The sequence below is a fragment of the Porticoccus sp. GXU_MW_L64 genome (assembly GCF_052983295.1).
This window is the reverse complement of record NZ_JBRKJK010000012.1, coordinates 1-54,928: the sequence shown is the minus strand read 5'-3', so window position 1 is coordinate 54,928 and position 54,928 is coordinate 1. Positions and strand designations below refer to the sequence as shown.

The window sequence follows — 54,928 nt, the reverse complement described above, 5'->3', positions numbered from 1 at the left end:
GGTAAATTAACAACACCATTGGAGCGGAAAAAAGTAATTAGTCAGGTTCGGACTTCGCTAAAGCGCTGTAAGACAAGCGAAGCACTTAATAGCGTTCTTGAGCTTTCTGCAAATCTTGAAATTGAACTGAGCAGTGAACCACCAAAATCATATCAGCCTATTACTTGGCACTTAGCGCGTGAATTGGAATCAGAAATTGTCCAATTTGGACCTCATACAAAAAATCACAGTATCTTAGCTTTTCAGTCAGATTATGAGAGCCGAAGTGAAATTTCAGACTGTTGGACACAGCTAAAAAAAGAGCTAGCTAACCCTCTGGATGTTATGTGTTATCCAACCGGGCGCACGGATATTGATTATGGTAATCGTGAAATGAGGTTTGTTAAAGAATTGGGCCTTCGAGCGGGTCTGTCTGTAGATCACGGCTATGTAAATCTAGATATTGATTCTAACTCTAATAATCGTTATCGACTCCACCGGTTTGGATTCCCCGATGAATTAGAAAATTTTATTCAATTGTGTAGTTGGGTGGAATTAATGAAAGAGAAAGCTAGGTCTATACGCTTCTGATGTCTATTCAACAAGTCGAGCATACATTTGCCCTCAAAAAAAGCAATCATTGATGCGTATGACAGTTTGTTAAGTACAAGACTGACACCCTGATTTTATCCGATCATTACTCACAATACGTATAATCATATACTAATAATTGTTTTTATTAAGATTCAAATGATAGAAGACAAAAAAAAATTTAAAGCAATTCATGGGATGAGAGGTCTTGCTGCGATCAGCGTGGTCATTTTCCATCTTTCTGGAAATATTCAACCCCAGTTTCAGGGTCACTTCTTTGATTTTGCTTTGAAAATATTTTCATATGGCTATTTAGGTGTCCCGATATTTTTTGTTATCAGTGGCTTTGTTATTTCGTATAGTACGGCTTCTGCCCAAGTAAATTTTAGATATTTCGGTAATTTTGTTTTAAGACGAAGCATTCGGCTGGATATAACATACTGGGCAAGCATTATGCTTGCATTGGTGTTGCTCGCGATCAAAAATAAATTTTTGGATCAAAGTGAAGTTTTCCCCTCTGTAGGAACAATTCTTCTGAATATGTTCTATCTTCAGGAGTTAATGGAGGCTGATCCAGTAATCTCTGTAGTATATTGGACCTTATGCTTAGAGGTGCAGTTTTATCTTTTTTATATTTTGTCTATATGGGGGGCTCAGAAAATTTCCATATTTCATTCTTACGGAGTGAATGTGATCTCATGTTGTAGTTTGGGCTTTTATTCTATTTTGCTAGATCTCGGTTTTTGCGAAAATAATATAAATGGACTTTTTGTCTCTAATTGGCATTATTTTTTAATGGGTGTACTGGCTTGTAATGTCGTTCGCGGCCTCCCCTTTTCACATCATGTCTTCATCTCATGGTTGGTGATAGAAGTTTTATTTCAAGGATTTTTTAAGTTTAAAGAGTACGCAGTGGCAGGGGTGCTCTGTTCGGTACTTATATTTCTGATGTGGAAATATGAACTAATGGATAAGCTGTTTAATGGGAGAAAACTGATGTATTTAGGGACAGTTTCGTATCCATTGTACTTGGTTCACCCAGACATTGGTTGGAAGGTAATATCTTTTGCGAAGTATTTGATGAACGACTCTGTTTCTTCATGGCAAGCAGGGATTATTTTGATTATAGGGGTTTACATTAGCATTATTGTTGCACATATATTTCACTTGCTTTTTGAAGTTCCGACTCAAAGAATTGCCAAGGAATTAAAATCTAAAAATTTTTTCTATATACTTCAAGGAGTTTTCAAAGTCAGAGTATCTAAAACAGATCGAGAGTACTAATCAACTATTTTTAATAAATGCTGATATAAAGAAAATGTTGAATTTGCAGTGTATTCTGCTGTGAATCTTTCATGAAGATTAATTTTATGATTTCTTTTTTGAAGGACTTTTATTACGGCCTCTTTATACCCTACTGCGGAGTGATCAGTCACTAAGTGGCCTGTATTTTTAGGAAAAATTTCTTTTATGCCCCCAACAGAATGAGCGACAATAGGGATTCCTAAGGCTATAGTCTCTAGAATAGTCATTGGTAGCCCTTCATGGTCTGATGTCATTACTAATATATCTAATGCTGCGATACAGCTATAAATATCAGATCTATGTTTATGAAAGGTTACATCTTTGCTAATGTCGAGTGCTAGGGTTAAGGCTTGTAGTTCTTTGAGTAATGCGCCATCTCCAAATATATGAAAATGCCATTTTTTTCCTTTAAAAGGCTCTTTTAGTATTAACTTTGCTGCGTGTAGAAAGAGATCGACGCGCTTTACGGCTTCTAGCCGGCCTACTAGTCCTACATGGGTTGTGTTTTTTGAAAAACCTATTGAATCGGTATTTTTTGAACAGTGTTTAATCTCTTCAATATCTACACCATTGACTATCGTATAGATTTTATTTTTTTTGTATATTCTAGCTAGTTGTATTGCTAGATCTGCCGAAACAGCAATGATGCCTTTTTGTATAAATTTCCCAGTAGTTTGATCTAGTGATCGATAAAGCCGTTGTATAGTGTTAGGCTCGAATTCTGCAGCGCCATGCTCAGTGCGAACACTTTTTATTCCAAATAGTGATCCTGCAATAGATCCTAGTACGTTTTCTTTTTGGCGATGCGTGTGAATGATGTCAGGTCGAATGTTTCGTATAATTTTAAACATTTCGAAAAAAATCTGACAGCTATTATTTTTATTTTCATCCAAAAGAAACACGGATATAGCTTCTTTGTTCAGTCGAGAAAAAAGATCTCCTCTATTCATAATGACAACATATATATCGGCATAGTGGCTAAGGTGTTTCAATAGAGTATATGCTTGAACTTCAGCGCCAGCCCACCTGTCACCCGAAATGATGTGTAAAACTTTAAGGTTTGAGTTTTTTTCGCAGTAATTTTTTTGGTTTAAGGTGTTGCCCATATTTATCTAATAATGAAGTTGTTGAATAGAATCTGATATAAATTTTAGATGGCTATCTTTGACATGAGAGTGTGTTGGAAGTGTTATTAATCTATTGGCCAACTTCTCTGAATTTTCAAGATAGTTAAAGCGAATTATATTGTGCTTGATGCCATGTATATTGGGTAGTGATGTTTTGTAGAGTGGTGAAGCGCCAATGCCCCTTTCGGTTAGTTTCTGGAGTAGCTGATTGCGAGAATTTTTATTTTTTAAGAGTATAGGATAGCGCAGTAATCGCTGTTTTTTATATGTGCTTGCAGTTTTAGGTAAATCAATGACATATTTGATATCGGCTTCCCATAACATTCGTTTAATTTTTTCTTGAATTTGATTGTGATTTTTTTGGTAGTTTACAATATTGCTATTCAAAAGTATTGCCCGGTATGAATCCATAGGCTTTATACAACTAAGCTTTTTAAAGGCTGTTTTTCCTAAACTGAGAAAGGGATTTTTTTCTAAAATCCAGTAGAAAAAGGGGTTTATTAGAGCATTGTATGCTTTTATCGTACTTTTAGTGACACTTGATTGGAAAGATGAGGAAGGGGTGATTTTTGGAAGTTCTAGGTCGTCAAATAAGTTTGGTTCGCGTATTATTAGTGCTCCGCCACCAAGTAGACTTACCGGCTTTCCCTTGCCAAAGCTAAGTACTACCAAGTCACCCGAAAATTCATCTGAAATAAAAGGTTGATTCATTTTTGAGGGAAACCATTGAGCGCTATCTTCGACGATTGTTATCGGCTGGTCTTTAATTAATTTTCGAATGTTTTTTATTCGTTCTGGTATGCCTAGAAAATTGATTGCCACAATTGCTGCAGTTTTGGTATTAATTGCGTCAGAGATTTCATCAAGTTTCATATAGGGTGATTCCGGCTCCATATCAATCAATACGGGGAGCAAGCCAGCATATAGAGCAGCACTAATAATATCAGGGCAAGCATAGCCGGGGATGATGACTTCAGGTTTCTCTTCTGCAGATTTCCTTTCTCTTGCTAGTATTAATGCGCTGGCAAGAGCTTCTGTTCCAGATTGAAAGTAATAACTGTTATTACAATTTTCAGTCAACGAAGGGAGCGGGGCAACAGATTTTGTAGAAATTTTCGAACCGACTGGAGCGATACGATTAAACATACATGAAGTGCCTTATCGAGCAGATGGTGTCCAGACAGTCATTCTTTTGCCGCACATAAACCGAAGTGTTGCGTCAAAAATAGCTAGATTAGATTGCAGGAAAAAATAAATTAGCCGTATAGCGGCAGATTTTTTGAGTGTCGGTGCTTTCCAGGCAATAATAGTCGCTAAATAAATTGAAAACTGCAAGGCTAGGGTCAGGCTGTAAAATAGATTTTCTTTCGCTATTGCCCAATTACTTAAAAATGCAAGAATTAGAAACCAAGGAACAGCCCACCGCATAATTTTATGGCTCCACACCTGAAAGGAAAAAAGCCCAAATATTTTGAAATTCAAAACCTCGACATGACGAGATATTGCTGTAATACCACGAATAACAGTTCTTACTTTGCGTGGGTATTCTTTCCTTTCGTCCTTGAGATCTTTGTAGTGCCCGACTACATCGGGAGATGATATGGAAACTAATCCTAAGCCGGCTGCAGTTATCGCCGTGTTAAAGTCACTTGGCGAATGTGTGTCCCATTCTTGTTCGCATACTTTGCGGCGAGTAGCGAAGAAAGATCCAGATAACCCAACAAGTCCGGATCGAGATGATTCCAAATGTCGCAGCCACATTTCATATCGAACATAGGCCCCCTCACCAACTATCTTCCCACCTTCACTGATAAAACGATCTTCACTGGATACTGCACCGACATTAGGGTTGCTAAAATAGCCGACCATTTTTTTAATGGCATCTGCAGGAATCATGGTTGCAACGTCAGAAAATACGATGATTTCTCCATTCGTTTTTTGAATTGCACAGTATTGTGCGTACTCTTTGCCAAGGTGGTGGTCTGCACGTACTAGCTTAACGCCTTGTGCGGCGTATTTATAAACCACATCATCTGTGTCGTCAGTTGAACAATCTGAAGCAACGATTATTTCAATTTTGTCTCGTGGATATTCAATAGCTAGGCTGTTATTCAGTTTTTCAGTAATACGATTTTGTTCATTGTGTGCTGTAATAATTAAATCCACTCGCGGCCATTTTTTTGGAGCAAATGGCGTGATTTTTGCCTTATTGGGCGTTAGTAGTAATATCAGTGGGTATATGAGGTAGCTATAAATTATTCCGAATAGAGATATATAAAAAAGAATCTCCATGAAAGACACCTCTTTTGGCTATTGAAAAGCGTTTTTTAAGTTGTAAGTCATGCCAAAAGCGAGCATATAGCTTAGACGATAATTTTTTTATTTGAGTCTATTACCCAACAGCGACTGTGTCTTTGATAACCCACGTGCCCATAATACATATCAGCATCTGGTGCAGCAAGCAAGATAATCGTGCAAGTATCTGCCAAGTGATCGAGGGTGGTCTGTTGTAAATGACGGCCTATACCCAAGCCCTGATACGTCCGATCCACCGCAAGATCAGACAGGTAGCAGCAAAAATGGAAATCGGTAACAGAGCGCGCGACCCCGATCAAGAGTCCATTATGACGAGCAGTAACCACCAAATTGCTGTTGTCAAGCATGCCGGTAATGCAGGCGCTATCATCGACAGGCCTTCTGGCCGCCAAGCCGGATCTTTCCAGCAGGCCGATAAATTCAGTGGCCTTGAGTGATGATTCCAGCTGGTAGGTATATCGTTCGCCTCCATTATTGACGCCACCTGTCATAAATACCCCTTTTGAGTTTGCCCTGGCTTGACTCACAATTTAATATTTGCCTTCTGTTTGCGTAGATACTATAGCTTTCAAGTTTCCAAATATTAACAAGGTTCAAGGATATAGCTAATGAGCAGCCAAAAAATCAGGGAAATATTATCTCAATACGCCAAATTGGCAGTAGATGTAGATTCACTATGTGAAGACAGTGACCTTTATCAGGCCGGTTTGACTTCTCTGAATACGGTGAACATCATGCTGGCTGTTGAAGACGAGTTTGACATCGAGTTTCCGGAATCCGCTCTGTCCAGAGAAACTTTTCAAAGTATTGAGGCAATCAGCAGCACAGTCGAAGAGCTGAGTAGGTAAACTATAAAAATAACTTTTCATATAGGTTTGAACTATGGAAGGCCAAATGCAAGCTCCTGATCGTAGTTTTTCAGACATTCTGGACCTGGTTAATCAATTAGGCCAGGAGACAATCTCTTCTGCAGCTTCTGATGTTGATCAAAAAGCGCGGTTCCCAGAAGAGACCTTTGGTGAATTAAAGGCACATCGGCTTCTAAGCACTTATGTGCCTCGGGAACTTGGTGGTGATGGCCTGAATATTCAGCAGATTGCACGCATCTGCGAAGAACTTGGTCATTACTGTGCTTCTTCAGCGATGATTTACGCCATGCACCAGATTCAAGTCGCCTGCTTGGTTCACCATCATAACAATACGGATTACTTCCAGGGCTATTTGAAACGCCTATCCGCTGAGCAATTGTTACTTGCGTCTGCAACCACAGAAATTGGAACAGGGGGCGACCTGGGCAAGAGTGTTTGTTCTCTTGAGCCTGATACCGATGGTTTCGAGCTTTGCAAGAAAGCACCGGTCATATCTTATGGCCTGGAAGCCGACGGAATTTTGATAACGTGTAGAAAACACCCGGAAGCTGCATCCAATGACCAGGTGCAGGTTTTGCTCGAAAAAGGTCAATATGAACTGAAGCAAATATCCGACTGGGATACATTGGGCTTTCGCGGAACCGTCAGTAGTGGTTTTATCATGTCTTCCAAAGGCTCAGAAGCCCAAGTGCAACCCACACCATTTTCTGAAATTCTCGAACAAACAATGCACCCAGTTTCTCATTTGCTGTGGGGGTCTCTGTGGCTTGGGATTGCGAATGATTCAGTTAGAGTCGCTCGCAATGCTGTGCGCGACATGTCGAAAAGCAATATGGAAGTGCCGCAAGTCACAGCAATTCGGTTGTCGGAAGTTAATGAGCAACTCTTTAGTATGCGTAATGGACTTTATAAGGTACTGGATGATTACCAGGGGCGGATTGTTGACGGGAAGGTTGCTTCTGGCACTTTTGCATTTGCATCGGCAGTTAATAACGTCAAATTACGCTGCTCTGAAATGGTAGTTGATATCGTTGGTCAATCTTTGATGATTGTAGGAATTTCTGGTTATCGAAATCGTGGTGAAAAAAGCCTTTCTCGACACCTGCGGGATGCCTATGGTGCCGCATTGATGGTGAATAATGATCGGATACGCCAACACAATGCCATGCTGCAAATGACGCTAAAACAATAACCCGAAAACGATGCTGCACCAGCTGATTACACTAGATCCTGACAATTACCCACGTCACCGTATTCACAGCGAAGACTGGGGTTGGCAGGAAACCAACTGCTATGTCGATGTTCTTATCGAGCTTTTGCACGCCAATAACCTGGAACCACTTGCTGCACTGCCATTCACTTTTGGTGTGGATTTTGAGGGAGACCAGTGGACTTTCTTCAAATTCCCCCATCAAGACCTTATGGATTTATTTGGCCTGGCTATAGAAGAGCTAAACCCCTGGTACTCTCTCTGTAATCACGTTAACACTCAGCTCAAGAATGAAAGATCCATTCTGGTGGAGGTGGACTCGTACCACCTTCCCGATACGCGGGCGACAACGTATCAATCGGAACATGTGAAAACAACCATTGCGGTTAACGCCATAGATATTGAAAATAAGTTTTTGGGGTATTTCCATGGTCAAGGGTACTACCATCTGACAGGAGAAGATTTTGACAACTTGTTCAGAACAAATGAAACGGATGAGAAGTATCTGCCACCTTACATAGAGCTTGTAAAATTTTCGAAAGAACCACCTGGCAGTGAAAACGGTCTTCGAGAAAAATCCATAAATATACTGAAGAAACGGCTGAAGGAAGCGCCTGCTGTTAACCCATTTAGCATTTACAAAGAACAATTTTTGCAAGATATCCAATGGCTTCATGAGGAACCTATGGATACCTATCATAAATATTCATTTGCAACATTTCGTCAATTTGGTACTTGCTACGGATTGGCTGCAATGTACTTGCGATGGTTGTCTGCGGGTGGGGAAAAGAACTTGGATGAAGCCATTGATTGCTTTGACAGTATTTCACACCTATCTCGAATAGCCCAGTTTCAGCTTGCGCGAGCTGTTGCCCGACGGGAATTGTTGGAAATGAGCATATTTGATAAATGCGCAAATTCCTGGGCTAGAGGCATGCAGGCTTTGATGACGAAATACGATTAAACGCCTTTTACAGGTGTAAGTTTTTCCTGTCAGCCATGCAGGGTGAGTTGACATAGAATATTTAACCCTGCCAGAAAAGATACACCTGTTTTAAGATTCTATAGCCTCAAAATTTTGAGAGTAACGTCAATGCATGCTGTTCTTATCGATGAGCATTATTTTGAAAGCATGAAAAATGAGTGGGACAGTTTGCTTGAAAAATCCGATGCCGACTCCCTATTCTTATCCTGGGGCTGGACTTGGAGCTGGTGGAAAATATACGGCAGGCAAGAAGGCGATAAACTGTTAATCGTTACTGTGTATGGGGGCGATAAAAAACTGATTGGTATAGCACCTTTGTATGTGTCGACTTATAAAAAAAATGGTGTTTTGAATAGAGTTCGATGCGTACAATTTCTTGGCAGCAGAGTGCATGGAGAGCAAGGGATCAAAGGGGAGTATTTACAATTTATTACCGAGCCAAACCAAGCCATTGAAACAACAAATACAATTATCGACTATCTTATTAGCCATGGTGCATTTGATGAGTTTTCTTTTTCCGACATACCCCTAGATTGTGAAATGCATTCTGCACTCAGAGAGAGAGCAAGCAAAGGTGTATTTTATCAACGAATTCAGAATGAGGGTGCCACCTACGAAATCAATTGTGACAGGGGTTTTCATGATTACATTCTTTCTATTGGTAAAAACTCACGATTAAAACTATTTAATAGAAGGAAAGTACTGGAAGGTATTGGAGATGTATCGCTGGTAAAACTTGTTGACTTGGATATGGATTATTTTCTTCAAGTTCTCAACGAGTTTTACCATAACCGGTGGGGGTACGATCTTCCTGATAAAACAAACTTGTTTCTCAGGGAAATTCTCTCTCAGGGAATAAAAGTTTTCGGGGTAATGCTGAAATTAAATGGCAAACCAATTGGATGTACTTTTGATTTCATCGCGAAAAACCGCGCCTACAATGTTCTAATGGGATATCGCAGCGACATTGACAAAAAAATATCTACCGGCACCTTGCTTTTGGGATATGCCATAGAAGAATACTGCAATCGAGATGGTATTTCCTTCTTTGACCTATTAGTTGGAGAAGGCAAGCACAGCAACTATAAAGCGAGAATCTCCTCCCCAGGTGTTAAATTTCAATCACTACAGCTAGTAAAATCACAAACTCACAAGTTTGTATACAAGGCTTATGATTTTCTTAAAAGGTGAATTTATATAATCAACCACCAAGAATTTCTTGGTTATTTTAGGGTTTGAGCGTTACAAGTCTTTGCAAGGGTTAATATCTTGAAACAAGAACTGGACAATAATTGGCAAGCATTTCGATCAAACCCGGGAGAGTTTGGCAGCCCTGGAGACATTCCTGAAGAAAAATATCTGAATACTTTTAATGCATTGGTTCCTGGCACTGTAGCAAGCTCTCTTTTCGGAACAAAAGAAGAATATTTGAAAAATATCGATCACTACGATTGGTGGTACTTTACAGAATTTGATGTGGCTGCGAACAAAGAAGATATCAAATCTTTTTTGAGATTCGAGGGATTAGCTACATATGCGGAAATCTGGCTTAACGGTAGCCTGGTAAAATCTACGAACAACATGTTTACCCAAACCATTTTGAATATTGATGAAATCAAAGAAAAAAATAGGTTGTTTTTGGTTTTTAGAAGCGTAGATAATTTCAATATAAAGAAAGCCCCAAGGAAACGCTGGAAAACAAAATTAGTATCCAATCAAAATCTGAGGTGGCATAGAGCATCTTTATTAGGGCGAATTCCAGGCTGGACCCCCAACCTTAACCCGACAGGCCCTTGGCGACCAATTAGACTTGAAGGATCCACAGACGGTATTTATATTTCAAACTTAACTGTCAGCCCTTCAACTACGCCTCAAAAAGTCGCTTTAATTAATCTTGAATTGATTTCCAGTGAGGCCATTGATCTCAAAGGCTTATCAATTGTTTTAACACTGGATAAACAGAAGTACCGCACTTCGCCAGAGGAATTGGCCGTTGAAAAGAAAGGGCATGCCACCCATATTATTTCCAAAATTCCTGTAGATACACCCGCTTGGTGGCCACATACCCACGGTGTACCCGAGCTAGCAAATTACAAGTGCGGCATATACTGGCAAGACCAACCATTATTTACTAAAGAGGGAAAACTTGGTTTTAAATCTGTTGATTTCAAACATTTAAACAAACCTGACTCTTCTCCCGTTATAGAGATTAATGGAAAAGAAATATTTTGCCGCGGTTGTTGTTGGACAACCAATGATATTTACACTCTGACTGGCGACAAAACGACGCTCAAGGAAAGTTTGAAACTGGCAAAAGATGCTGGCGTTAATATGCTGCGAGTCGGCGGAACAATGCTGTATGAGCAAGACGAATTTTATCAAACCTGTGATGAACTAGGGATAATGGTTTGGCAAGACTTTATGTTTGCTAATATGGATTACCCCTCTTCAGATAATGAGTTTCTGGACAGTGTTGAAGCAGAAATCGTTTGTCAGCTAACCAGGCTCCGTCAGTATGCTTGTGTAACTGTATATTGTGGTAATAGTGAAATTCAGCAGCAAACTGCAATGTTAGGTATGCCTTCAGGATTTTGGGAGTCTGACCTGTTTGACAAAAAAATACCTGCATGGTGTAGCGAATATCATAGCGATATACCCTATATTCCTTCTACTCCAACCGGTGGAAGCATGCCGTTTCATATCGGCAAAGGCATTAGTCATTATTTTGGCATTGGCGCCTATCGCCATAGACTTAACGACCGCTCCGTGGACGAGGTAAGATTTTCATCGGAATGCCTCGGCTTTGCCCATGTTCCCAGTAAAGAATCTGTTTCTTCTTTTATGGAGGGAGATTCAAGAGCGATTTATAACGATAAATGGAAAGCTGGAACCCCAAGAGATGGCGGCGCAGGCTGGGATTTTGATGACATTAGGGATTTTTACCTACAAGAAATTTATCACGTCAATCCAACAGAACTTCGTTATACGGATCCGGAAAGATATTTGGCGCTTTCTCGCTGTGTTACCGGCGAAGTAATGAATGCAGTATTTAGTCGCTGGAGAAGTGAAAAAAGTAGATGTACTGGTGGATTAGTCTGGTTTTACCAGGATATTGTTCCAGGGGCTGGATGGGGAGTAATAGACAGTAAAAAAAATCCAAAAGCTGTTTACTATTATTTAAAAAGATGTTGGAAAAGCCAGTGTATATTGATAAGAGATAACGGGCTTGATGGATTGGTTGTTACTGTAACTAATGAGCTTCCCTACGATTTCAAAGCCACCATTCTCGTCGGTCTTTTAAATGCAAAAACATTCAGTCGTTCTGAGACCAGCAAAAACCTGACTCTATCGGCCTCAAAAACTATCGACCTCGACCTTGACTTCTTACTGGAACATTTTTCAGACAGCTCATACAACTACAAGTTCGGCCCACAGCAGTGGCACGTGGCCTATGCAAAATTGATAGACACTAAAAATTCCGTTATCTCAGAAGCGTATTACTTCCCTGATTACTCTTCGATCCCTGAGGTTGAGATTCATGGGATTTCTTATGAGTTAAAAGCTGAAGATGAAGATTTTATCCTTCATTTAAAAAGTAACAGTTTTTTCCAGTCGATTGAAATTGATTTTCCAGGTTATTTGCCTGATGATAATTATTTTCACATGATACCCGAGGGCGAAAAAACTATTATGTTGCGCTCAAATAGGGTAGATAAAAAGCCGCTTTTGGGATATTTGGCTGCACTTAACTCTAGTGGGAAAATAAGAATAAAGTTGAATTAGTTCGCCAAAGAAAAATTATCAAAAATTAAGCTTTAGGTTATTGGTTTATGTCTCTTTCATTAGTCCAGTCTGGATGGGAGCGCGTTAAAAATCAGGATGTTTTCATCTCCTATCACATCCCGCAAGATAAATCTGTTGGGTTTGTGATTTTGGTGCCTCCTCTTGGACATGAAGCCTTTCATAGTTATCGGTTCTATCGATTAATGGCCTTAGATTTGCAGAGTAAAGGGTGGTCTGTCCTTCGTTTTGATCTTCCCGGTTACGGAAATAGTAGTAGTTCTACCTATAACTCTGAAATACATCTTCTGTGGATAGAAACAATAAAAACTTTAATAAAAAAATATTCTTTAGAGTTACCAGTTTCTTTAATCGGCTTGCGTTCTGGAGCTAACTTGTTGAAGCTTGTTGAGGCTGACCAGCATATCTTGATTGAGCCTATATTATCAATTAAGAGGTTTCTGAGGGAAATTGTCGCGACTTCAAAATTTTCAGAAAGAGCTTCAACAGATAAAAATGGCATAGAGTCTGGAGGCTATTTTTATTCGGATGACTTGTTGTCATGGTTAAAAAAAATAGAATTGAAAAAAGAAAATAAAATTGATACCAGTATTGTAACTAGCAATGTAAAAGAATCCGGAAAAATATTTATCGAAAACAAAAATGTTCGAATAATTGAAGAGAAATATATTCATGGAGTTCTCTTGGAGCCTCAGTACACAGAAATTCCCCGAAAAATTTTTAAGAAAATTTCAGATATACTTTTAAAAAAATCCGATAATTTGTCTTTTTTTAATCAATTACCAGAAATAAACTCATTTCGGGTAGGAGAACGATTGAAAGAAAGTGTATTTAGGGACGATGCCGGTCAATTTGGAATTTTTACAAAGCCATTAAGCCTGTCAAATGAACGCCCAACATTTGTTTTTATTAATTCGGGCTCAGGATCTCATACTGGGCCAAACCGTGTATATGTTGAAGCGTGTCGAAAGTTATCTGAGGATTACGGAATTCCTTCTATTAGATTTGATATGCGAAATTTAGGAGATAGTGCTACTTCAGATATTTTTCAAGAAAATCATTGCTATCCAGCTTCGGCAACAAGCTATATAGAAGCACTACTTAACTACTTACATGAAAACGGTATGGCAAAGAGTGTAATCTTGGCAGGAATTTGCTCTGGAGCTCATCATGCATTGCATATGGCGATAAAGGGGCATTCAATTCTAAAAGAGTCAGTATTAATTAATCCGCTCACGTTTTACTGGAAGGAAGGAATGTCCATAGATATGCCAGAGGAAAGAAAGGTAACTGTAGACGCAAACTACTATTCAAAAAAAATCAAGGATTTTAAATCCTGGAGAAAATTTATTAGAGGGAATGTCAGCTTTGGGTATATATTTATCTTTTTATTAAGAGTCACCATAAAGAAAATGAACTCGATATTTGAGCTTCTATATCGAATTTTAAATAGCGTTCCAAATACCAAGCTGAACAAAGATATGGAGTTTGTTGGGAAAAATCGTATCGGAATTTCTATTATTGTTTCTGATTCCGACCCAGGATGGGGGCTTTTAGTCGATGCTAGCAAGATGCCTGTAAAGAAATTTATCAAGAAATTTAATGTGAAAGCTTTTTCTGTACGGGATGCCAACCATACATTCTCATCATACGATTCTAAGATGAGGCTTGTTAATATATTAAAAGATGTACCACAGGAAAATATATCCAACAACTGAAATTATAGAAAATACAGCTATCAAAATCGATAAATTTTAAGGTTAAGTTAAATGTTTACAGTTATTGCATTTTCGGGAATCGTTTTTTTGGCAATATTTAGACAGTTTTGGAAGATTACTTCGCTATATTCAATAAAGATAGATAAGCTTGTTAATATACTTTGTATGGTCGGTATTATATTGGCTGCAGGCTATTTGTTCTATCCTCATTTCAAAAACTTAACGAGAGAAAATCCAGAAGCCTGGACTAAAAGAGAGTCTCCAGTATCTGAAAAAGATGTCATAATACTTAAAAGGGCTGCGTTTTATTTAGAGAAAAAAGAAAATTGGGATAGAAGTTACGATAGATTTTGTTTACTTTGGGTTAAAAAATCATTGTTTTGTGCAATAGCGCTTGCCCAAAAAGAGGTGGACGGTAAATATATTCATGGAAGCACATCTATTCAGCATGTTAGGTATGTGATTGATGACAACTATAAATCTAGATGGAAGTATCACCCTATAATGGAATTTAATAATCATCCTGATACTACTTATGAAGAAGTAAAGTTTATTATCAACGAAGCGATTAAAAATATAGAAGAAAGATTGAATAGAGAAGATTAATGATGCTTTGTTATGTTGAATAAATTTCAATCTAGACGATGTCAAGAGTTTATAAAAAATGGAAAAAAAAGCTAAAAATATAATCATACTTGGAATGCCTCGATCGGGAACAAGTATGCTATCTAGCATATTTGTAAATCATGGCTATTATGTTGCCAGTGATTCAGATAGTGTTCGCGCTCCTGATCACTTTAATCCGGATGGTTACTGGGAATCAGATCAGCTAACTAAGTTTAATGCTGAGGTGCTTAAAATATCGGGATTTCAGCATGATAACACTTGGATGTATGATTCGATATTAAGTGACCATATCAAAAATATCAAAAATATCAAAAAAAAGGCACACCACAAAAATTTTGTTGAATTTTATTATAAGAATGCCCCTTGGGTTTGGAAAGACCCTCGGCTTTGCTATACCTTAGAGTATTGGTGGCCGTTGGTGGCTGAGAATACAAAAGTGATTCTTATTGAAAGAGACCGAAAGGCTATTTTCAATAGTTTTGTAAGAGTAAGGTGGAAAAAGAAGTCAAGGAAAGATCGAGATGATGCATATAAACGAATACGCAATCACATCGGGCAAGCAGTAAAAACTTTGCAGGAATATGATATCCCCCACTTAAGGCTTCGATACGAAGATTTTCAGAATCACCCTGAGTTGGTTTTAAGAGAAATATCAGAATTCTCGAATGTTGAAATTACTCAATCTGTCTATAAAAAAGAGTATGATCATTCAGATATCAAGGGAAGAGTGTCGACGGTTTTAGATAGTTTTGTAAGCAAATTGCCTTCCGCTTACATAAAGCGCATAAAAAAGGTAATGCCTGGTTGGCTGTTAAAAAAAATGTACCCTGAAAGAAACAAAAGATAGTCATCACATGTCTGTTTCTGATTGCCTATCTGAAAATTAATTGCGACTTCTTTTGACGCTTGGTTGATAAATGCTGTTCATTAGACGCCTTGCTTTTGATTTTTGCATGTGAGGGTAAGAATAAAAAAAGGCGAGCACATATGATTACGCTAGTACAAGACTATTTCTCGCAATCTGCTGAAAGATACCCCGAAAAGCCTGCGGTTGTTTGTGGTGACGATTCAATAAGCTACCGTGACATGGAATATGAGTCGAACGTTCTTTCAGCTGCGTTGAAAGAACGTAATGTCTCTCGAGGCAACTTTGTGCCATTTTTTATGCCTAAAAGTATAGGCTCTATTAGGTCAATCTTGGCGATATTAAAGGCTGATTGCGCCTACGTTCCATTAGACTTTAATGCTCCGGGTAGTCGCCTTCTTTCCATACTGAAGGCCTGTAAGGCAACATGTGTGCTTGTTAGTGATGAAAGCTCTTTGCGGTGGCGGAAGCTGATTGGCTTGCCAGAAAATGAAGGGTTGAAAGAATATCGTATTATTAATATTGATGAGGCTCTGCAAAGCTTTGAAGGTGAACACTTTGGGGTAGTCTATCGTAATTTGTCTATTGATCTTGCTTATGTTTTGTTTACATCCGGTTCAACAGGGGTTCCTAAGGGTGTAATGATTTCGCATCACGCGATCATAGATTATATAGAGTGGTGTGTTGACGCTTACAGGCTTAGTAGTGAAGATAAAATTGCAAATCATGCGCCTTTATATTTCGATAATTCGACATTCGACCTCTATACAGCCTTCAAAACTGGAGCAACATTATATCTGGTGCATGATGCCATAAATGCCGTATTGCCAAAGATGGTCGGTTGGCTGGAAAAAAATAGAATTAGTGTGTTCTTTTGTGTCCCATCGGTTCTGGCATTGATTCACAAGTCGGGGCGCCTTAAAAAGAATTCATTACCAGAGTTAAGGCATGTGATATGTGCAGGAGAGGCGCTGCCGCCAAGCGTTGTTCGTGAATGGATGAAGCTGTTGCCTCATGCGCAATTTGCCAATATGTATGGTCCAACAGAAATCACAGTGGATTGTAGCTACTACGTGATACCGGGTTTGCCCGATGAAAATTCAACTTCTATCTCCATTGGGCATGCCAGAAAAAATATGGAGCTTTTCGTGCGTATAGAGTCAGGCGAGATAACGCAAAAACCTGGTGCCAGAGGAGAGCTATTGGTTAGGGGGGTATCCGTTTCTTACGGGTATTTAGGTGATTCGGAAAAAACTCGAAAGTCATTTATTCAAAATCCAATTCACAGTATTTTTCATGATCCGCTGTACTGCACAGGTGATTTGGTGTGTCTGGGTGATGACGGAATGTTTGACTTTCTCGGGAGGGTTGATAGTCAGATCAAGTTCCTTGGGCAGAGAATTGAGCTTGGGGAAATAGAAAGCGCCATGATGCATATAGACGGTGTTGTGGAGGCCGCAGTAGTATTTTGCCCGGGTGATGAAATATCAAGTGCAGAAATAGGCGCGCTCGTATATGCGGGCGGCAAGGTGACTGATGGTTTTCTTCGGAAGCAGCTCTCTGGACTTCTTCCTGGATATATGGTGCCTACGAAGTTGGTGGTCAGCTCAGGTCCTTTGCCTAAGACATCAAATGACAAAGTAGATAGGAAGGTGGCCTATAGAGAAGTTTTTGAGTGAATGATTGCGAGATTTCTAGCGCGCTCCATCCCCAAGCAATACCACCTCTATGGTTTGAACCATAATGAGTAGGTCGATCATCATACTATGATTTTTCATATAATAGAGATCATAGCGCAACTTACCTTTGGCATCTTCTACTGACGCGCCGTAAGGGTAGTTGAGCTGCGCCCACCCCATAAGGCCCGGTTTTGTCCTGTGTCTAGAGTCATAAAATGGAATCTGTTTGCTGAGTTCTTCGACAAATTCGGGGCGCTCGGGCCGAGGCCCTACAAAGCTCATTTCCCCTTTCAAAACATTGTAAAGCTGGGGGAGTTCGTCAATTCTGGTGTTGCGCAAAAAGGCTCCCACCTTGGTTACCCGGCTATCGTTTTTGCTTGCCCAGACGGCACCGTTCTTTTCGGCATCATTGCGCATGCTGCGGAATTTGTAGATGCGGAATATTTTTCCGTTGAGGCCGACTCGAAGTTGAGAATACAGAATAGGGCGGCCGGAGCCTAATAAGATGACTGCGCTGGTGAGCAGCAATAGTGGTGATAGAGCCAGAACAAGAAGGCTGGCGGTGACAATGTCGAAAGCGCGCTTGCCAATATCCCGGCTTCTTGAATACTTAAAGCCATCAGAGAAGAGCAGCCAGCCGGAATGCAAGAGGTTAACTTCCACTTTAGACATTTCTCTTTCAAAAAAAGAAAGCACATCGCTGACAATGACCCCGGCCATTTTACATTCAAGTAAACCTTCTTCAGGAAAGCTGCCTCCTTTGCTTCGCCTGCGCTCATCGGGTGCGACCACCACTTCGCTAATTTTGTGCTGCCTGATGTATTGAGCCCAATCTTTGGGGTAAGGCTTTACAAGGGATTGTGGCACTTGTATTGCGCTGTTTTCATCATTAAAGCAGCAAAAGATTTCCACATCGAAACCAGACCGCTCTTTCCCCAGGTTGTCTAATATGTTCTTTGCCTGCTTTCCTGTACCCAAAAGCACCACCCTGCGCTTTATGCGGGATAGATTAACGGTGTGAAAAAATAGCCATCGGGCTGACAGGACCAGGACGGTGGATAGCAGGGTTGACCAAAATAGAACGCCTCTTCCCAGGTAGAGCTCGGGCAAGATGTAGTAAGCAATTGTTAGAAGCCCTGCGCCAAGTAGGCAAAAACTGACAACCGTGCGTAATGCCATGGCTGCAAAGCCTTCTTTGGAGTAAGACAAATATACTCCCATGGAAAGGCTGCATGCGCTCATAATGAAAGAGTATGTGGCCGCTTTTGCGAGCCCAGCTTTCTGTTCAAGTAGTGGCGTCTCTAGGATAAAGCTGGTTCCTGCCATCACAGACAGAAACAGCAGCACAAGCTCTATGCTACCAAGTATCAGAAAGAGCTTGTGTAGATGATGCTTAAAAACCCGGATATGTGACAAGGCTTAGGCTCTGGTTTTGTAATAATTGAAGCCTGGGTAAGCAGGAGTGTGTAAGTCCTATTTTAACCTGTGCTGAAGGGTGTGGCAGCTACCTTGTCGATTATTTTGGTTGTCTTGTCGGTGGTCAATGGTAAAAGTGTCAAGGTGTGTGTGTTTACGAGCCAATTGTCGCCGACTGTGGGGAGCTGAATTGACTGTATACGTTGTCGATATCAAAGGTCGCAATGCGAAACTCGTAAGTTCCGGCACTTAGCCCTGTGATTTCATAATTATCGCGAGTCTCGTCGTTAACAAGAACACTGGTGTACTGGCTGTCACTGGCCAGCTTGTATTGAATCTCATATCCGCCGATCTCGTACAGTTCCAGGGAATCGCCATTCTCCCTATTGCTGGGTATATTCCAGCTAAGCGTGGCTGAAAAAGTAGCTGGCTGAGGGTTGGGTGCTGGGTCCGGATCCGGGTCTGGAGTTGGTTGCGGGGCGGGATCCGGGTCTGGAGTTGGCTGAGGTGTTGGAGCGGGCGTTTGGCCGCTGCCAGATCCAGAGTTTCCGCTGCTTGCTGAGTCGCCACCTCCACCGCCGCAGGCTACCAAGGCGGAGGTAAAGATTAGCAGTACTAATAGTCGAGAGAAGGATTTAACGTGTTGCATCATTAAGTTGCTCGGTGCTGGCGACCTGTCATCAGTTGCCGTTAGTTGATGGCCAGCATGGTAGGTGAGGGTGGTTTTCTATGGTGTGAGCGGTTTATCACTTTTGTCGGTGTCGTTAACTGCGGTTAGTATTGTGGGAAATAGCTCACACTTAATGCGCTACCTAGTGGTGGTAGTGCATGCTCGGTATTGATTCATATGAAGTAAGTAGCCAAGAGCTGGTTGAGGCATCAAGAGTTTTTATTGTTAACACAGGTTGCCGATTTTTACCTAGGCTTAAAAAAGCGAAGGCTACTCGAAAGCGCGGACAATCGGCCAATAATCGCCGACAAACGGTCAGGCCATTTTTGACTGCTTTTTGCAAAGTGGTCATTCGCGGCGAGTCTGTAGTTTAGCGTAATTATCTTCAAATCCCTGTTGACATCCCCCCTCCACATCACTACCATTGCGCCTCCATTTTTGCCGGTGGTGCTTTTTGTGTGCCTATCCCGTGCTGAAATGGCTGGTTTCGGAAGCCTCGAGCAGGTTTCTTGGGTTCTTTTATATAGATAGATGGAGTTTGATTCCATGCAGGGTCAACGAATTCGAATTCGTCTCAAGGCGTTTGATCACAAGTTGATTGACGCTTCGACGCAAGAGATCGTAGAGACGGCCAAGCGTACCGGTGCCCAGATTCGTGGCCCCATTCCGCTGCCGACTCGCAAAGAGCGTTACACGGTTCTGATCTCGCCGCACGTTAATAAAGACGCGCGTGACCAGTACGAAATCCGCACGCACAAGCGTTTGCTGGATATCGTGGAGCCAACGGATAAAACCGTTGATGCTCTGATGAAATTGGACTTGGCCGCTGGTGTAGAAGTACAGATCAGCCTTGGTTAACTCCATATAAGGCTTATGGATTCCCGCCTGCGCGGGAATGACAATAAGCCAAAAGTAAGCAAGTAAGTTAAACCGAAACGCCCTTATGGGCTGTGTAACACTCTGAAATGGGTGGCCGTAGCGGGTAATAGCCCCGTACACAAGAGGTTATAAAATGACTATAGGTATTGTCGGCCGCAAGTGCGGCATGACTCGTGTATTCACTGAAAACGGCGAGTCCGTTCCAGTGACTGTGGTTGAGGTAGAGCCCAACCGCATTGCACAAGTCAAATCTGACGACGTCGATGGGTACACTGCCGTTCAGGTAACTACCGGTGCCCGTCGCGCATCCCGAGTAAGCAAATCCGAAGCGGGCCACTTGGCTAAGGCTGGCGTTGAAGCCGGTCGCGGTCTGTGGGAGTTCCGTGTTGACGATCTGGGTGAACTCAAAGCTGGTGATTCTTTCACCGTTGAAGGCTTTGAGGCTGGCCAGAAAGTTGACGTTACCGGCACTTCCAAAGGTAAAGGCTTCCAGGGCGGTGTTAAGCGCTGGAACTTCCGCATGCAGGATGCCACTCACGGTAACTCTATTTCTCACCGCGCTCCCGGTTCTATCGGTCAGTGCCAGACTCCAGGTCGCGTCTTCAAAGGTAAGAAGATGGCTGGCCACATGGGTTCTGAGCGTGTGACTGTGCAGAGCCTGGAAGTGGTTCGTGTCGACGCCGAGCGCAATCTGCTGCTCATCAAGGGTGCCGTTCCAGGTGCTCCCGGTGGCGACGTGATTGTTCGTCCTGCAGTGAAGGCTTAAGGGGAACGTTCATGGAATTAAATATTGCATCTGCTGAAGGCAAAGCGGCTGGCACAGTAACTGTGTCTGAGCTGACCTTTGGCAACGAATACAACCAGGATCTGGTGCACCAGGCGGTCACTGCCTACTTGGCAGGCGCCCGTCAAGGCACCCGCGCCCAGAAAAACCGCTCTGCGGTTTCCGGTGGCGGCAAGAAGCCCTGGCGTCAAAAAGGCACTGGCCGCGCCCGTGCCGGTACCATCCGCAGCCCCATCTGGCGCAGCGGTGGTGTTACCTTCGCCGCCCAGCCTCAGGATCACAGCCAGAAGCTGAACCGCAAGATGTACCGCGGTGCGCTGCGCTCCATTCTGTCTGAGCTGGCTCGCCAGGAGCGTCTGGTGGTGGTTGAGTCTTTCGATCTCGATGCCCCCAAGACCAAAGGTCTGGTGGCCAAGCTGGGTGATCTGGGCCTGCAAGAAGCGTTGATTGTTTCCGAAGAAGTGAACGAGAACCTGTATCTGGCGTCTCGCAACCTGCACAAGGTTGATGTTCGCGACGTTAGCGCTATTGACCCGGTTAGCCTGATCAAGTTCGACAAAGTGGTTGTTACAGTATCTGCGCTGAAAAAGATTGAGGAGATGCTGGGATGAATCAGGAAATCGTTTTTAAGACTCTGCTTGGGCCTCACGTCTCTGAAAAAGCCGCCGTTGTTGCTGAAAGTAGCAATCAGGTGATTTTCAAAGTCGCTAAAACAGCCACCAAGCGCGAAGTGAAAGCCGCTGTTGAGCAGCTTTTCAAAGTAGACGTGCTGGACGTTCGCACTGTAGTCACCAAGGGCAAGGCCAAGCGTACCCGTTACGGCATTGGCAAGCGCTCCGACTGGAAAAAAGCGTACGTTCGGCTGGCCGAAGGTCAAGAAATTGACTTTGCGGCAGTGGAATAGGGGATTGTTGCGATGCCAGTAATCAAGAGAAAACCGACATCTCCGGGTCGTCGCCATGTTGTTAGCGTGGTCAACCCGGATCTGCACAAAGGTGCCCCTTACGCGCCTCTGTTGGAGAAGAAGTCGAAAAGCGGTGGCCGTAACAACGCCGGTCGTATCACCACCCGTCACATCGGTGGTGGTCACAAGCAGCACTACCGCATCATCGACTTCAAGCGCAATAAAGATGGTATCCCGGCCCGCGTAGAGCGTCTGGAATACGATCCCAACCGCACTGCCTACATTGCCCTGGTGTGCTACAACGACGGTGAGCGCCGCTACATCATCGCCCCCAAAGGCCTCAAGGCTGGCGATCAGATCAGTTCTGGTGCCGATGCCGACATCTCCGTGGGTAATACCTTGCCACTGCGCAATGTGCCCGTTGGTAGCACCGTTCACTGTGTTGAGCTGAAGCCTGGCAAAGGCGCGCAAATCGCCCGTTCCGCCGGTGCTTCCGCTCAGCTGGTTGCCCGCGAAGGCAAGCACGCCACCCTGCGTCTGCGCAGCGGTGAAATGCGCAAAGTGCTGGTTGAGTGCCGCGCTACCTTGGGCGAAGTGTCCAACAGCGAGCACAACCTGCGCTCTCTGGGTAAAGCCGGTGCTTCCCGCTGGCGCGGTGTTCGCCCAACTGTTCGTGGTGTTGCCATGAACCCGGTAGATCACCCGCACGGTGGTGGTGAAGGCCGTACCTCTGGTGGCCGTCACCCGGTTTCACCTTGGGGTACTCCAGCGAAAGGTTACAAAACCCGCAAGAACAAGCGTACCGATAAGCTCATCGTGCGCCGTCGCGGTAAATAATCCACATTGATTGAGAGGAAATAACAGTGCCACGTTCTTTAAGAAAAGGCCCGTTTATCGATCTTCACCTGCTCAACAAGGTGGAGAAGGCCGTAGAGAGCAAAGACCGCCGTCCCATCAAGACTTGGTCTCGCCGCTCTATGATCCTGCCTGAAATGGTTGGTCTGACCATCGCCGTTCACAACGGTCGCCAGCACGTGCCGGTGGTTGTGAGTGAGGAGATGGTTGGTCACAAGCTGGGCGAATTCGCACCAACACGTACCTATCGTGGGCACGTGGTGGACAAGAAAGCCAAGCGCTAAGAGAGGAAAGTTACTGTGGAAACTACAGCAAAACTGCGCGGCGCAAGGCTTTCTGCCCAGAAAGCACGTCTTGTCGCTGACCAGATTCGCGGTAAGTCCGTTGAAGACGCTCTGGATATTCTGAAGTTCAGCCCCAAAAAAGGCGCTGACCTGATCCAAAAAGTGTTGGAGTCTGCCATTGCAAACGCCGAACACAACGATGGAGCGGATATCGATGAGCTGAAGGTGTCTACCATCTTCGTCGACGAAGGCATGACCATGAAGCGCATCATGCCGCGCGCCAAGGGCCGTGCTGACCGCATCCTGAAGCGCACTTGCCACATCACCGTCAAAGTAGCGGTTTAGGAGACGAATAATGGGTCAGAAAGTACATCCCGTCGGCATTCGTTTGGGCGTTGTTAAAAAGCACAATTCTGTTTGGTATGCCAACTCCAGGGATTATGCAAACAACCTCAACAGCGACCTGAAAGTGCGCGAATACATCGAGAAAAAGCTCGATAACGCCTCTGTCAGTAAAGTAGAAATTGAGCGTCCTGCGCAAACGGCACGCATCACCATTCATACCGCACGCCCCGGCGTGGTTATTGGCAAGAAAGGTGAAGATGTAGAAAAACTGCGCAACGATGTGGCTCGCATGATGGATGTGCCTGTGCACATCAACATCGAAGAGATCCGCAAGCCGGATCTGGACGCCAAGCTGGTTGCTCAAAGCGTTGCTCAACAGCTGGAGCGCCGCGTTATGTTCCGTCGCGCCATGAAGCGCGCCGTGCAAAACGCCATGCGCCAGGGCGCCAAGGGCATCAAGATTCAGGTTGGCGGTCGTCTTGGCGGTGCCGAGATTGCTCGCTCTGAATGGTACCGCGAAGGTCGTGTACCGTTGCACACTCTGCGTGCGGACATCGACTACGCAACTTACGAAGCCTCCACCACTTACGGCATCATTGGCGTAAAAGTGTGGATTTTCAAAGGCGAAATTCTGGGTGGCGAAGAGCAGGTGGAAGCACCGGCTCCGAAAAAAACCACCAGAAAGCCCAAGAAAGCAGCGGATAAATAAGGAGTACGCACAATGTTACAGCCCAAGCGTACCAAGTTCCGGAAAATGATGAAGGGTCGCAACCGCGGCCTGGCACTGCGCGGCAGCAAAGTGAGCTTTGGTGAATTTGGCCTCAAAGCCACTGGCCGTGGTCGTATCACTGCTCGCCAGATCGAAGCGGCTCGTCGTGCCATGACCCGTCACGTAAAACGTGGCGGCAAAATCTGGATTCGTGTGTTCCCAGACAAGCCCATTACCAACAAGCCCCTGGAAGTTCGTATGGGTAAAGGTAAGGGTAACGTTGAATACTGGGTAGCCCAGATCCAGCCGGGCAAGGTTCTGTATGAAATGGAAGGTGTGTCGGAAGAGCTGGCGCGTGAGGCATTTGCCCTTGCTGCTGCCAAACTGCCGGTGCAAACCGCCTTTGTGAAACGGTCGGTGATGTGATGAAAGCTAACGAACTTCGCGAAAAGTCTGTTGACGAGCTGAACACTGAGCTCAACGCTCAGTTGGAAGCCCAGTTTAAGCTGCGTATGCAGCACTCTACTGGTCAGTTGCAACAGAGCCACAAGCTGAGAGAAGTGCGTCGCGATATTGCGCGCATTAAAACTCTTCTGACAGAGAAGAAAGGTAACTGATAATGGCCCAGACAGAAAAAGCACGTACTCTGGCAGGTAAAGTTGTCAGTGACAAAATGGACAAAACCATCACGGTTCTGATCGAGCGTCGCGTAAAACACGAGATGTACGGCAAGATCCTGAGCAAGTCCAGCAAGATCAAGGCACACGACGAAAACAACGAGTGCAAAATCGGCGACGTTGTAGAAATTGCCGAAACTCGTCCCTTGGCTAAGTCCAAATCCTGGAAACTGGTCGAAATTGTGGAGCGCGCTACCGAAGTTTAACTTCGTGGCCGTTCATGCTGGAGCAATAACATGATTCAAACACAAAGCTACCTGGATGTTGCCGACAACTCTGGTGCCCGTCGCGTGATGTGCATCAAGGTGTTGGGCGGTTCTCACCGCCGTTACGCCGGCGTTGGTGACGTTATCAAGGTGACCGTGAAGGAAGCAATTCCCCGCGGCAAGGTGAAGAAAGGCCAGGTGCTCGACGCCGTGGTTGTACGCACCAAAAAAGGTGTTCGTCGTCAGGACGGTTCCCTGATCAAGTTTGACGACAACGCAGCAGTAATGCTGAACGCATCTCACGCCCCCATCGGCACCCGTATTTTTGGGCCGGTAACCCGCGAGCTGCGCAGCGAAAAATTTATGAAAATTGTCTCTCTGGCTCCAGAGGTACTGTAAGAGGCCTTTGTCCCGTCATTGCGAGGAGCGCAGCGACGCGGCAATCTAGCGACTTTAAAGACACTGGATTGCTTCGTTACGCTCGCAATGACAATCAAGGTTAATTTAAGTAATTCTGGAAAGCGGAAAGCAAAGAGGAAAATGGCTATGCGTAAGATCAAGCGTGATGACGAAGTTATCGTGATCGCCGGGCGCGACAAAGGCAAACGCGGCAAAGTGCTGCGGGTGCTGGACGAGCAGCGTCTGATCGTCAGCGGTGTGCAGCTGGTGAAAAAGCACCAGAAGCCCAATCCGCAAATGGGTATTGCCGGTGGCATCGTGGAAAAAGAGGCACCGATTCAAGTCTCTAACGTCGCGATTTTCAATGGCGCAACCAACAAGGCAGACCGTGTGGGGTTCAAGGTAGAGGGCGACAAAAAAGTCCGTATCTTCAAATCCACCGGCGAAGCTGTTGACGCCTGACCGGAGATATAAAGATGGCAAAGTTGAAAGAAGTTTACAAAAACGAAATCGCCCCCAAGCTGAAAGAAGAGCTGGGTCTGGCGAACGTAATGGAAGTACCTCGCATCAGCAAAATCACCCTGAACATGGGTGTTGGTGAAGCTCTGGGTGACAAGAAAATCCTGGAAAACGCCGTTGCTGATCTGGAGAAAATCTCCGGTCAAAAGGTCGTGGTAACCCGTGCACGCAAATCCATCGCCGGCTTTAAAGTCCGCGAAGGTTGGCCGATCGGCTGTAAGGTAACACTGCGGTCTGACCGCATGTACGAGTTCCTGGAGCGCCTGATCAGCATTGCGATTCCCCGTATTCGCGACTTCCGTGGCATCAGCCCCAAGTCGTTCGATGGTCGTGGGAACTTTGCCATGGGTGTATCCGAGCAGATCATTTTCCCGGAAATCGACTACGACAAAGTGGACACGCTGCGTGGATTGGATATCACCATCACCACCACTGCTCGTACCAACGATGAAGGCCGCGCTCTGCTGCGTGCGTTCAACTTCCCGCTGAAGAACTGAGGGCAGGACAGATGGCTAAGAAATCCATGATTGCGCGGGAAACCAAACGCGCCAAGATCGTTTCCCAGTACGCCGCCAAGCGCGCCGAGCTGAAAGCGATTATTAAAAACGCCAACTCTTCCGACGAGGAGATTTGGGAAGCGCAACAGCAGCTGCAAAAGCTGCCCCGCGATGCTAGCCCGGCTCGCCAGCAGCGTCGCTGCCGTGTTACCGGTCGCCCGCACGCGGTGTACCGCAAGTTTGGCCTGTGCCGCAACAAGCTGCGTGAAGCAGCCATGCGCGGCGATGTGCCTGGCCTGGTTAAAGCGAGCTGGTAAGGAGCGAAACCGATGAGTATGCAAGACCCGTTGTCAGACATGCTGACTCGCATCCGCAACGCCCACCAGCGTAGCAAGGTTGCTGTCACCATGCCGTGTTCCAAACTGAAAGTCTCTGTGGCTGAGGTTCTGGAATCCGAAGGTTACATCAATGGTCACAGTGTGAGCGACGGCGCCAAGCCCGAGCTGACCATTGACCTGAAGTATTTTGAAGGCAAGCCGGTAATCGAAGAGATTGCCCGCATCAGTCGCCCCGGCCTGCGTAAATACGCCGGTTCCGGTGAGCTGCCCAGTGTTCGCGGTGGCCTGGGTGTCGCTATCATCTCTACCTCCAAAGGTGTGATGAGCGACCGCGCAGCGCGCGAAGCGGGCATCGGCGGCGAAGTGCTCTGCACTGTATTCTAAGGAGTTGCCGATATGTCACGAGTAGCAAAAGCTCCCATTGAAATCCCAGTCGGCGTTACCGTTACCCTGAAAGACGGCGCAATTTCCGTCAAGGGTGGTAAGGGCGAATTGAGCCACAACATCCATGGCGATGTGGAAGTAAAGCAGGACGATAACGTGCTGACTTTCGCCCCCAAAAGCGGTGGCAAATCAGCCAACGCTCTGGCGGGCACCACCCGCGCTCTGGTCAATAACATGGTAACTGGCGTCAGCAACGGCTTTGAGAAAAAGCTGCAGCTGCAAGGTGTTGGTTATCGTGCTGCCCTGCAAGGCAAAAAGCTGAACTTGACCCTGGGATTTTCCCACCCGGTTGAGTACGAGCTGCCGGAAGGTGTTAAAGCCGAGTGCACCAGCCAGACCGATATTGTGTTGAGCTCTGCCAACAAGCAGTTGCTGGGCCAGGTTGCCGCAGAGATTCGCGCCTACCGTCCACCAGAGCCCTACAAAGGCAAAGGTGTTCGTTACGCTGACGAGTATGTGCGCCGTAAAGAAGCGAAGAAGAAATAGGTTTGATTATGAGCGACAAAAAAGACTCCCGTTTGCGTCGTGCGCGCCGTTCACGGATGAAAATCCGCGAGCTGGGCGAGAACCGCCTGTGCATTCATCGCACTCCGCGCCACATGTACGCACAAGTTATCGCGCCGGAAGGCGATCGTGTATTGGCCAGCGCTTCCACGTTGGACAAAGACCTGCGCTCTGGCGCTACTGGCAACATCGAAGCAGCAAGCTCCGTTGGCAAACTGGTAGCAGAGCGTGCTAAAGCCGCTGGGGTTACCCGGGTTGCTTTCGATCGCGCCGGATTCAAATACCACGGTCGCGTTAAAGCGCTGGCAGATGCTGCCCGCGAAGCCGGACTGGAATTCTAAGGGTTACTGAAATGGCGAAAAGAGATCGAGATCAACAGCAAGGCCAGGAAAGCGACGGCCTGCAGGAAAAACTGGTTCAGGTGAACCGCGTTGCCAAAACCGTAAAAGGCGGCCGTATCTTTGCCTTTACCGCGCTGACCGTAGTCGGCGACGGCAATGGCAAAGTGGGCTTCGGTCGCGGTAAGGCTCGCGAAGTGCCTCAGGCAATCCAGAAGGCAATGGAATCCGCGCGCCGCAATATGATCCAGGTTCACCTGGATGGCGACACCATTCAGTACCCCACCAAAGCCAACCATGGCGCCTCCAAGGTGTACATGCAGCCGGCTTCTGCGGGTACCGGTGTTATTGCCGGTGGTGCCATGCGTTCCGTACTGGAAATTGCCGGTGTGCAAAACGTACTGGCCAAATGTTACGGCTCCACCAACCCGGTAAACGTGGTTCGCGCCACCTTTAAAGCGCTGCAAAACATGCGCTCCCCGGACGAAGTGGCTGCCAAGCGTGGCAAAGCTGCGGAAGAGATTGTTTAAGCATCTGCAATGACTCGTCATTGCGAGGAGCGTAGCGACGCGGCAATCTCCGGATTCCACAAGATTGCTTCGCTCCGTTCGCAATGACGAATATTTAGTGAGAATTAAGTCATGGCTAAAGCAAAGAAAATGATGAAAGTGACCCAGACCAAGTCCGTTCACGGTCGTCTGGCTGCTCACAAGGCATGCGTTGCCGGCCTCGGCCTGCGTCGCATTGGCCACACTGTTGAGGTGGAAGACACTCCGTCCACCCGCGGCATGGTCAACAAAGTCAACTACATGGTTACCGTAGAGGGAGAATAATCGTGCGACTGAATGAGCTGAGTCCCGCTCCCGGGCGAATCAAAGAAGGCAAGCGCGTTGGCCGCGGCATTGGCAGTGGCTTGGGCAAAACCTGTGGCCGCGGCCACAAAGGTCAAAAGTCACGCTCCGGTGGTTCGGTTAAGCCGGGCTTCGAGGGTGGTCAAATGCCCTTGCAGAAGCGCCTGCCAAAATACGGTTTTACCTCGCGTATTTCCCGCGTTAGCGAAGAAATTCGTTTGGCAGAGCTGAACAAGGTTGACGCCGATGTGATCACCCTGGAAGAACTGCGCAAAGCGGGTCTGGTTAACGCCAATATCAAGCGCGCCAAAGTCTTCCTGTCCGGTGAAATCACCAAAGCCGTTACCCTGAAAGGCATCGCTGCCACCAAGGGTGCTGTTGCTGCCATCGAAGCGGCTGGTGGCAAGGTAGAAGCGGACGCTTAATCGTCATTGCGAGGAGCCGCAGGCGACGCGGCAATCTCCATATGACACTGCCGTAATCATGAGATTGCCGCGTCACTGCGTTCCTCGCAATGACGGGTAGAAAAGGTTAAAGGATAAATCATGGCCAAAGCCGGTAATATGCCGATGGGAAACCAGAAAGGCATGGGCGAGCTGTTAGCTCGCCTTCGCTTTTTGTTCCTGGCAATTGTGGTTTACCGCATCGGTGTTCATATTCCCATTCCGGGCATAAACCCGGAAAAGGTTGCCGAGTTCTTTAACAGCAACCAGGGCACCATCCTGGACGTGTTTAACATGTTCTCCGGTGGCGCACTGGCGAATATGAGTATTCTGACGCTGAATGTGATGCCGTATATTTCGGCGTCGATCATCATGCAGCTGATGAGTGCCGTTGTGCCCAGCCTGGAGCAGCTGAAGAAAGAAGGGGATTCTGGCCGCCGCAAGATCAACCAGTACACCCGCTACGGCACCGTGTTACTGGCCCTGGTTCAGGGCACCGGTATTGCGGTTGGCCTCGGCAGTCAGGGCTTTGCCCTGGACCCCGGCCCGGTTTTTTACACCGGTGCGGTGGTGTCCCTGGTAACCGGTGCGGTGTTTATGATGTGGCTGGGCGAGCAGATTACTGAGCGCGGCGTAGGCAACGGTATTTCCATGCTGATTTTCGCCGGTATTGTGGCAGGCTTGCCCAGTGCCATCGGCGGTTCCATTGAGATGGCGCGCCAGGGTGAAATTCACGGCGTTGCGTTGCTGTTTATCCTGATTCTGGCCATTGCGCTGATTTACTTTGTGGTGTTTATGGAACGCGGCCAGCGCCGCATTACTGTAAATTACGCTCAACGTCAGCAGGGCCGCAAAGCCTACAACGCGCAAACCAGTCATTTACCCCTCAAGGTCAATATGGCCGGTGTGATTCCGGCGATTTTTGCCAGCAGTATTCTGCTGTTCCCCAATACCATTACTACCTGGTTTGGTGAAGGCAGCAATGCGCCGGAGTGGGTAAGCCAGGTGGGTTTGTTGATTGGCCGTGGTCAGCCACTGTACTACCTGTTGTTTGCCGGTTTGATCATTTTCTTCTGCTTCTTCTATACGGCGTTGATGTACAACACCAAGGAAATGGCAGACAACCTGAAACGCGGTGGCGCCTACCTGCCCGGTATTCGCCCCGGTGAACAGACATCCAAGTACATCGATACGGTATTGACTCGCCTCACCGTGGTTGGCGGTATCTACATGGCCGGTGTGTGTATGCTGCCGGAAGTATTGCAGGTGCAATTTAATGTGCCATTTTATCTGGGTGGTACTTCACTGTTGATTGCAGTGGTAGTGACCATGGACTTTATGGCCCAGGTTCAATCGCACCTGATGTCGTCCCAGTACGACTCGTTGATGAAAAAATCCAATTTAAAGGGCAAGCGTTAAATTTGCCCGTAGGGTGGATTAGCGAAGCGTAATCCACCAATAGCCAAGAGGTATTAAAGATGAAAGTTCGTGCATCCGTTAAAAAAATGTGCCGCAACTGCAAAATCATTCGTCGCAACGGTGTGGTGCGGGTAATTTGCAGCGCGGAACCGCGTCATAAGCAACGTCAGGGTTAAAGCTCCGTCATCGCGAGGGCCGTAGGCCCGTGGCGATCTCCATCAGGCAAAGTGCCAAATTCAGGAGATTGCCGCGGTCGCTTTCTTTAACAAGAAAGGCTCCCTCGCAATGACAAGGCCTATACAACGCTTGCTTTTTAACGCAACCAAAGCTATCCTTTCGCGCCTTTTTTATGGCCTTCCGCCCAAAGGGTGGGGGGTAGCACTATTTATATGAAACCTGTGGAGAAACTCAATGGCCCGTATTTCCGGTGTCAATATCCCCGATAACAAGCATGCGGTGATTTCCCTCACCTATGTTTTCGGGATCGGCCGCCCAACCGCTAAAGCAATCTGCGCTGAAGTCGGTATCGCGGAAGATGTAAAGATAGCTGATCTCTCCGACGCGCAGATGGACACTCTCCGTGAGGCGGTAGCCAAACACAGCGTAGAGGGTGACTTGCGTCGGGAAATCAGTATGAACATCAAACGTTTGATGGACCTTGGTTGCTACCGTGGCCTGCGCCACCGTCGCAGCTTGCCGCTGCGCGGCCAGCGTACCAAGACCAACGCCCGTACCCGCAAGGGTCCGCGCAAGCCCATCAAGCGCTAATTGACAGGACATAACTGATCATGGCAAAACCTGGACAAAAGACCGCTCGCAAGAAGGTCAAAAAGACCGTTGTTGACGGCATCGCGCACATCCACGCGTCCTTCAACAACACCATCGTTACTATTACCGACCGTCAGGGCAACGCCCTGAGCTGGGCCACTGCGGGTGGTTCCGGTTTCCGCGGTTCCCGTAAATCCACTCCCTTCGCCGCTCAGGTTGCTGCCGAGCGCGCCGGTGTTGCCGCTCAAGAATTCGGCATGAAAAACCTGGAAGTGGAAGTAAAGGGCCCTGGCCCCGGCCGTGAATCCGCTGTTCGTGCACTGAACAACGCTGGATTCAAAATTACCAACATCACCGACGTGACGCCGATCCCCCACAACGGGTGCCGTCCGCCGAAAAAACGTCGCGTATAAGGCAGGGCTTAAATCATGGCAAGATATATTGGACCGACTTGTAAACTGTCCCGCCGCGAAGGAACCGACTTGTTCCTGAAAAGTGGCGTTCGTCCCCTGGACTCCAAATGTCGCGCAGAGAGCGCCCCTGGCCAGCACGGTCAGCGTCGCGGTCGCCTGTCTGACTACGGTGTTCAGCTGCGTGAAAAGCAAAAAGTTCGCCGTACCTACGGCGTTCTGGAAAAGCAATTCCGCAACTACTACAAAGAAGCGGCCCGTCTGAAAGGCGCCACCGGCGAAAACCTGTTGACCCTGTTGGAGCAGCGTCTGGATAACGTGGTTTATCGTATGGGCTTCGGCTCTACCCGCGCTGAATCCCGTCAGCTGGTGTCCCACAACGCCATTCTGGTAAACGGCAAGAAGGTGAATATCGCCTCTTACCAGGTACAGGCTGGTGACGAGGTGAGCATCCGTGAGAAGTCCAAAACCCAGCTGCGTATCTCCAGCGCCCTGGCTCTGGCTGCACAGCGTGGTGATATCGAGTGGATTGAAGTAGACGCCAACAAAATGGCCGGTACTTTCAAGCGCGTTCCTGATCGCAGTGAACTGCCTTCCGAAATCAACGAAAACCTGATTGTTGAACTGTACTCCAAGTAATTATTTTTATTGGTATATTTCAAACACATCTGGTTTAACTGAACACTGACAGGTACGGATATGCAAACATCTGCGACAGAACTTCTGACTCCGCGCACCATCGACGTTACCGAACTGGGGCCGACTCATGCCAAAGTGGTTCTCGAACCTCTGGAGCGCGGTTTTGGCCACACCCTGGGTAATGCCCTGCGCCGCATTCTGCTTTCCTCCATGCCCGGCTGCGCTGTGGTCGAGGTAGAGATCGACGGCGTACTGCATGAATACAGCAGCATTGAAGGTGTGCAGGAAGACGTTATCGAAATCCTGCTCAACCTGAAAGAAGTTGCCGTGGTTCTGCACGGCAAAGACGAAGTTGAGCTGACCCTGAGCAAAAAAGGTAAAGGGGCGGTGACCGCTGGCGACATTCAGGTCGACAGTAACGTTGAAATCATGAACCCGGATCTGGTGATCGCCAACATCACCGGTAGCACCGAGTTGAACATGCGCTTGCGCGTACAGCGCGGCCGCGGCTACCAGCCCGCCGATGCTCGCAACAGCGATCAGGAAGAAACCCGCGCCATTGGCCGCCTGCAACTGGATGCGTCATACAGCCCGGTTCGCCGCGTAGCCTACGTGGTCGACAGCGCCCGTGTTGAACAGCGCACTGACCTGGACAAGCTGATTATCGACCTGGAGACCAACGGTACCCTGGACCCGGAAGAAGCCATCCGTCGCGCTGCCACCATCCTGCAACAGCAGCTGGCGGTATTTGTTGATCTGGAGAGCGAAGCTCAGGCCGAGCCGGAAGAGAAGGAAGAGGAAATCGATCCGATTCTGCTGCGTCCGGTAGACGACCTGGAACTGACCGTACGTTCGGCCAACTGCCTGAAGGCGGAAAGCATCTACTACATCGGCGACCTGATTCAGCGCACCGAAGTGGAGTTGCTGAAAACTCCGAATCTGGGCAAAAAGTCTCTGACCGAAATCAAAGACGTTCTCGCCTCCCGTGGCCTGTCCCTGGGAATGCGCTTGGAAAACTGGCCACCTGCCAGCATCAAGCAAGAAGAACTGTAAAGAGAAAAATATATTTTGACTGTAGGGTGGGTTAGCGAAGCGTAATCCACCAAGTTACTGAAACCGGTGGATTACGCTTCGCTAATCCACCCTACGGTTTACCGATTAAGGAACTGGAAAAATGCGTCATCGTCAAAGTGGCCGCCAACTGAACCGCAACAGCTCGCACCGCCGGGCCATGTTCCGCAACATGACTGCGTCGTTGGTCGAGCATGAACTGATCAAAACCACCCTGCCCAAAGCCAAAGAACTGCGCCGCTACGCCGAGCCGCTGATTACTCTGGCTAAAAAGGACAGCGTTGCCAACCGTCGCCTGGCCTTCGACCGCCTGCGTAACAAAGCCACAGTCGGCAAACTGTTCGGCGAACTGGGCCCCCGTTACGAAGAGCGTCCCGGCGGCTACATCCGCATCCTCAAGTGCGGCTTCCGCGCTGGCGACAACGCGCCCATGGCTTATGTTGAGCTGGTGGATCGCCCGCAGGTGGAAGTGGTTGAAGAAGTAGAAGGTGACGAGGAGTAATTGCTCCTTTGAATCTTCGCTCTATCGCAAAAGCCCCGGCCTGATTGGTTGGGGCTTTTTGCATATTGTATGCAGGCAAATCACGGCTCAAAAATAGTCATCGCGATCGAGGCTCGGCAATTCAGTGGCTATGCTTTCGCGGCTGAATATCATTTATTTATGGATAATAAAATTGACTCCAATTGTTAAGGGAAATGTTTTCACTTTGTTCTTGTGTTGTCTGGCAGTGGCGGTGGTTTTGCTGTTTGTTACCCCGCCGGCAAGTTCGCCGGTGTCTCGTGCAGTTTTAAATTCTGGCCATATTGCCCTGTTCGCTGTTTTTTCATTTTTTTGCTATCCAAAATTAATTGCCCTAACTCAGCGATATTTTTCATTTCTCAAATTGCCAGTAGTTCGCGTATTGTTTTTTTCTGTATTGGCTTTTTGCTTTGGTGCCGGTATCGAATTTATTCAGGCAAAAGTTGGCAGGAATTCTTCCTGGGCTGATGTTGCATTGAACATGCTCGGCGTGGCGTCAGGTCTTTGTGCTTTGGGAGTATTCAAGTACGGTAAAACGGCTCGTGGCTTTTTTTGTGTTGCGGTTGTTTTGGCCGCTTGCGTGGTTGCCTGCCATAAACCTTATAAATGGGCAAAAGCATTGTATCAACGTGATGCCAGCTTTCCTGTCTTGGTGGACTTTTCCAGTGCTGAAGTAAATAAATTTGTCCAAGGCAATTATGGCGCTTCGGTCAGAGTAATTGAGATGGCGCCATCCAGCGGGGCTTTTCACAGTCGTAAAATGTTAGAGGTCTCTTTCTCCAATACGGACGTTTGGCCTGGATGGAAACTGATCTACCCTTACCCGGATTGGAGTGGTTATTCACAGCTGTATTTTCGAGTTTTTTCCAAAGAAAATGGGCCTGTGAATATTGTTCTCAGAATCAATGATGAACTGCACAACAATCACTACAACGATCGATTTAATCGATCATTAACGGTGAATCCGGGCTTCAATGAATTCTCCATTGCGTTAAAAGATATAAAAAATGCACCTGAACATCGGCTGATGAATATAAGCAGAGTAGGGCAACTGGTTTGGTTTGCAGTACGACCGGAGAATAATTTCAAGCTATATTTTGATAGTGTTGTACTCAACAAATAACAAAACAGTAAAGGAGCTGGGTCGTGGTGGCTAACAATAAGGTTTTACCGGTTATTCTATGCGGTGGTTCCGGCAGTCGCTTGTGGCCACTGTCTCGGCAGGGCTATCCCAAGCAGTTTTTAAAGCTCGATGGTGAGTGCACCATGCTGCAAGGGACGGTAGATCGATTAGGCGGCCATGTGGCTAACCCGGTTATTATTTGTGGTGAAGATCACCGTTTTTTGGTCGCCGAACAATTGCGTGAGATGGGTGTTTCCCATCAGGGGATTTTGCTGGAACCGGAAGGCCGAAACACGGCACCGGCCATTGCCGCTGCTGCACTGCATTCACAGACGTTGAATGGCGACGACCCCCTGTTGTTGGTGCTGCCTGCCGATCATGTCATCACACACAAGGCGGCCTTTCAAAAAGCCGTGGCCGCTGCCGTGCCCTTGGCTGATTCGGGCAGTTTGGTAACCTTTGGTGTTGTGCCCACTTGTGCAGAAACTGGCTATGGCTATATTCGAGCGGGTAACGCAGATGGCGATGCATTTGAAGTGGCTGAATTTGTTGAGAAGCCCGACCATCAGAAGGCTCAGAATTATGTCGACAGCGGTAATTACTACTGGAACAGCGGCATGTTTTTATTCCGCGCTAGCCGTTACTTGGAAGAGCTAAAAAAGCACAATCCCGAGATACTTGCGTCCTGTCAACAGGCACTGGAGTGTGCCAGCAAAGATTTGGATTTTGTTCGTTTGGAACGGCAGGCTTTCCTCAGTTCTCCCAGCGATTCTATCGATTACGCGGTGATGGAAAAGGCAGATAGCATTCGCGTGGTGCCGTTGGATTGCGGCTGGAGTGATCTGGGTTCCTGGGCGGCGCTTTGGGATGTGTGTGATAAAGATACCCAGGGCAATAATGCGTCTGGCGAAGCCATTTTCCACAACAGTAAAAATTGCCTGGTACGCTCTGGCGACAAGCTGGTGGCCACTGTTGGCCTTGACGATGTGATTGTTGTGGATACGGTGGACGCCACTCTGGTTGCTGCCCGCGACAGCGCCCAGGAGGTAAAAGCCGTTGTAGAGCAGTTGAAGGCCAGTGCCAGTGAGCTGCTTAACAACCACCGCAAAGTCTATCGGCCTTGGGGTAACTACGATTCAATCGACGAAGGCGAGCGCTTTCAGGTAAAACGCATCGTCGTCAATCCCGGCGCGGAATTGAGTTTGCAAATGCACCACCACCGTGCAGAGCACTGGATCGTTGTAAAAGGCACCGCGTTAGTGACAAAGGGCGAGGAAGAATTTTTAGTGTCTGAAAACCAATCCACCTATATCCCATTGGGTACAACCCATCGGTTGAAAAACCCCGGTAAATTTCCGTTGGAGCTTATCGAAGTGCAATCCGGTTCTTATCTGGGTGAAGACGATATTGTGCGTTTTGATGATCATTATGGGCGCACAGAGTAGGTCGGCCTTTAGACCGTCAGCCGTAGAACATCCCAAGCCGTCATTGCGAGCGAAGCGTGGCAATCCAGTGTCTTTAAAGTCTCTGGATCGCCGTGCTCAGGATGACAGTTAAGGGTTACAGTCACAGGTCACCTCAAACACCGCTTCGTCTCCCAAGCGCATCATCCGCAACTTGCCGCCCCACACGCAGCCGGTATCCAGGGGGTAGAGGTTGCTGCCGCAGTCTTGCCCTTCCAGGGCGGCCCAGTGGCCGAACAGGATTTTGTCATGGGCGGCTTTGCGGTGTTCGTGGAAGAACCAGGGAGCGTAGCCTTTGGGGGCTTGTTTGGGGCCGAGTTTTTGGGTCAGTTCCAGTTTGCCTTTGGCGGTGCAGAAGCGCATGCGGGTGAGGTAGTTGGTGATTACCCGCAGGCGTTCCATACCTTCCAGGTGTTTTGACCATTTGGCCGGGGTGTTGCCGTACATGGCTTCAAAGTACGGTTTGGGGTTGGGGCTGCGCAGCACCGCTTCCACTTCTGCCGCTAGGCGTTTGGCTTTTTTGATGCTCCACTTTGGCGGGATGCCTGCGTGAACCAGGCAGTAGCCTTGATCGTGGATCAGCAAGGGTTGCTGTTGCAGCCAGTGTATGAGCTGCTCCCGGTCCGGGGCGTCGAGGATATCTTGCAACGTGTCTTTGGGGCGCAGTTTCGAGGCTCCAGATGCCACTGCCAGCAGGTGAAGGTCGTGGTTGCCCAGCACCATGCGAAAGGCGTCGCCCATTTTGTGCAAGTAGCGCAGGGTTTTCAGGGATTTTGGACCGCGATTAACCACATCGCCAGCGGCCCAGAGTTGGTCTTTTGTGGGGTCAAAGTCGACTTTTTTTAGCAGCTTTTTTAAAGGCTTTAGGCAGCCTTGCAAATCACCAACAGCATAAATAGCCATGCAGTATTTCCAACACTTTGTAGGGTGCTTTCTTTGGGTGGAACGTGCGCAGCGTAATCCACCATGTTATTGGCCATAGAGTTTTGGTGGATTACGCTGCGCTAATCCACCCTACGGCTATGGTCAATGTACCGCTCCCGGTGCCGCCAATACAAACAGTGGGATGGTGGCGTTAAAGGTGTCGCTATCTGGAGTAGTCATCTGATAACTGCCCGCCATGGTCCCCACCGGGGTTTCCAGGATTACGCCGCTGGTGTAGTGGTAACTGGTGGCGGGGCTGATCTGGGGCTGTTCACCCACAACGCCAATGCCCTGAACTTCCTGGCGCTGGTTGTTGCCGTCGGTGATGTGCCAGTGGCGGGACAGCAGTTGCACACTCTCGTCGCCGAGGTTGGCTATGGTGATGTGGTAGGCGAAGGCGTAGCGGCTCTGTTCCGGCTGGGATTGGTTGGCCAGGTATTCGGTTTTGACAGTTATTTTTATTGGGCAATCGGTCATAACTCTTACTACCAACTTGGCGGATTACGGCTGCGCCTAATCCGCCCTACAGGGGCTTTGTAGGTCATTACAAAGCTGCACAAAGTCTTTAACCGCCAATACTTCCGGTCGCAGGCTTAAGTCGATTTCCAGTGTAGCCAGTTGTTCGCTGCTGGCAAAGTGTTTCAGGCTGTTGCGCAGGGTTTTGCGGCGTTGCTGGAAGCAGGCGCTGACCAATTGCTGCAGCAGTTTTGGGTCTCTGGCAATAAACGGCAGTTGTTTGTGAGGCAACAGGCGAACAATGGCGGATTGCACTTTGGGCGCCGGGTGGAATGAGCCCGGCGGCACCACAAACAGCGGTTCCACTCGACAGTGGTATTGAGCCATCACCGTCAAGCGGCCATAGGTTTTGTCGCCGGGGCTGGCGGCCAATCTATCCACTACTTCTTTCTGCAGCATAAAGTGCATATCGCTGACGTTGCCTGCGTAGCTCAGCAGGTGAAAAATCAGCGGCGTGGAGATGTTGTAAGGCAGGTTGCCGACAATGCGCAGGGGTGCTTCGCTGCGCTTGAATTGCAGGAAGTCGGTTTTCAGGGCATCCCCCTGATGGAGCTTAAATTCCGGGTAGCCGTGGAATTTGTCGGTGAGCAGGGCCGCCAGGTCGCGGTCCAGTTCCACCACTTGCAGTTGCGGACAGTGTTCCAGTAGTGGTCGCGTCAATGCCCCCTGGCCAGGGCCAATCTCAATCAGGTTGTCACCGTCTTTAGGGTGAATGGCGGCGACGATTTTTTCAATGATATTGTCGTCCACCAGAAAGTTCTGGCCAAAGCGTTTGCGGGCGCGGTGGTCTGTGAGGTCGGTGTGGCGAGGTTTGGGCAAGTCTGTTCCTTTGGTACTTCGTAGCCGCCAGTTTCCGGTGTTGCTTTTCTGAACACGCAGCAAGCACGTCCATGTGTGCTCGTCGACAGCATCCATGCTGTCGGCGGTTCAGAAAAGCAACACCGGAAACTGACTTGGTTAGGCAGCCAGGCTAAATATCCATGTCATCCTGAGCGCAACGAAGGATCTTATTGGTGGCTATTAACCCGGCAATACAAAAGGCGTCCTGCCTTTTGTATCGCGCGCTCAATAACTTTCACATAAAAGAAAGTAACGCACTTGCGCGGAAGTGCTTGATTTTATTGAGCTTGCGCTGGCTTCGCCAGCGGCGGCACATCCTTGTGCCGCATTATTAAACGCAACCTATAAAGTTGCCGGTTTAATAAACAAAGAGTTCCTTCGCTGCGCTCAGGATGACGTATTGGCCAACTTTGCCGCATATTCTATCGCAGTCTGCAGGCTGCCGCAGTCGGCTTTGCCGGTGCCGGCAAGGTCCAGGGCGGTGCCGTGGTCTACGGAGGTGCGAATGATGGGCAGGCCCAGGGTGATATTTACGGCGGCACCAAAGCCTTTGTATTTCAGTACCGGTAAACCCTGGTCGTGATACATGGCCAATACCCCATCGGCGGATTCCAGGTGCCTGGGGGTAAACAGGGTGTCGGCGGGCAGGGGGCCGGTGAGGTTGATGCCCTGTTGTCGCAGCTTGTCCAAAGTGGGTTCGATGATGTCGATTTCTTCCCGTCCCAGATGGCCGCCTTCGCCGGCGTGAGGGTTCAGGCCGCACACCAGAATATGGGGCAGGGTCAGGCCAAATTTCTGCTTCAGGTCGCGGTGCAGAATGGTGATGATCTGTTCCAGCAACTCCCCGGTGATAGCGCCAGGCACTTCACTCAGTGGCAGGTGAGTGGTGGCCAGAGCCACTCGCAGACCTTCGGTGGCCAGCATCATCACTACTTTGTCGGTGTTGGTTTGTGCCGCCAAAAATTCCGTGTGGCCGGAGAAGGCAATGCCCGCATCGTTGATTACGCCCTTGTGTACCGGGCCGGTAATCAATGCCTGATAATATCCCTGTGTGCAGCCAGTTGTTGCCTGTTGCAAACACTCAAGCACATAGGGGGAATTGTCTGCATTCAGCTGCCCCGGTGTGCATGGGGCATGTAGTCTGATGGGGTGGATGGCCAGTTCGCCGGGTGCCAGTGGCTCGCCTTGTGGGTCGCGCAGTGTCAGCGGCAGACCGAGAGTGGTAGCGCGCTGTTGCAGCAGGGTTGGGTCGGCAACCGCAACCAGTTCGTGGGCTGAGCCAGATTGAATCTGCTGGATCAATAAATCTGGCCCAATCCCGGCGGGCTCGCCGGGAGTAATGGCCAAGCGCAGGGTCATTACAGTTTTAACTCGATGTAGTGATCGCTGCGCATTTCCTGTAGCCAGATGGCTTTTTCTTCGTCGAATTTGCTGTTTTGTATGGCTTCCATAAAGCGGTTTTGCATGGCCACTTTACCGAAGTCTTTTTCGCGGCGTTCAGTCACTTCCAGGATATGCCAGCCAAATTGACTGCGGAACGGAAAGCTGACTTCATTCAATTCAACCGATGACATCATCTGCAGAAACTCCGGCACCAGTTGCCCTTCTTCCACGGTGGCCCAGCCGATGTCGCCGCCCTGTTGCTTGCTGCCCGGGTCTTCGGAGAATTCTTTGGCCAGGTCAGCAAAGGCCTCGCCATCGGTGGCCCGCTGGCGCAGTTCATTGAGCTGGTTGTAGGCCGCTTCGTCGTCGCGAATGGCGTTGGTTTTTACCAGAATGTGGCGCACTTTGTGCTGTTGCAGCATCATTTGCGGCTCGCCGCCTTTGCGGTCGTGCACTTTCAGAATGTGCAGGCCGGCATCGCTGCGTATGGGGTCTGAAATGCCGCCAACTTCCATGTCTTTTACCACCGGGCGGAATTTCTCTGGCAGTTGAATGGGCTTTCTCCAGCCCAGGTCGCCGCCTTTCAGGGCATTGGGGCCCTTGGAGTGGTTGACGGCAAATTGTTGGAAGCTGGCGCCTTCGCGCAATTGCCCCACCAGGTTTTTGGCGTTTTCCATGGCGCTGGCCAATTCTTCCTTACTGGCGGCGGAGGCCAGTGGCAACAGAATATGGCCGATCTGGTAACTGGCGGAGGTGGTGGCCTGGCCTTCTTCTGATGCCATCAGTTGCTCAATTTCCTGCAGGGATACGGGGATGCCGGCTTTAATGGCCTGCTGGTCAATGGTCTGGATAACCAGTTGGTCGTGAATGTTGCGGCGCAGGTCGGCGAGGCTGTCGCCATTTTGATGCACCACTTCCACCAGTTGATCCAGGGTCAAACCCTGGCGCGATGCCAGGGTTTGCAGGTGCTGATTGATCTGCTGGTCGCTGATGCGCACGCCGCTGCGCTCGGCAAAATTGAGAATCAGGCGTTCGTCCACCAACTGATCCAGCACTTGTTTTTTCAGCTCCGCTTCCGGCGGCAGATTGATATTGGGCTGCTGTTGCAGGCGTTGCATGATGTCTTTGACGCGGTTATCCAGCTCGCTCTGCATCACCACATTGTCGCCAACAATGGCCACGGTGCGGTCTAAAAATACCGGTTCGGCGTGACACAGGGTCGCCGTTGTGATGGCAGTGGTCAGTGCCAATGTGCCTAAAACGTGTTTTTTGCTCATGGTTTTCATCATTCTGTCGCTCTTGCCGTTACTTTCTTATTCCGGGGGTCGGTAGCCGTAAATGCCTTCTTCCAGTAGATCGTCCACTTTGCTGCTGGTTCCCGCTAGCCCTTTTAGCTGTATCTGGAAGAAGATGCCTTCGTCTTCGTCCAGATTGCTGCTGGGCAGCAGGCGCAGGTCGTCGCGGCGAATCCAGCGGCGTGCCACGATGCTGGTGCGCCAGCAGCAACTGTTGTATTCCACTCCGGCGAAGGTTTCAAGGTTGCGGCTGTTGGTAAAGTCGTAGTTCCAGCGGGCAATCAGGCTGAAATTGCCGCGCAGGGGGTAAACGGTGGAAATGTCCCCCTGTTTGATGTTCTGGTCCTGCAGGAAGCTAAAACCGGGGTCGGCGGGGCTGCGCACTACTCGTGCGGTGTTGCGGGTGTAGCGGTAGCCCAGGTTAAAAAGGCGGTTGTTGCCATCGTTGTAGCGCAGGCCCACGCTGCCCCGGTCGATGCGATCCAGGTCGGTATCCCAGGTGGTGTCGCCGAGAAATTGCCAGCGGTCGCTGATGCGCCAGTTGAGCTCCGCTGCAATGGGGGAGCTGTTGCGGGTCAGGTTGTTAAGGTCCACCAGTGTGCGCTCGTTGACCAGGGCATCGCCCTCATCCACCAGGCCGTTGCCGTTGCTGTCCAGTTCCTGCACCGGATTGTCCAGCACGGTACCGGTCAGCACCTGGTTAAGGGTGGTGCGGCGGTCTTCAAAGTAGAATATTCGGCCAATGCTGGCGCTCAGCCATTCGCGGCCATTGCTGTCGATAAAGCGGGAGGTCAGGCCAAAACTGGCTTGCTTGCTGTCGCCCAGGCGGTCGCCGCCGCTAAAACGGTCTTTGCGCCACAGGGAGCTAAAGCCGAAGGTCTGTTCGCTGGTGTCGAAGTCGGGCAGCTCGTCCTGGTCTTCCTGTTCGGCGTACAGCAGAAATAAGCGTGGTTCTAAGGTTTGGGTGCCAGATTCTTTTTGGCGTTCAAAGAACAAGCCGGTATCCAGATAGGCCAGCGGCGCACTGGCAGAGGGCGATGTGTCAGCAATGGGGCCAAGGTTTTCATCCAGGTTGTAACTGATATGGCGCAGTTCTACCCCCGGTGTGAAAAACCCCCACTGCCACTGATTGGCCCATTCCAGACCCCAGTCAACACGAGCGCGGTTGCCGGTTGGGAAGGGCACTAAATTGCTATCTACATCTGGTGAGTCATTACTGTGTTCGAAGGCAACAGCATGGTGGTTTAGCGTTAGAGAAACTCCGCCACCCAGACTGTAGGTTCCGTTAGCATCAATTCTTGGCAGTTGTTTGTAGGGCTCGCTTAACGGCTGCTCAGGGTCGGTAAAGATGGTTTGGAACTGTTCGCCTTTAAAGCTGAATTCCCAGTGGTCGGTGTTGTAACCCAGCTCCAGTTTTTGCTGAAGGTGGGTGCTGCTTTCGTCTTCGTCCAGGGTGTTGATGCCCAGGTCGCGAATATAGAGGTTGTCGCTGACTTTGGTGTAATCCACTTCGGTGGTAAAGGTGCCGTCACCCAGCGCGAAGGCGCCGTTGTGTTGCAGGTTGCGCCACCAGCGGTCTTCGCCAATTTCGATGGTTTCCAGGTCGTTGTTGGCTTCGCCCCCCTGGTCTTCCCCCAGCCAGGATGCGTTGATCTCCGTGCGCCCCCAGCTGGACAGGTGGCGGAATTGGGCTTCAATCATATTGCCGCGCTCCTGGATATAGCGCGGGGTCAGGGTCAGGTCGTAGTTGTCCGCCAGGCTGATGTAGTAGGGCACGGAGAAGTCCAGCCCATTGCGGCCACCAACGCCCAGGTTGGGGAACAGCAGCCCGGTCTGGCTTTCGTCCCCCAGCGGGAAGCGTATCCAGGGCAGGTATGCGATGGGAATGTCTTTGACTTCAATGCGCACGTTGCGGGCGGTGGCGGTGTTTTTTTCGGTATCCACATCCACGGAGCCGGTTACCAGTTGCCAGGCGTTGCTGTCCGGGGGGCAGCTGGTGTAGGTGACGTCTTCAATGCGGAAATTGGCTTCGTCGCTGCGAGTCAGTTTGTCGGCGGTGCCCCGCACCTGGGCTTGCGGAAACACAAAGGCGGCGTTGCTTACGTCCACAGCGCCGGATTCCAGGTTGAGTTTGGCGCTGTCTCCCATCAGTAGCAGATTGGGCTCGCTGATGCGGATGTTGCCGTGAAACTCGGCGATGTTGTTGGGGGCGTCAATCACGCCATTGTCGCTGATCAGGTTGCGGTTGCCCTGGGTGATTTCCACATTGCCTTTCAGACTGATGAGTTCGTGGGCTTCCTGCTGCCAGTCTGCTTTGACGTGTACAGGTGCTGTGTCCGGGTTTTGCTGGCGTTTGGCCGGGTCGCCGGGGGCGATGTACATGCCGCAACAGCCGGCGGCTATCTGGGCCTGCTGTTGTTCGCTGAGTTGATCTTTTTCCACCCAACCCAGCCGTTGCATCAGCGGGGTTCCCGCTGTTGTCAGCGATGCCAACTCTGCGGCTATATGGGCAGGCAGTTGTTTGCCGCCCACTTGTTTGCTGATTTGCCGGCAGTCCCAGCCATCGCCTTTTTCGTTGGGTTGGCAATCCCATTCCACCACTTGTTCAGCTGCACTGGGTAGTGCGATAGCGGCGGTGGCCAACAGGCTCATGCGATAGCGGGTGAGTGCGTTGTGCAGAGGCGTGCGGCGGTGGTTTTTCATTCGGGAATTGGCTGGGGGCATGGGTGTTGTTTTGTTATTGGTACGGCAAGCGGGCATTGTAACGTAACAGTGGGGGGATGGTGGACATTTAGTTTGGGTAGCGATCCGAGGCGAGGTGTGCTTTTCCAGACACGCCGTCAATACGTCCTTGTAGGCTCTTCTGCGGCATCCCTGCCGCAGACGGTCTGGAAAAGCACACCTCGCCTCGGATCTTCAATTCAAGTGTGGCGGCTTTTGTTGTTGAAAGGGTAAAATCATTGCCCTCGTTAAACGGCGAACCCTCAATGTCTCCACAACCAGATACAAAAGCCCTGCAAAACTGGCTGCTCGATTACCTTCCCGCGTCGGCCTGGCTGCAAGGAGAATTGACCTTGTCGCCTCTCGGTGGGGATGCCGGGTTTCGGCGCTATTTTCGCCTTAACACCCAGCCGTCGTTGCTGGCGGTGTGGGCGCCGCCGCAATGGGAAGACAGCGCGGCTTTTGTCAGCAAGGCGCTGGTATTTCGGGACTGTGATATTTATACGCCGCAGATTTACGCGGTGGATTACCACAACGGCTTTTTGCTGATTGAGGATTTTGGCGATCAGCTTTACGCCCAGGATTGCACCCAATCCTGCTATGCCGCCGCGCTGCAAACCCTGCAGAAGATACAGGCCCTGACACCTCAGCCACAGATATTCCCCCAATACAACGAGGGTTTGCTGTCCCGTGAGCTGGGGCTGTTTCCCACCTGGTTTTTGGGGGAGTTGCTGCATCTGGAATTGCGCCCGGATGAGCGCGAGCTGATTCAGCAGGTGGAGCAAGTACTTATCGGCAACGCCCTTGAACAGCCTCAGGTGGTGGTGCATCGGGACTATCACTGTCGCAACCTGATGGTATTGCCCGACGACCGGGTAGGCGTCATTGATTTTCAGGACGCGGTAATTGGCCCGGTGACTTACGACCTGGTGTCCATTCTCAAGGACTGTTACCAAATGCAGCAGCAGGACTGGGTTGAGCAGCAAGCACTGATGTACGCTGGGCAGCTGCGCGAGAAAGGGCAGTTGCAGGGTGTCAGCGATCAGCAGTTTTTGCACTGGTTCGACCTGATGGGTCTGCAGCGCCATATCAAAGTGCTGGGTATTTTTGCCCGCCTGTCACTGCGGGATGGCAAGCACGGCTATCTCAAGGATTTGCCACTGGTGATTCGCTATACCCTTGAAGTGAGCGAGCGCTATTCGGAGCTGGCGGCCTTTGGCCAGTGGTTCCGTCAGCGAGTATTGCCTGCGCTGCCTCAGCACCCTTGGTACAAGGACTGGCAATCCGCCGGGGAATAGGGAGTGGTTTCCATGAAAGCCATGATTCTGGCGGCGGGCTACGGCAAACGTATGCGGCCACTGACGGACACCACGCCAAAGCCGCTGCTGCCAGCCGGTGGCAAGCTGTTGATTGAATATCATCTAGAGCGTTTGGCGGCAGCGGGGGTTACCGAATTGGTGATCAACACCGCCTGGCTGGGTCAGCAAATTCAGGATTATGTGGGCGATGGCAGCCGCTACGGGGTACAGGTGCAGTGGTCGCCGGAAAGTGAACCCCTGGAAACCGGCGGTGGTATTTACGCTGCGTTGCCATTGCTGGGTGAGCAACCTTTCCTGGTATTGAATGGCGATATTTGGACAGACTTTCCATTTAGGCAATTGGCGCAGCGGGGCCTGGCGCAGGATGAGCAGGCTCACCTGGTACTGGTACCCAACCCGGCCCAGCATCCCCAGGGGGATTTTGTGATGGATGGCCAGCAACGGGTCAACTATCCGGATGGGTCGGGGCAGCGTACCTTTACATTTAGTGGTATCAGCCTGCTGCGGCCACAGAGTTTTGCCAGTTATCAGCCATCACAGTCCGCTTTTCCCTTGTGGGATGTGTTGCGTCCGGCCATGGCCGCTGGAACAGTGAGCGGCCAGTCGTATCACGGCCACTGGTTTGATATTGGTACGGTAGAGCGTTTGCAGGCGCTGGATAAGCGACTCAACAGCAAAGAGCTCAATTGGTGAAACGGATTTTCCTTCCCGGAAGTATTTTTTGTCGTCTGGCGTTTGGTGGCTCACTGTTGCTGATTACAGCGCTGTCCCTGATGCCCATGCCGGATGGGGAACTGCGGTTTCCCCATCAAGACAAAGTGAGCCACGCAGTGGCCTATGTATACCTGTTTGTTCTCGGTTGGTGGGGGTGGTTTGTCACCCGCCCCCGGTGGCGTCTGGCCCTGATATTGCTGACTTATGGAATTTTGATAGAGCTACTGCAAGGGATGACCGGCTACCGCTCAATGGAGTGGCTTGATTTGTTGGCTAATATCACCGGAATTGGTGTAGGTTGGCTCTTGGTAAGAATGTTCCGTCATTGCGAGGAACCGTAGGTGACGCGGCAATCTCGTCCAGATCGCGCCTGATGATGGAGATTGCCGCGGTCGCTGCGCTCCCTCGCAATGACGGAGATAGTTACGGGTTGTATTCCCCTCCCAACGCCTGAACAGGCTGTTGAGATTTGCCATCAGTCACCCAGGCGGCAATACCGTAGCGCCGGGCCTCGTTCATTATCATCGGCAGCCTGCCACTCCAGCTGCCCTGTTTTGCGTTATAGCTGCCAAAGCCCACCACCACAAAGTCGTGCTCCAGGGTCTTGTTGCGATTTTCGCCTTTGGTCACCCGGCTACTCAGCTCCATACCGAGAATGGCGATATTCAGCCGCTGGCCGCTTTTGCCGTCGAAACGGGCCTGAAATTCCTTGCCATCAACGGTCAGCTGCAAATTGCCCACATCCTTTTGTAGTGCCTTGGGCAGGGTGCGTTCATGCTGAAAGAAGCCGCGCCATTCATGGCCATTGAGTAAAAACCCGGGTGTGTAAACATTACCCACCGCCCCGCTGCGGGCGTAGTTGCGCTGGCGCTTGTCGAACTGCTCGCTGGCGAACGGGTCCTGCCAGCCAATCCAGTCCCAGTAAGCCACGTGAAAAGCCACCGGCACGAACTGCTGCCACAGGCCGGGGTGTTGCTGCTGGCGCGACAGCCAATGGTCTGCCGGCGGGCAACTGCTGCAGCCTTCAGAGGTATAGAGCTCCAGCAGTTGCACTTGCTGGTTGCCGCTCTGGTAGGTTGTTTCTGCGTTGCTGACGCTGGCAAAGGCAATAGCAAGGGCGGCAAGGATAGTTTTTAAGGGCATTCAGTGTCTCCGGATCGTGACACCTTAGTACCTCCAAAGCAGTAAGGGTTCCCGACTTTACGTCATTCTGAGCGTAGCGAAGAATCTCTTGGTGCTGTTGAGCTATGAGATCCTTCGCTGCGCTCAGGATGACAGGGGAGGCTGAGCTCAGGATGACAGGGGAGGCTGAGCTCAGGATGACACAGCGCCGTAGCCAGGGTAGAGCAAAGCGGCACCCGGGATGGTCATGGTGTCACCGCCAACTTGATAGTTGTGCCAGACAGCGCTGGGGTGCCGGACAGGTTTAGCGTCAGTTCAGTGAGATTTTGCCAGGGGTCGTCGCCACCCAGACCTTTAATGGCCTGGTCGGTATTGCGGCACAAGCGCAGCATGGCGCGCAGTTGTGGCCCTTGCAGGCGGCGCAGGGCTTGCTTATAGAGCGGCTGGCGTTTGTCCCACACGCCGGCACTTTTCAGGGCTCGCTCCAGGGGTTCGCCGTTGCGGTGGGCATCGCTGGCTTTTAGCAGAATGCGAATTTCCCGGCTCAGGGCCCAGAGAATTACTGGCGGTTCCGAGCCCTCCTCTCGCAAACCACGGAGAGTGCGGGCGGCGCTTTGGGCATCGCCCAGCAGAATTTTGTCCACCAGGGTAAATACATTGTAGCGGGCGCTGTCTGCCACCACGGTAGACATGGTGGTAGCGTCCACCTCAGCATCGCTGGCCAGCAGTTTGAGTTTTTCAATTTCCTGCACCGCTGCCAGCAGGTTGCCCTCCACCCGGTCGGCGAGAATGTCAATGGCCTGTGAGCTGGCATTAATGCCAGCCGCTTGCAGGCGCTGGCCAATCCAGCGGGGCAGCTGATTGGCGGGCACCGGCCAGGTTTGTACCAACACGCCGGTATTATCCAGCGCTTTTACCCATTTGCCGCGCTGGGTGGCGGCGTCCAGCTTGGGGGCGATCACCAGCAGCAGGTTGTCCGGGCTGGCGTTCTGGCAGTATTCCTGAATGGCCTTGCTGCCCTTGTCGCCGGGTTTGCCGGTGGGAATGCGCAGTTCGAGGATTTTTTTGTCCGCAAACAGAGACAGGCTGTTGGCTTCGCTGAGCAACTGGTTCCAGTCAAAACCCGCTTCGCCGTGGAACAGCTCGCGCTCGTTAAACCCCTGGGCGCGAGCGGCGGTGCGAATGGCGTCGCAGGCTTCCTGTACCAGCAGTGGTTCTTCGCCAAACACCAGATACACCGGTGCCAGCTGTTGCAGGTGACGGGAGAGCTGTTCCGGTTTGATCTTCACGGCGGCTTACTGACCGTTGGAGAGCGCTTGCAGGCGGCGAGTCAATTGGCGCACCAGGTCGGACAGCAATTCCTGCTGCACCAGTTCCAGCTCGTCGGCCTTGCCGATAATCTGGTTTTCGTCAAAGTCCAGGGAGCGCTCGGCGCGCAAAACGGTGTTGGGCAACACAGTGTCGCCATTGCCAGCCAGCACTGTGACAGTAATTTCCTCCACCACGGTTTGCTCTGCGGCACGGGCGCTACTGGTGATGCTGGCGGTGCGGCTGTCGCTGTTTTCGCGAACCACCACAACCTGATATTGCGCGTCCTCTGCCTGCTCCGGAATACGAATACCCTGGCTGAGCAAATCGTTTTTCAGCAACCGGGCAAAGCCGCTGTGAGGCATGGCGGAGCGCACGTGAATACTTTCCAGCTCACTGGCGTCCAGCCCGCCGCGCAGCTGCCAGCCGCAGCTGCTCAGCAGCAGCGAGGATATAACCAGGCAGTAGGTAATGAATTTATGCATTTGCGGATATTTCCAATTTCGTGGGCTAGGTTACAGATTACAGCACGCTGGCTGCGCCAGCTACAGGGCGCGCTTCGCGCTTACAGGAAAGTCTGCTGTCAGCTGTAGGCCGCAGAGCGGCCGTCCTGTAGCGCAAAGCGCGTCCTGTTACCTATCCTTTCACTCCGAAAGTCACCAGTTTACCCGGAATCACTTTGCACATCTTGATCTCTTTGCCTGCCAGGAATTTCTGCACGTTGGCATCGCTTTTGGCCAGGTCGATGATGCTGTCCGGACTGGCATCGGCGGCCACACAGAGTTTGGCGCGCACTTTGCCGTTTACCTGTACCACCATTTCGATGCTGCTGCGCACCAGGGCGGCTGGGTCGTGGCTGGGCCAGGGTGCGTCGATTACGGCACCGTTGTGGCCGAAGGCGTTCCACAGCACATGGCTGGTATGGGGTGCAACCGGGGCCAGCAGCAGAACCGCGGCTTCAAGGGCTTCCCGCTCTACCGCCAGGCCCTGTTCGGAATCGTCGCTGAATTTGCTGACCTCGTTGATCAATTCCATTACCGCGGCGATGGCGGTGTTAAAGGTCTGGCGGCGGCCGTAGTCATCGCTGACTTTGGCAATGGTTTCGTGGGTTTTGCGGCGCAGGTCTTTTTGTGTGTCTGTTAATGCACCTACATTCAGCGCGGCTGTTTCACCTTTGGCCAGGTGTTCCTGGGCGTTTTTCCACAAACGGCGCAAAAAGCGGCTGGCACCTTCCACGCCGGAGTCGTGCCACTCCAGGGTTTGCTCCGGCGGTGCGGCGAACATGGTAAACAGGCGCACGGTATCGGCACCGTACTGGTCGACGGCGGTTTGCGGGTCGATGCCGTTGTTTTTCGACTTCGACATTTTAATGGTGCCGCCCACTTGCAGCTCGTCGCCACTGGCGGTTTCTACCGCTTTTACTGTGGCACCCTTGTCGTCTTTTTCCAGAGTTACGTCTACCGGATTCACCCAGGTTTTGCTGCCATCGGGGTTGCCTTTATAAAACGATTCCGCCAGCACCATGCCCTGACACAGCAGGCGTTTGAAAGGCTCGTCGCTGTTCACCAGGCCTTCGTCGCGCATCAGTTTGTGGAAGAAGCGGGCATACAGCAGGTGCAGGATGGCGTGCTCGATACCGCCCACGTACTGATCCACCGGCAGCCAATAGTTGGCGGCGTCCGGGTTGAGCATGGCCTGTTCGTAGTTGGGGCAGGTGTAGCGGGCGTAGTACCAGCTGGACTCCATAAAGGTGTCGAAGGTGTCGGTTTCGTGTTCTACCGGCTGGCCGTTGTGCTCTGCCTTGCGCCATTCCGGGTCCTGCTTGATGGGGGAGTGCACGCCGTCCATTTCCACGTCTTCCGGCAGCAGTACGGGCAGTTTTTCCAGGGGCACGGGAATTTCGCAGCCGTCTGCGGTATTAAACATGGGAATGGGCGAGCCCCAGTAGCGCTGGCGGGATACGCCCCAGTCGCGCAGCCGGTAATTGGTGGTGACACAGCCTTTGCCAAGCGCCACCAGTTTGGTGGAAATGGCGTCGAAGGCGGCGTCAAATGGCAAGTCGTTAAATTCGCCGGAGTTAACCAATATGCCTTTGTCAGTAAAGGCTTGCTTGCTTAAGTCAATGTCTTCGTTATTGGCTGGAGCAATCACCTGCTCGATGGGCAGGTCCATTTTGGTGGCAAATTCCCAGTCCCGTTGGTCGTGGGCGGGAACGGCCATTACCGCGCCGGTGCCGTAATCCATCAATACATAGTTGGCCACCAGCACCGGCACTTCGCGGCCAGTAATGGGGTGAATGGCTTTCAGGCCCAAATCCATGCCTTTCTTTTCCATGGCGGCCATATCCGCTTCCGCCACGGATTGGGACTTGCACTCTTTGATAAAGGCGGCCAGCTCAGGGTTGTCTTTTGCCAGTTCCAGGCTGATGGGGTGCTCGGCGGCAATGGATACGTAGGTAACACCCATCAGGGTGTCCGGGCGGGTGGTGTACACATCAAAGCTGGCTATTTTTTCGCCGCTGGCGCCACCTGCAACCTCTGTGGACAAGTCAAAAGTCATCTCCACGCCGCGGCTTTTGCCAATCCAGTTGCGCTGCATGGTTTTGACTTGCTCTGGCCAGCTTTCCAGTGTCTCCAAATCGTTGAGTAGTTGCTCGGCGTAGTCGGTGATTTTGATAAACCACTGGGGAATTTCCTTGCGTTCTACCAGCGCCCCGGAGCGCCAGCCGCGACCGTCGATAACCTGCTCGTTGGCCAGTACGGTCTGGTCCACCGGGTCCCAGTTCACTGTGGCCATTTTTTTGTACACCAAACCCTTTTCGTACAGGCGAGTGAAGAACCATTGTTCCCACTTGTAGTAATCCGGCGCGCAGGTGGCCAGCTCGCGGGTCCAGTCAAAACCGAAGCCCAGTGCCTGCAACTGGCCCTTCATATGGCCGATATTGCTGTAGGTCCACTTGGCGGGAGCGGTGTTGTTGGCGATGGCAGCGTTTTCCGCCGGCAGGCCAAAGGCGTCCCAACCCATGGGGTGTAGTACGTTTTTGCCCTGCATGCGCTGGTAGCGGGAGATCACATCGGTGATGGTGTAATTGCGCACATGACCCATGTGCAGGCGTCCGCTGGGGTAAGGGAACATGGCGAGGCAGTAATACTTGTCGCGACTTGGGTCTTCGCTGACTTCAAAGCACTGATTGTCGGCCCAGTATTGTTGGACTTGCTGTTCGATGGATTCGGGATTGTATTGCTGTTGCATCGCTTCTGTTCTGCCGTCTGCCCAGAGTTGTGAGTATAAAAATCTGGGGTGTTAAAAAGTAAGCGGGCAATTATACGGGCAATGATGGGGGATACATAGGGGCGAGAGCCTTAATCTACCGGGCTGCGAATGGCGTCGGCGCGGTTGCGCACAACGTGCAGGTAAATCTCGGTTGTGGTGATTTCCGCATGGCCAAGCAGCGATTGAATCAGACGCAGGTCGTAGCCGGTTTCCAAAAGCCGGGTGGCGAAAGAGTGACGAAAGGTGTGGCAGGTAACCCGGCGGTTGAAGTTTAGGGCCCTTGTCGCTTTGCGCACATGTTTTTGCAATACCGTGTGGTGTAAATGATGTCTGCGCTGAGCTCCTGTACGTGGGTCTGTGCCAATACGGGTAGCAGGGAACAGATATTGCCAGCCAGTTTCCCGTGATGCAGATGGAAACTTCTGCGATAGCGCGTTTGGCATATATACTTCGCCAAAGCCGCAGTTGGTGTCGTACTGATGCAGGGCGGCTACCTTGTCAACTTGCTGTTTCAAGTCTGCGATTAACGAGTTGGGCAATAGAGTAAAGCGATCTTTCAGTCCTTTGCCTTCCCGAACGCAAATTTGCTTCTGGTCAAAATCCAGATCCTTGATGCGCAAGTTCAGGCATTCATTGAGGCGCAGCCCGGAACCGTAAAGCAGTTGCACCATTAATTTGTGTGGTGATTTCAATAGCGACAATATGGAAACCACTTCCGCGTGGCTTAAAACGGCAGGCGCACGACGAGGTTGTCTGGCGTAGGAAAATTTAAGGCGGCCCAACTCAACGCCAAGAAAGCGCTTGTAGAGGAACACCAGCGCGTTGAGGGCAACCTGCTGAGTACCCACTGCAACCGAGCGTTGTTCACTGATGTAGGATAGAAATGATTCAACCTCGGCAGCGCCCATATCGCGAGGGTGGCGCTTTTTATGAAAGTTAATGTAGTACTTTGCCCAGTGCAGGTAAGTTCGTTCGGTTTGCAGGCTCAAACCACGGCGGCGAATTTCAAGGCTTAACTGGTCGAGAAATTTGGTGGGCTTTTGAGGCAGAGAAGGGCGGATATCGTCCATGTGGCACCTTTTTACTGTATTTATGTACAGTTATAGTAAGAGTTTCATCCTATTGCAAGAAAAAAGTAACCCATGGCTTCTTTTGTCGGAAATTTGGATATTGATTTGGTGGTAACTACCTGAAACTATTGGGATAAATTTTTATTGTCGAATGACGGCCCCGAAAAACAAAGCCAAGGGCAAAAGAAGCCACGGCTTGAACCCAAAATGCGGAAATGGTCATGTTTGTGATTAAGTGGTTGAAAAAAATAGAGAAATGGTGTTAAAAAGAACCGGAGTTGTCAAAATAAACGAAGCCGGAAAAAGAAGCCATGGCTTCATAATAAGCTGTTATGAGCTAAGGAGAGTTATGAAGCCAATTTTAGTTTTGATATTACTGTTTTTAGTCGGGTGTTCTAGCTACCCTCCAAAAATTGATCTCGAAAACTACTCAAACAATGACGATCAATTTCCGGTGAGCAATGGCGGTAATAATGTCGATTACTATTCAATTACAACAAATATGGATTGGCCGATAAGGGTTACGCCCGACGAGCTCAAAAACTATGTTACTTGGAAGCACGCAATAGATTTGGTTCTAGATGGTCAGGTGAAGAATATATTCCAAGCCCATTCTTTAGAGGTCGGGCTAGAGCTCGAATCAGGAGAATGGGTTTCAACAATTGAACCAAGTATCGATACTATTTTGGTTATCCTCCAGAAATGTGGTGATCCATGCGAAGATATAGGCCAGATGATCGAGTAGTCGCTCATAACAAACAGCTCAATCCGACCTCCACTGTGTTGCTCGTTTTGTGCTTTACCGCTACGCTCGCACAAAACAATCAACTCCGTTCCGGCGGCTTAGCTGGGCGTTAAACGATAAGGAATCAGAATGCGATTAGAAAATAAGATTGCACTCATTACTGGAGCAGCAAGAGGAATAGGCGAAGCAATTGCAAGGCTATTTGTAGAAGAAGGAGCTTTCGTTATCCTGTCAGATATAAATGACGAGCAAGGAGAGGCAGTTGCATCAAATGTCAGCAAAAACTGTGAATATGTGCATTTAGACGTTTCTAGTCAAAATGATTGGTTGGCAGCTCAAGAAACCATTCTAGAGAAGCATGGGCGACTCGATATTCTTATTAATAATGCTGGTATAACTGGTTTCCTAGAAACTAGTGGGCCACATGACCCAGAGAATTTAGATTTTGATAGTTGGCAAAAAGTGAATGCTGTTAATTCAGATGGTACTGTCTTGGGTTGTAAAGCGGCTATTAAACTCATGAAATTATCTAAATCAGCAAGTATCGTTAATCTCTCATCAAGATCAGGCATTGTTGGCATTCCAGGTGCAGCAGCATATGCTGCAAGTAAGGCCGCAATTAGAAATCATAGTAAAACGGTTGCTCTTTACTGTGCAGAACAAGGTTATCCTATTAGGTGTAATTCAATACACCCCGGCGCTATATTAACCCCAATGTGGGATGCAATGCTTGGAGAGGGTGATGAAAGAACCAATGCAATAAAAGCAATTTCATCAGATATCCCTTTAGGTGTAATGGGATCTGCTGAAGATGTAGCCTTTGCGGCCTTATATCTAGCATCAGACGAATCAAAGTATGTAACAGGTATAGAGCTAAATATCGACGGTGGTATATTAGCTGGTAGCGCAGCGTCACCAAATAGAGAGTAGCGTTTAACAAGTCAAAGCACAGGGACTAAATAAGCTGTGCGCCTTTTGCAATGCTTCGCATTTTATCGCAAAAGCCACCCAACTTATTTAGCCCGTGTTTGAGGCGTTGAAGGTGTAGAAAAACTCTAAAAACAAGGCGTTTTTTGCTAAAATATGGCATCTGATAAAGGACTCATTCCATGCCAAACTTCAAACCATACAACTACAACCAAGACGCCATG

General features: G+C 49.3%; 63 protein-coding genes (1 of these 63 cut by a window edge). 46 read left to right on the top strand and 17 right to left on the bottom strand.

All coding sequences use genetic code 11. From position 1 onward, the window contains the following. Together ACVBEJ_RS11100 and ACVBEJ_RS11095 are read left to right on the top strand one after the other, a co-directional pair. Positions 1-570: the 3' portion of a polysaccharide deacetylase family protein gene (locus tag ACVBEJ_RS11100; RefSeq protein WP_447129700.1), read on the top strand. The gene continues 471 nt to the left of window position 1, outside the view; 570 of the gene's 1,041 nt are visible here — the last part of the coding sequence; its start codon lies off the left edge, out of view; its stop codon occupies positions 568-570. A gap of 159 nt (positions 571-729) precedes the next feature. Further along, complete coding sequence (locus ACVBEJ_RS11095) at positions 730-1,854, top strand: acyltransferase family protein (protein WP_447129699.1); 1,125 nt, start codon at positions 730-732, stop codon at positions 1,852-1,854. Here ACVBEJ_RS11095 and ACVBEJ_RS11090 read toward each other — a convergent pair. The 4 genes from ACVBEJ_RS11090 to ACVBEJ_RS11075 all read right to left on the bottom strand — a co-directional run bounded on the left by ACVBEJ_RS11090 (position 1,851) and on the right by ACVBEJ_RS11075 (position 5,809). Further along, positions 1,851-2,981 carry a glycosyltransferase gene (locus ACVBEJ_RS11090; RefSeq protein ID WP_447129698.1) on the bottom strand — a complete coding sequence of 377 codons (1,131 nt, stop codon included), beginning with the start codon at positions 2,979-2,981 and terminating at the stop codon, positions 1,851-1,853. The two genes, ACVBEJ_RS11095 and ACVBEJ_RS11090, sit on opposite strands and share 4 nt — an antisense overlap. Positions 2,982-2,987: 6 nt before the next feature. Then, positions 2,988-4,148 (bottom strand): DegT/DnrJ/EryC1/StrS family aminotransferase, encoded by a 1,161-nt coding sequence (locus tag ACVBEJ_RS11085; RefSeq protein ID WP_447129697.1) that lies wholly within the window; start codon positions 4,146-4,148, stop codon positions 2,988-2,990. Positions 4,149-4,160: 12 nt separating this feature from the next. Then, on the bottom strand, positions 4,161-5,294 hold the full coding sequence (locus ACVBEJ_RS11080) for a glycosyltransferase (RefSeq protein WP_447129696.1): 1,134 nt from the start codon (positions 5,292-5,294) through the stop codon (positions 4,161-4,163). Between the two features lie 71 nt (positions 5,295-5,365). Continuing rightward, complete coding sequence (locus ACVBEJ_RS11075; RefSeq protein WP_447129695.1) at positions 5,366-5,809, bottom strand: GNAT family N-acetyltransferase; 444 nt, start codon at positions 5,807-5,809, stop codon at positions 5,366-5,368. A 117-nt stretch (positions 5,810-5,926) separates the two neighbouring features. Here ACVBEJ_RS11075 and ACVBEJ_RS11070 point away from each other — a divergent pair, with 117 nt between their 5' ends. The 9 genes from ACVBEJ_RS11070 (at position 5,927) to ACVBEJ_RS11030 (ending at position 17,072) form a co-directional block, all read left to right on the top strand. Further along, positions 5,927-6,166, top strand: a complete 240-nt coding sequence (locus tag ACVBEJ_RS11070) for an acyl carrier protein (protein ID WP_447129694.1) — start codon at positions 5,927-5,929, stop codon at positions 6,164-6,166. A 46-nt stretch (positions 6,167-6,212) separates the two neighbouring features. Further along, the gene (locus tag ACVBEJ_RS11065) at positions 6,213-7,379 is read left to right on the top strand and encodes an acyl-CoA dehydrogenase family protein (protein ID WP_447129693.1); all 1,167 of its coding nucleotides are present in this window, start codon (positions 6,213-6,215) and stop codon (positions 7,377-7,379) included. Between the two features lie 10 nt (positions 7,380-7,389). Further along, positions 7,390-8,361: a DUF1839 family protein gene (locus ACVBEJ_RS11060; protein WP_447129692.1), complete on the top strand. Its 972-nt coding sequence runs from the start codon at positions 7,390-7,392 to the stop codon at positions 8,359-8,361. Between the two features lie 129 nt (positions 8,362-8,490). Next, entirely contained in the window at positions 8,491-9,573 is a 1,083-nt protein-coding gene (locus ACVBEJ_RS11055) for a GNAT family N-acetyltransferase (RefSeq protein WP_447129691.1), read from the top strand. Between the two features lie 78 nt (positions 9,574-9,651). Further along, positions 9,652-12,165: a glycoside hydrolase family 2 protein gene (locus ACVBEJ_RS11050; protein ID WP_447129690.1), complete on the top strand. Its 2,514-nt coding sequence runs from the start codon at positions 9,652-9,654 to the stop codon at positions 12,163-12,165. A 47-nt stretch (positions 12,166-12,212) separates the two neighbouring features. After that, complete coding sequence (locus tag ACVBEJ_RS11045) at positions 12,213-13,901, top strand: hypothetical protein (protein WP_447129689.1); 1,689 nt, start codon at positions 12,213-12,215, stop codon at positions 13,899-13,901. Positions 13,902-13,952: 51 nt separating this feature from the next. Beyond that, complete coding sequence (locus tag ACVBEJ_RS11040; protein ID WP_447129688.1) at positions 13,953-14,507, top strand: hypothetical protein; 555 nt, start codon at positions 13,953-13,955, stop codon at positions 14,505-14,507. Between the two features lie 58 nt (positions 14,508-14,565). Continuing rightward, positions 14,566-15,375: a sulfotransferase gene (locus ACVBEJ_RS11035; RefSeq protein WP_447129687.1), complete on the top strand. Its 810-nt coding sequence runs from the start codon at positions 14,566-14,568 to the stop codon at positions 15,373-15,375. Between the two features lie 140 nt (positions 15,376-15,515). Continuing rightward, the gene (locus ACVBEJ_RS11030) at positions 15,516-17,072 is read left to right on the top strand and encodes an amino acid adenylation domain-containing protein (RefSeq protein ID WP_447129686.1); all 1,557 of its coding nucleotides are present in this window, start codon (positions 15,516-15,518) and stop codon (positions 17,070-17,072) included. Positions 17,073-17,087: 15 nt separating this feature from the next. Here ACVBEJ_RS11030 and ACVBEJ_RS11025 read toward each other — a convergent pair whose 3' ends face one another. Both ACVBEJ_RS11025 and ACVBEJ_RS11020 read right to left on the bottom strand, forming a co-directional pair. Then, entirely contained in the window at positions 17,088-18,419 is a 1,332-nt protein-coding gene (locus tag ACVBEJ_RS11025) for a TIGR03013 family XrtA/PEP-CTERM system glycosyltransferase (RefSeq protein ID WP_447129753.1), read from the bottom strand. Positions 18,420-18,642: 223 nt separating this feature from the next. Continuing rightward, a complete protein-coding gene (locus ACVBEJ_RS11020) occupies positions 18,643-19,140 on the bottom strand; it encodes a fibronectin type III domain-containing protein (protein WP_447129685.1) in 498 nt (165 codons plus the stop codon). Positions 19,141-19,704: 564 nt separating this feature from the next. Here ACVBEJ_RS11020 and rpsJ point away from each other — a divergent pair. The 30 genes from rpsJ to ACVBEJ_RS10870 all read left to right on the top strand — a co-directional run bounded on the left by rpsJ (position 19,705) and on the right by ACVBEJ_RS10870 (position 36,529). Continuing rightward, on the top strand, positions 19,705-20,016 hold the full coding sequence (gene rpsJ, locus ACVBEJ_RS11015) for a 30S ribosomal protein S10 (RefSeq protein WP_447129684.1): 312 nt from the start codon (positions 19,705-19,707) through the stop codon (positions 20,014-20,016). 154 nt (positions 20,017-20,170) lie between these two features. After that, on the top strand, positions 20,171-20,803 hold the full coding sequence (gene rplC, locus ACVBEJ_RS11010) for a 50S ribosomal protein L3 (protein WP_447129683.1): 633 nt from the start codon (positions 20,171-20,173) through the stop codon (positions 20,801-20,803). An 11-nt stretch (positions 20,804-20,814) separates the two neighbouring features. Then, a complete protein-coding gene (gene rplD, locus ACVBEJ_RS11005; RefSeq protein WP_447129682.1) occupies positions 20,815-21,432 on the top strand; it encodes a 50S ribosomal protein L4 in 618 nt (205 codons plus the stop codon). Next, positions 21,429-21,725, top strand: a complete 297-nt coding sequence (gene rplW / locus ACVBEJ_RS11000) for a 50S ribosomal protein L23 (protein WP_447129681.1) — start codon at positions 21,429-21,431, stop codon at positions 21,723-21,725. The genes rplD and rplW overlap by 4 nt, the downstream gene beginning before the upstream one ends. A 12-nt stretch (positions 21,726-21,737) precedes the next feature. After that, positions 21,738-22,562 carry a 50S ribosomal protein L2 gene (gene rplB, locus ACVBEJ_RS10995; protein ID WP_447129680.1) on the top strand — a complete coding sequence of 275 codons (825 nt, stop codon included), beginning with the start codon at positions 21,738-21,740 and terminating at the stop codon, positions 22,560-22,562. Positions 22,563-22,588: 26 nt separating this feature from the next. Beyond that, the gene (gene rpsS, locus ACVBEJ_RS10990) at positions 22,589-22,864 is read left to right on the top strand and encodes a 30S ribosomal protein S19 (RefSeq protein ID WP_289152407.1); all 276 of its coding nucleotides are present in this window, start codon (positions 22,589-22,591) and stop codon (positions 22,862-22,864) included. A 15-nt stretch (positions 22,865-22,879) separates the two neighbouring features. Further along, complete coding sequence (gene rplV / locus ACVBEJ_RS10985; protein WP_289152409.1) at positions 22,880-23,209, top strand: 50S ribosomal protein L22; 330 nt, start codon at positions 22,880-22,882, stop codon at positions 23,207-23,209. A 10-nt stretch (positions 23,210-23,219) separates the two neighbouring features. Further along, positions 23,220-23,918 carry a 30S ribosomal protein S3 gene (gene rpsC / locus ACVBEJ_RS10980; RefSeq protein WP_447129679.1) on the top strand — a complete coding sequence of 233 codons (699 nt, stop codon included), beginning with the start codon at positions 23,220-23,222 and terminating at the stop codon, positions 23,916-23,918. Between the two features lie 12 nt (positions 23,919-23,930). Next, positions 23,931-24,344 carry a 50S ribosomal protein L16 gene (gene rplP / locus ACVBEJ_RS10975; RefSeq protein ID WP_289152411.1) on the top strand — a complete coding sequence of 138 codons (414 nt, stop codon included), beginning with the start codon at positions 23,931-23,933 and terminating at the stop codon, positions 24,342-24,344. Continuing rightward, positions 24,344-24,535: a 50S ribosomal protein L29 gene (rpmC, locus tag ACVBEJ_RS10970; RefSeq protein WP_447129678.1), complete on the top strand. Its 192-nt coding sequence runs from the start codon at positions 24,344-24,346 to the stop codon at positions 24,533-24,535. Before rplP ends, rpmC begins: the two co-directional genes overlap by 1 nt. A 2-nt stretch (positions 24,536-24,537) precedes the next feature. Continuing rightward, the gene (gene rpsQ / locus ACVBEJ_RS10965) at positions 24,538-24,801 is read left to right on the top strand and encodes a 30S ribosomal protein S17 (RefSeq protein WP_447129677.1); all 264 of its coding nucleotides are present in this window, start codon (positions 24,538-24,540) and stop codon (positions 24,799-24,801) included. 30 nt (positions 24,802-24,831) lie between these two features. Beyond that, positions 24,832-25,200 (top strand): 50S ribosomal protein L14, encoded by a 369-nt coding sequence (gene rplN, locus ACVBEJ_RS10960; protein ID WP_447129676.1) that lies wholly within the window; start codon positions 24,832-24,834, stop codon positions 25,198-25,200. Positions 25,201-25,347: 147 nt separating this feature from the next. Then, on the top strand, positions 25,348-25,662 hold the full coding sequence (gene rplX / locus ACVBEJ_RS10955; protein WP_447129675.1) for a 50S ribosomal protein L24: 315 nt from the start codon (positions 25,348-25,350) through the stop codon (positions 25,660-25,662). 14 nt (positions 25,663-25,676) lie between these two features. Beyond that, positions 25,677-26,216 carry a 50S ribosomal protein L5 gene (gene rplE / locus ACVBEJ_RS10950; RefSeq protein WP_447129674.1) on the top strand — a complete coding sequence of 180 codons (540 nt, stop codon included), beginning with the start codon at positions 25,677-25,679 and terminating at the stop codon, positions 26,214-26,216. An 11-nt stretch (positions 26,217-26,227) separates the two neighbouring features. Beyond that, positions 26,228-26,533 (top strand): 30S ribosomal protein S14, encoded by a 306-nt coding sequence (gene rpsN, locus ACVBEJ_RS10945; protein ID WP_447129673.1) that lies wholly within the window; start codon positions 26,228-26,230, stop codon positions 26,531-26,533. 12 nt (positions 26,534-26,545) lie between these two features. After that, on the top strand, positions 26,546-26,938 hold the full coding sequence (gene rpsH, locus ACVBEJ_RS10940; protein ID WP_447129672.1) for a 30S ribosomal protein S8: 393 nt from the start codon (positions 26,546-26,548) through the stop codon (positions 26,936-26,938). Between the two features lie 12 nt (positions 26,939-26,950). Next, positions 26,951-27,484 (top strand): 50S ribosomal protein L6, encoded by a 534-nt coding sequence (gene rplF, locus ACVBEJ_RS10935; protein WP_447129671.1) that lies wholly within the window; start codon positions 26,951-26,953, stop codon positions 27,482-27,484. 8 nt (positions 27,485-27,492) lie between these two features. Continuing rightward, complete coding sequence (gene rplR, locus ACVBEJ_RS10930) at positions 27,493-27,843, top strand: 50S ribosomal protein L18 (protein ID WP_447129670.1); 351 nt, start codon at positions 27,493-27,495, stop codon at positions 27,841-27,843. 11 nt (positions 27,844-27,854) lie between these two features. After that, positions 27,855-28,370 carry a 30S ribosomal protein S5 gene (gene rpsE / locus ACVBEJ_RS10925; RefSeq protein ID WP_447129669.1) on the top strand — a complete coding sequence of 172 codons (516 nt, stop codon included), beginning with the start codon at positions 27,855-27,857 and terminating at the stop codon, positions 28,368-28,370. Between the two features lie 111 nt (positions 28,371-28,481). After that, positions 28,482-28,673, top strand: coding sequence for a 50S ribosomal protein L30 (gene rpmD, locus ACVBEJ_RS10920; RefSeq protein ID WP_447129668.1), 192 nt, complete (start codon positions 28,482-28,484; stop codon positions 28,671-28,673). A gap of 2 nt (positions 28,674-28,675) precedes the next feature. Further along, a complete protein-coding gene (rplO, locus tag ACVBEJ_RS10915) occupies positions 28,676-29,116 on the top strand; it encodes a 50S ribosomal protein L15 (protein ID WP_447129667.1) in 441 nt (146 codons plus the stop codon). 120 nt (positions 29,117-29,236) lie between these two features. Beyond that, complete coding sequence (secY, locus tag ACVBEJ_RS10910) at positions 29,237-30,553, top strand: preprotein translocase subunit SecY (RefSeq protein ID WP_447129666.1); 1,317 nt, start codon at positions 29,237-29,239, stop codon at positions 30,551-30,553. A gap of 59 nt (positions 30,554-30,612) precedes the next feature. Continuing rightward, a complete protein-coding gene (gene rpmJ / locus ACVBEJ_RS10905) occupies positions 30,613-30,729 on the top strand; it encodes a 50S ribosomal protein L36 (RefSeq protein ID WP_447129665.1) in 117 nt (38 codons plus the stop codon). Between the two features lie 235 nt (positions 30,730-30,964). Continuing rightward, the gene (gene rpsM / locus ACVBEJ_RS10900) at positions 30,965-31,321 is read left to right on the top strand and encodes a 30S ribosomal protein S13 (RefSeq protein ID WP_447129664.1); all 357 of its coding nucleotides are present in this window, start codon (positions 30,965-30,967) and stop codon (positions 31,319-31,321) included. A gap of 20 nt (positions 31,322-31,341) precedes the next feature. Continuing rightward, positions 31,342-31,734, top strand: a complete 393-nt coding sequence (gene rpsK, locus ACVBEJ_RS10895; protein ID WP_447129663.1) for a 30S ribosomal protein S11 — start codon at positions 31,342-31,344, stop codon at positions 31,732-31,734. A 15-nt stretch (positions 31,735-31,749) separates the two neighbouring features. Further along, positions 31,750-32,370 (top strand): 30S ribosomal protein S4, encoded by a 621-nt coding sequence (gene rpsD, locus ACVBEJ_RS10890; RefSeq protein WP_447129662.1) that lies wholly within the window; start codon positions 31,750-31,752, stop codon positions 32,368-32,370. A gap of 60 nt (positions 32,371-32,430) precedes the next feature. Beyond that, entirely contained in the window at positions 32,431-33,423 is a 993-nt protein-coding gene (locus ACVBEJ_RS10885; RefSeq protein WP_447129661.1) for a DNA-directed RNA polymerase subunit alpha, read from the top strand. A gap of 121 nt (positions 33,424-33,544) precedes the next feature. Next, entirely contained in the window at positions 33,545-33,943 is a 399-nt protein-coding gene (gene rplQ, locus ACVBEJ_RS10880; protein WP_447129660.1) for a 50S ribosomal protein L17, read from the top strand. Between the two features lie 172 nt (positions 33,944-34,115). After that, positions 34,116-35,084, top strand: a complete 969-nt coding sequence (locus ACVBEJ_RS10875) for a hypothetical protein (RefSeq protein WP_447129659.1) — start codon at positions 34,116-34,118, stop codon at positions 35,082-35,084. Positions 35,085-35,107: 23 nt separating this feature from the next. Next, the gene (locus ACVBEJ_RS10870; RefSeq protein ID WP_447129658.1) at positions 35,108-36,529 is read left to right on the top strand and encodes a mannose-1-phosphate guanylyltransferase/mannose-6-phosphate isomerase; all 1,422 of its coding nucleotides are present in this window, start codon (positions 35,108-35,110) and stop codon (positions 36,527-36,529) included. A 108-nt stretch (positions 36,530-36,637) separates the two neighbouring features. On the opposite strand, the gene ACVBEJ_RS10865 is transcribed toward ACVBEJ_RS10870, so the two are convergent. From ACVBEJ_RS10865 to ACVBEJ_RS10840, 6 genes are all read right to left on the bottom strand, one after another. Continuing rightward, the gene (locus tag ACVBEJ_RS10865; protein WP_447129657.1) at positions 36,638-37,450 is read right to left on the bottom strand and encodes a symmetrical bis(5'-nucleosyl)-tetraphosphatase; all 813 of its coding nucleotides are present in this window, start codon (positions 37,448-37,450) and stop codon (positions 36,638-36,640) included. A gap of 123 nt (positions 37,451-37,573) precedes the next feature. After that, positions 37,574-37,948, bottom strand: a complete 375-nt coding sequence (gene apaG / locus ACVBEJ_RS10860; RefSeq protein ID WP_447129656.1) for a Co2+/Mg2+ efflux protein ApaG — start codon at positions 37,946-37,948, stop codon at positions 37,574-37,576. Positions 37,949-37,984: 36 nt separating this feature from the next. After that, positions 37,985-38,806 carry a 16S rRNA (adenine(1518)-N(6)/adenine(1519)-N(6))-dimethyltransferase RsmA gene (gene rsmA / locus ACVBEJ_RS10855; protein WP_447129655.1) on the bottom strand — a complete coding sequence of 274 codons (822 nt, stop codon included), beginning with the start codon at positions 38,804-38,806 and terminating at the stop codon, positions 37,985-37,987. A 408-nt stretch (positions 38,807-39,214) separates the two neighbouring features. Continuing rightward, a complete protein-coding gene (gene pdxA / locus ACVBEJ_RS10850) occupies positions 39,215-40,186 on the bottom strand; it encodes a 4-hydroxythreonine-4-phosphate dehydrogenase PdxA (protein WP_447129654.1) in 972 nt (323 codons plus the stop codon). Then, complete coding sequence (locus ACVBEJ_RS10845) at positions 40,186-41,487, bottom strand: peptidylprolyl isomerase (protein ID WP_447129653.1); 1,302 nt, start codon at positions 41,485-41,487, stop codon at positions 40,186-40,188. The genes pdxA and ACVBEJ_RS10845 overlap by 1 nt, the downstream gene beginning before the upstream one ends. 36 nt (positions 41,488-41,523) lie before the next feature. Beyond that, entirely contained in the window at positions 41,524-44,229 is a 2,706-nt protein-coding gene (locus tag ACVBEJ_RS10840) for an LPS-assembly protein LptD (RefSeq protein WP_447129652.1), read from the bottom strand. Between the two features lie 263 nt (positions 44,230-44,492). Between ACVBEJ_RS10840 and ACVBEJ_RS10835 the strand changes: the two genes are divergently transcribed. The 3 genes from ACVBEJ_RS10835 to ACVBEJ_RS10825 are packed head-to-tail and all read left to right on the top strand — an operon-like array spanning position 44,493 to position 46,600. Then, positions 44,493-45,524, top strand: a complete 1,032-nt coding sequence (locus tag ACVBEJ_RS10835) for an aminoglycoside phosphotransferase family protein (protein ID WP_447129651.1) — start codon at positions 44,493-44,495, stop codon at positions 45,522-45,524. A 12-nt stretch (positions 45,525-45,536) separates the two neighbouring features. After that, on the top strand, positions 45,537-46,238 hold the full coding sequence (gene murU, locus ACVBEJ_RS10830) for an N-acetylmuramate alpha-1-phosphate uridylyltransferase MurU (RefSeq protein WP_447129650.1): 702 nt from the start codon (positions 45,537-45,539) through the stop codon (positions 46,236-46,238). After that, positions 46,235-46,600 carry a VanZ family protein gene (locus tag ACVBEJ_RS10825; RefSeq protein ID WP_447129649.1) on the top strand — a complete coding sequence of 122 codons (366 nt, stop codon included), beginning with the start codon at positions 46,235-46,237 and terminating at the stop codon, positions 46,598-46,600. The genes murU and ACVBEJ_RS10825 overlap by 4 nt, the downstream gene beginning before the upstream one ends. Before the next feature lie 82 nt (positions 46,601-46,682). Here the strand turns inward: ACVBEJ_RS10825 and ACVBEJ_RS10820 are convergent, their stop codons facing one another. From ACVBEJ_RS10820 to ACVBEJ_RS10800, 5 genes are all read right to left on the bottom strand, one after another. Next, positions 46,683-47,402, bottom strand: coding sequence for a DUF1223 domain-containing protein (locus ACVBEJ_RS10820; protein ID WP_447129648.1), 720 nt, complete (start codon positions 47,400-47,402; stop codon positions 46,683-46,685). A gap of 224 nt (positions 47,403-47,626) precedes the next feature. Beyond that, positions 47,627-48,670, bottom strand: a complete 1,044-nt coding sequence (holA, locus tag ACVBEJ_RS10815; RefSeq protein WP_447129647.1) for a DNA polymerase III subunit delta — start codon at positions 48,668-48,670, stop codon at positions 47,627-47,629. Between the two features lie 6 nt (positions 48,671-48,676). Continuing rightward, positions 48,677-49,174: an LPS-assembly lipoprotein LptE gene (locus ACVBEJ_RS10810; RefSeq protein ID WP_447129646.1), complete on the bottom strand. Its 498-nt coding sequence runs from the start codon at positions 49,172-49,174 to the stop codon at positions 48,677-48,679. Between the two features lie 151 nt (positions 49,175-49,325). Beyond that, entirely contained in the window at positions 49,326-51,941 is a 2,616-nt protein-coding gene (gene leuS / locus ACVBEJ_RS10805; protein ID WP_447129645.1) for a leucine--tRNA ligase, read from the bottom strand. Positions 51,942-52,051: 110 nt separating this feature from the next. After that, entirely contained in the window at positions 52,052-53,032 is a 981-nt protein-coding gene (locus ACVBEJ_RS10800; protein WP_447129644.1) for an integron integrase, read from the bottom strand. Positions 53,033-53,267: 235 nt separating this feature from the next. On the opposite strand from ACVBEJ_RS10800, the gene ACVBEJ_RS10795 reads away from it, so the two are divergent. Both ACVBEJ_RS10795 and ACVBEJ_RS10790 read left to right on the top strand, forming a co-directional pair. After that, positions 53,268-53,777, top strand: coding sequence for a hypothetical protein (locus ACVBEJ_RS10795; RefSeq protein WP_447129643.1), 510 nt, complete (start codon positions 53,268-53,270; stop codon positions 53,775-53,777). A gap of 129 nt (positions 53,778-53,906) precedes the next feature. Beyond that, positions 53,907-54,707, top strand: a complete 801-nt coding sequence (locus tag ACVBEJ_RS10790; RefSeq protein ID WP_447129642.1) for a glucose 1-dehydrogenase — start codon at positions 53,907-53,909, stop codon at positions 54,705-54,707. Positions 54,708-54,928: the final 221 nt, after the last annotated feature.

What these genes read in the sequence shown, in the direction of transcription:
- ACVBEJ_RS11095 (WP_447129699.1), top strand. Translation starts at nt 730, where the DNA reads ATGATAGAAGACAAAAAAAAATTTAAAGCAATTCATGGGATGAGAGGT.
- ACVBEJ_RS11090 (WP_447129698.1), bottom strand. Translation starts at nt 2,981, where the DNA reads ATGGGCAACACCTTAAACCAAAAAAATTACTGCGAAAAAAACTCAAAC.
- ACVBEJ_RS11085 (WP_447129697.1), bottom strand. Translation starts at nt 4,148, where the DNA reads ATGTTTAATCGTATCGCTCCAGTCGGTTCGAAAATTTCTACAAAATCT.
- ACVBEJ_RS11080 (WP_447129696.1), bottom strand. Translation starts at nt 5,294, where the DNA reads ATGGAGATTCTTTTTTATATATCTCTATTCGGAATAATTTATAGCTAC.
- ACVBEJ_RS11075 (WP_447129695.1), bottom strand. Translation starts at nt 5,809, where the DNA reads ATGACAGGTGGCGTCAATAATGGAGGCGAACGATATACCTACCAGCTG.
- ACVBEJ_RS11070 (WP_447129694.1), top strand. Translation starts at nt 5,927, where the DNA reads ATGAGCAGCCAAAAAATCAGGGAAATATTATCTCAATACGCCAAATTG.
- ACVBEJ_RS11065 (WP_447129693.1), top strand. Translation starts at nt 6,213, where the DNA reads ATGCAAGCTCCTGATCGTAGTTTTTCAGACATTCTGGACCTGGTTAAT.
- ACVBEJ_RS11060 (WP_447129692.1), top strand. Translation starts at nt 7,390, where the DNA reads ATGCTGCACCAGCTGATTACACTAGATCCTGACAATTACCCACGTCAC.
- ACVBEJ_RS11055 (WP_447129691.1), top strand. Translation starts at nt 8,491, where the DNA reads ATGCATGCTGTTCTTATCGATGAGCATTATTTTGAAAGCATGAAAAAT.
- ACVBEJ_RS11045 (WP_447129689.1), top strand. Translation starts at nt 12,213, where the DNA reads ATGTCTCTTTCATTAGTCCAGTCTGGATGGGAGCGCGTTAAAAATCAG.
- ACVBEJ_RS11040 (WP_447129688.1), top strand. Translation starts at nt 13,953, where the DNA reads ATGTTTACAGTTATTGCATTTTCGGGAATCGTTTTTTTGGCAATATTT.
- ACVBEJ_RS11035 (WP_447129687.1), top strand. Translation starts at nt 14,566, where the DNA reads ATGGAAAAAAAAGCTAAAAATATAATCATACTTGGAATGCCTCGATCG.
- ACVBEJ_RS11030 (WP_447129686.1), top strand. Translation starts at nt 15,516, where the DNA reads ATGATTACGCTAGTACAAGACTATTTCTCGCAATCTGCTGAAAGATAC.
- ACVBEJ_RS11020 (WP_447129685.1), bottom strand. Translation starts at nt 19,140, where the DNA reads ATGATGCAACACGTTAAATCCTTCTCTCGACTATTAGTACTGCTAATC.
- rpsJ (WP_447129684.1), top strand. Translation starts at nt 19,705, where the DNA reads ATGCAGGGTCAACGAATTCGAATTCGTCTCAAGGCGTTTGATCACAAG.
- rplC (WP_447129683.1), top strand. Translation starts at nt 20,171, where the DNA reads ATGACTATAGGTATTGTCGGCCGCAAGTGCGGCATGACTCGTGTATTC.
- rplD (WP_447129682.1), top strand. Translation starts at nt 20,815, where the DNA reads ATGGAATTAAATATTGCATCTGCTGAAGGCAAAGCGGCTGGCACAGTA.
- rplW (WP_447129681.1), top strand. Translation starts at nt 21,429, where the DNA reads ATGAATCAGGAAATCGTTTTTAAGACTCTGCTTGGGCCTCACGTCTCT.
- rplB (WP_447129680.1), top strand. Translation starts at nt 21,738, where the DNA reads ATGCCAGTAATCAAGAGAAAACCGACATCTCCGGGTCGTCGCCATGTT.
- rpsC (WP_447129679.1), top strand. Translation starts at nt 23,220, where the DNA reads ATGGGTCAGAAAGTACATCCCGTCGGCATTCGTTTGGGCGTTGTTAAA.
- rplP (WP_289152411.1), top strand. Translation starts at nt 23,931, where the DNA reads ATGTTACAGCCCAAGCGTACCAAGTTCCGGAAAATGATGAAGGGTCGC.
- rpmC (WP_447129678.1), top strand. Translation starts at nt 24,344, where the DNA reads ATGAAAGCTAACGAACTTCGCGAAAAGTCTGTTGACGAGCTGAACACT.
- rpsQ (WP_447129677.1), top strand. Translation starts at nt 24,538, where the DNA reads ATGGCCCAGACAGAAAAAGCACGTACTCTGGCAGGTAAAGTTGTCAGT.
- rplN (WP_447129676.1), top strand. Translation starts at nt 24,832, where the DNA reads ATGATTCAAACACAAAGCTACCTGGATGTTGCCGACAACTCTGGTGCC.
- rplX (WP_447129675.1), top strand. Translation starts at nt 25,348, where the DNA reads ATGCGTAAGATCAAGCGTGATGACGAAGTTATCGTGATCGCCGGGCGC.
- rplE (WP_447129674.1), top strand. Translation starts at nt 25,677, where the DNA reads ATGGCAAAGTTGAAAGAAGTTTACAAAAACGAAATCGCCCCCAAGCTG.
- rpsN (WP_447129673.1), top strand. Translation starts at nt 26,228, where the DNA reads ATGGCTAAGAAATCCATGATTGCGCGGGAAACCAAACGCGCCAAGATC.
- rpsH (WP_447129672.1), top strand. Translation starts at nt 26,546, where the DNA reads ATGAGTATGCAAGACCCGTTGTCAGACATGCTGACTCGCATCCGCAAC.
- rplF (WP_447129671.1), top strand. Translation starts at nt 26,951, where the DNA reads ATGTCACGAGTAGCAAAAGCTCCCATTGAAATCCCAGTCGGCGTTACC.
- rplR (WP_447129670.1), top strand. Translation starts at nt 27,493, where the DNA reads ATGAGCGACAAAAAAGACTCCCGTTTGCGTCGTGCGCGCCGTTCACGG.
- rpsE (WP_447129669.1), top strand. Translation starts at nt 27,855, where the DNA reads ATGGCGAAAAGAGATCGAGATCAACAGCAAGGCCAGGAAAGCGACGGC.
- rpmD (WP_447129668.1), top strand. Translation starts at nt 28,482, where the DNA reads ATGGCTAAAGCAAAGAAAATGATGAAAGTGACCCAGACCAAGTCCGTT.
- secY (WP_447129666.1), top strand. Translation starts at nt 29,237, where the DNA reads ATGGCCAAAGCCGGTAATATGCCGATGGGAAACCAGAAAGGCATGGGC.
- rpmJ (WP_447129665.1), top strand. Translation starts at nt 30,613, where the DNA reads ATGAAAGTTCGTGCATCCGTTAAAAAAATGTGCCGCAACTGCAAAATC.
- rpsM (WP_447129664.1), top strand. Translation starts at nt 30,965, where the DNA reads ATGGCCCGTATTTCCGGTGTCAATATCCCCGATAACAAGCATGCGGTG.
- rpsK (WP_447129663.1), top strand. Translation starts at nt 31,342, where the DNA reads ATGGCAAAACCTGGACAAAAGACCGCTCGCAAGAAGGTCAAAAAGACC.
- rpsD (WP_447129662.1), top strand. Translation starts at nt 31,750, where the DNA reads ATGGCAAGATATATTGGACCGACTTGTAAACTGTCCCGCCGCGAAGGA.
- ACVBEJ_RS10885 (WP_447129661.1), top strand. Translation starts at nt 32,431, where the DNA reads ATGCAAACATCTGCGACAGAACTTCTGACTCCGCGCACCATCGACGTT.
- rplQ (WP_447129660.1), top strand. Translation starts at nt 33,545, where the DNA reads ATGCGTCATCGTCAAAGTGGCCGCCAACTGAACCGCAACAGCTCGCAC.
- ACVBEJ_RS10865 (WP_447129657.1), bottom strand. Translation starts at nt 37,450, where the DNA reads ATGGCTATTTATGCTGTTGGTGATTTGCAAGGCTGCCTAAAGCCTTTA.
- apaG (WP_447129656.1), bottom strand. Translation starts at nt 37,948, where the DNA reads ATGACCGATTGCCCAATAAAAATAACTGTCAAAACCGAATACCTGGCC.
- pdxA (WP_447129654.1), bottom strand. Translation starts at nt 40,186, where the DNA reads ATGACCCTGCGCTTGGCCATTACTCCCGGCGAGCCCGCCGGGATTGGG.
- ACVBEJ_RS10845 (WP_447129653.1), bottom strand. Translation starts at nt 41,487, where the DNA reads ATGAGCAAAAAACACGTTTTAGGCACATTGGCACTGACCACTGCCATC.
- ACVBEJ_RS10840 (WP_447129652.1), bottom strand. Translation starts at nt 44,229, where the DNA reads ATGCCCCCAGCCAATTCCCGAATGAAAAACCACCGCCGCACGCCTCTG.
- ACVBEJ_RS10835 (WP_447129651.1), top strand. Translation starts at nt 44,493, where the DNA reads ATGTCTCCACAACCAGATACAAAAGCCCTGCAAAACTGGCTGCTCGAT.
- murU (WP_447129650.1), top strand. Translation starts at nt 45,537, where the DNA reads ATGAAAGCCATGATTCTGGCGGCGGGCTACGGCAAACGTATGCGGCCA.
- ACVBEJ_RS10820 (WP_447129648.1), bottom strand. Translation starts at nt 47,402, where the DNA reads ATGCCCTTAAAAACTATCCTTGCCGCCCTTGCTATTGCCTTTGCCAGC.
- ACVBEJ_RS10810 (WP_447129646.1), bottom strand. Translation starts at nt 49,174, where the DNA reads ATGCATAAATTCATTACCTACTGCCTGGTTATATCCTCGCTGCTGCTG.
- leuS (WP_447129645.1), bottom strand. Translation starts at nt 51,941, where the DNA reads ATGCAACAGCAATACAATCCCGAATCCATCGAACAGCAAGTCCAACAA.
- ACVBEJ_RS10800 (WP_447129644.1), bottom strand. Translation starts at nt 53,032, where the DNA reads ATGGACGATATCCGCCCTTCTCTGCCTCAAAAGCCCACCAAATTTCTC.
- ACVBEJ_RS10790 (WP_447129642.1), top strand. Translation starts at nt 53,907, where the DNA reads ATGCGATTAGAAAATAAGATTGCACTCATTACTGGAGCAGCAAGAGGA.